This window comes from Nocardia sputorum (genome assembly GCF_027924405.1).
GTDB classification, from domain to species: domain Bacteria; phylum Actinomycetota; class Actinomycetes; order Mycobacteriales; family Mycobacteriaceae; genus Nocardia; species Nocardia sputorum.
In genome coordinates, this window is sequence record NZ_AP026978.1 from 5772865 (window position 1) to 5830535 (window position 57671).

The window sequence follows — 57671 nt, forward strand, 5'->3', positions numbered from 1 at the left end:
CGCGGCTACGTGGACGCGGTCATTCCGCCCTCGCACACCCGTGGCCAGATCGTGTCCGCGCTGCGACTGCTCGAACGCAAGATGGTGACCCTGCCGCCGAAGAAACACGGCAACATCCCGCTGTGATCGAGCGATACCCTCGATAGGCCGCGCGCAAAGGGTGGCATCGGTCTCGGTAACACTTACTCTGGCGTGTACCGGCTTGTTGCAGAGAAGCAATGAGTGCGTCCGAGGACAGTTGCTTCATCCATAACTTGTCGGAAAACGGGAACAGCCTGATCAGTTCCGCTGATAAGGGCGAAGAGAGGACCTGGCACTGTGACGACCGTGGCAGAAGAAGATGTGTTGAGCGCCGTCGAACTGGATCTGACAGTCGACCCGATCGCAGACGAGGCCGGTGCGTCCACCGGTCCGACCGCGACAGCGCAATCCGCCGAGGCCACCCCGGAGCCGTTCTTCCGTGTCGTGAAGGGCTCGCCGACCGATGAGGAACTCGCCGCGCTGGTATGCGTGCTGTCCGCCGCCGCGAACAGCGCCGCGCCGGCCGGGCCCTCGGGTCCGCCCGACCTGTGGGGCCATCCCACGCTGATGCACCGCGGCTCTTCACCGTTCTCTCCCTACTCTTTCCCGCTGCTGTCCCACCTGCGCGGGTGACGCGGCTGATCCTGGCTTCCGCGTCCCCGGCCCGCCGGGAGGTTCTCCGCTCGGCGGGCATCGACCCGATCGTCCGGGTCTCCGCCGTGGACGAGGACGCGGTCGCCGCCGCCCTCCCGGAGGGCACGCCACCTCAGGGGGTCGTGGTGGAGCTGGCGCGCGCCAAAGCCGCCGCCGTGGCGGCCGCGATCCCGGAATTCGCGGCCGATTGCGTTGTCGTGGCCTGCGACTCGATGCTGCTCGTGGACGGCGAGCTGCAGGGCAAACCGCACACCCCCGAGGTCGCTCGCGCACGATGGGGCGACATGGCCGGACGCAGCGCGGATCTGGTCACCGGCCACTGCGTGGTGCGGATGCGGGATGGCCACATCACCGCCGAGGCGGTCGACTGCAGCAGCACCACCGTGCATTTCGCCAAGCCGGAGCCGGACGAGCTGGACGCCTACATCGCGACCGGTGAGCCGCTCCAGGTGGCGGGCGCGTTCACCCTCGACGGGCTCGGCGGCTGGTTCGTCGATCGCATCGATGGCGACCCGTCCAGCGTCATCGGGATCGGGCTACCACTGCTGCGCCGATTGCTTGGCGACGTTGGGATCGGCGTTACGCAACTGTGGGGCCACACGGCCTGACGGCGCGGTCAGCGCTTCGGCGTCGCCACCGGGGGGCACCGTCGCCGCCTGCTGGGCCTCGGCGCGCTGGGCCGCGATGAGTTCCAGCCGGGCCACGCACAGCTCCGGCTCGACGAACGGATGCATCCGCACGTCGATCGTCCCCTGCGCACCGCCCCGGTCGAGCACCTCCTCGATGAGACCGAGGTGCACGCCGCAAACCACTTCGGAGTGCGTCCGCGCGAGTTCGCGCAACGGGCACGCCGTCAACCGGATCAGCGCCTTGCCCTCGGTCTCCGGAGACGGGTCACGCTCCGGGGCGAAACCCAGTTCCGACATCAACGTCATCGTGAGGTCCTTGGCGTCCTCCAGCGACTCCACCCGATGGTCGCCGACGTCGAGCCGGCTGCCCCAGGCGCGGCCCGCCGCGATCGCGGCCTCCGACCTGCGCCGCGAGTCCGGGCCGAGCTGGTCGGCGAGCACCTGCGCCAGATCCTGGTAGCCGACCGATCGCTGCACCGCGCTGTATCCGATGCGCGGCCGCCCACGCCCGCGCGGCGGCTGCTGGAACTGCCGGACGAGGGATTCCCTGGTGAGCACATCGAGGTGGAAACGGACCGTGGTGACGTGCTGTCCGGTGATTCTGGCCAGTTCCTGGGCGTCGAGAGGCTCGCTGGCGCCACGTAGGATCGCGAGCAGTCGCCGCCGCGGCCAAGAATCGGACATAGCTCACCCCTCCTCCCGGGAGACTTTATCGGATGTGGGTGCCCTTTATTCGGCCCTCATCCGATTTGTGATCTGAAACGAAGGTCACTGTCGCCTCACACCTACGATCGCTGTGAGGCCTCGAACCGCTGTCACCACCGTCCACCCATGCGTGAAGGACCCAACACCGTGCCCGTCGCTCCGGACCCTCATCCCTCACTCGGTTCCTACGCATATCCTCACCGACTAGTAACCACGGAGTGGCTGTCGGCAAACATAGGCGCGCGCGGACTCAAGATCATCGAGGCCAACGAGGACACGCTGCTCTACGACATCGGGCACGTTCCGGGCGCCACCAAGCTGGATTGGCGAAGCGATCTGAACGATCCGGTCACGCGCGACTATATCGACGGAACCCGCTTCACCGAACTGATGCGCGCCAAAGGGATAGAACGTGACGACACGGTTGTGATCTACGGGGATCGGGGCAATACGCAGGCGGCGCACACCGCGTGGGTGTTCACGCTGTTCGGACACGAGGACGTGCGCCTGCTCGACGGTGGGCGCGCGGCGTGGATCTCCGAGGGGCGCGACACGACATTCGAGCCCGACTACCCGGTGCGCAGCGCCTACCCCACCGTGCGCCGGGACGACGTCACCTTCCGCGCCTTCCGGGAGGACGTGCTCGCCCACTTGGGCAAGCCGGTGATCGACGTGCGTTCGGCCGAGGAGTACTCCGGCACGCGCGTGGGCGAACCAGCCGATCCCGAGGACGCCGCACTGCGCGGCGGCCACATTCCCAGCGCGTCGAACATCCCGTGGTCGGAGGCGCTCGCGGCCGATGGGAGCTTCCGATCCCGCACCGAACTCGACGACGTCTACCGCGCGTTGGCCGGCCAGGACGAGGTGATCGTCTACAGTCGAGTCGGCGCGCGATCCGGCCACACCTGGTTCGTCCTGACCTACCTGCTCGGACGCGAGGGCGTACGCAACTACGACGGGTCCTGGACGGAGTGGGGAAACTCGGTGCGGATGCCGATCGCCAGAGGGGACGAACCCGGTGAAGTACCCGCTCGCGGCGGTTCGCGGCGCGCCAGGAGCAGGTAGGGCGGGGCGCGGTCCCAAACACAGGCCGCGTACGTTGTGATCCACGACCTACTGATCAGTAGGGCTAGCCGAGTGCGGCGTCTGTTGGCAGACTGCCTACACTCGCCCGAGACGTAAGTTTGTCGACTATGGGAGCGGAGCCTGCGCAGCGACCCCATCCCGGCGAAGCGACCAGAAGAATGCACACAGGAGGCTCAGTGCCCAGCCATGCCAGCGCGCGGATCACAAAGGTACTCGTAGCTAACCGAGGCGAGATCGCCGTGCGCGTGATCCGGGCGGCCAAGGATGCCGGTATCGGCAGCGTCGCGGTCTACGCCGAGCCGGATGCCGACGCTCCGTTCGTCAAGCTCGCCGACGAGGCCTTCGCCCTGGGCGGGCAGACCTCGGCAGAGTCGTACCTGGTGTTCGACAAGATCCTCGACGCCGCCGCCAAGTCCGGCGCCGACGCCATCCACCCGGGTTACGGCTTCCTGTCCGAGAACGCCGACTTCGCCCAGGCCGTCATCGACGCCGGGCTGATCTGGATCGGTCCCTCCCCGCAGTCCATCCGCGACCTGGGTGACAAGGTCACCGCGCGGCACATCGCCGAGCGCGCGAACGCGCCGATGGCCGCGGGCACCAAGGACCCGGTGAAGGACGCGACCGAGGTCGTCGAGTTCGCGAAGAAGTACGGCGTGCCGGTCGCCATCAAGGCCGCGTTCGGTGGTGGTGGCCGCGGCATGAAGGTCGCGCACTCGATCGAGGAGATCCCCGAGCTGTACGACTCGGCCGTGCGTGAGGCGACCGCCGCCTTCGGTCGCGGCGAGTGCTTCGTCGAGCAGTACCTCGACAAGGCCCGCCACGTCGAGGCCCAGGTCATCGCCGACAAGCACGGCAACGTCATCGTCGCGGGCACCCGGGACTGCTCGCTGCAGCGGCGTTTCCAGAAGCTCGTCGAGGAGGCCCCCGCGCCGTTCCTGTCCGACGAAGTGCGCGCGAAGATCCACGCCTCGGCCAAGGCCATCTGCAAGGAAGCCGGTTACTACGGCGCGGGCACCGTCGAGTACCTGGTGCAGGGCGAGACCGTCTCCTTCCTCGAGGTGAACACCCGCCTGCAGGTGGAGCACCCGGTCACCGAGGAGACCGCGGGCATCGACCTGGTGCGCCAGCAGTTCCGCATCGCCAACGGCGAGAAGCTGGAGATCACCGAGGACCCGACGCCGCGCGGCCACGCCTTCGAGTTCCGCATCAACGGCGAGGACGCCGGCCGCGGCTTCCTGCCCGCCCCCGGCCCGGTCACCGTGTACCGGGAGCCGTCGGGCCCCGGTGTGCGCGTGGACTCCGGCGTGGTGGCCGGCAGCGTGATCGGCGGACAGTTCGACTCCATGCTCGCCAAGCTGATCGTCACCGGTGAGAACCGCACGCAGGCGCTGGAGCGGGCGCGGCGCGCGCTGGCCGAGTTCGAGGTCGACGGCCTGGCCACGGTCATCCCGTTCCACCGGGCGATCGTCGAAGACCCGGCGTTCATCGGTGACGGCGAGAAGTTCGACGTCTACACCAAGTGGATCGAAACCGAGTGGGTCAACACCGTCGAGCCGTTCACCGGCGCGAGCGCCCCGGCCGAGGAGGACGAAGAGGCGCCGCGGCAGAAGGTCGTCGTCGAGGTCGGCGGCCGCCGGGTCGAGGTGTCGCTGCCGGGCAACTTCACCGTCGGCGCCGGAGCGGCCGGTGCGGCGGGCAACGGCGCCGGTGTGATCCGCAAGAAGCCCAAGCCGCGCAAGCGGGGCGGCGCGGGCGGCGGCGCGGCTTCCGGTGACGCGGTCACCGCTCCGATGCAGGGCACCGTCGTCAAGGTCGCCGTGGAAGAGGGCCAGTCGGTCGAGGCGGGCGATCTGATCGTGGTGCTCGAGGCCATGAAGATGGAGAACCCGGTCAACGCGCACAAGGCGGGTGTGGTCACCGGCCTGTCCGTCGAGGCAGGCGCGGCGATCACGCAGGGCACCGTGCTGGCGGAGATCAAGTAGTACCCGGCGGAGCCGGACACACGGGCGGGCGCGGACCGGGAGGTCCGCGCCCGCTTCTTTGTTCACGCCGCGGTCCCCCCGCCGTCACGCCGCTGGACCCGATCCGCCCACCGGCGTGTCGTATCGTGATCCGGTGACCAGCTCGACAAGCCTCTCCCCTGTCGCGGAGGTGATTCGCGCGCGGCGTGCCACGTCCGGCCGTGCCGACGGTCACCGCCTGGTGCTGGTGATCGAGGGTGGCGGCAGCCGGGGCGTGTACTCCAGCGGCATGGTGTCCGCACTGGAGGAACTGGGACTCGCCGGGGTGTTCGACGCCGTGTACGGCACGTCGGCGGGCGCCATCAACGGCGCCTGGCTGCTGTGCGGGCGCGCCATCCCCGGCATGCGCTCCTGGACCGATCCGGCGATCATGCGCCGTGCCATCGACCCGGCCCGGCTGCTGCGCGGACGCCCGGCGTTCGACCTGCGGTATCTCGTGCACCAGGTGTACGACGGCATCGAACCGATGGATTTCGCGGCGATCCTGGCCAACACCACGACGTTCCATCCGATCGCCACCGATATCCGCACCGGGCAGTCGGTCGACCTGCACCCGCACATCACCGACAAGCACACGCTCATGCGCGCGTTGCGCGCGTCGGCGGGCCTGCCCATCCTGGCCGGACCGCCGGTCGCCCTGGGCGGCTCGGCGTTCTTCGACGGCGGTCTCTCCGAGACCGTGCCGATCCGCACCGCGGTCCGTGCGGGCGCCACCCTCGCCTTGGTGCTGCGCACCCGGCGGGTGGACGAAAGACGCCCGCCCGCGTCGCGCCTGCACCAGCTCGTCGGTGGCGGTTATATGCGCGCCGTGGCTCCCGGCGCGTACCGAGCCTGGTTGGAACGCCCGCGCCAGCAGGACATCGAAGACCGCGCGCTCGCCGAACTGGGCGACTCGGTCCTGCAGATCCACCCGCCCGTCGGCTCTCCCGACATCGACAGCGCGACCCGCGACACCACGCTGCTGGCCGCGGGCCTGCAGATCGGCCGCCGAGCCGCGCTCGCCGCACTCTCCGCCGTCCTTCCCGCCGCCTGACCGCGAGCGGATTCTCAACGCGGGAGTTCTTCGCGGCACCGGCATCCTCGGACATCCCCAGCCCCACAGGGGACCTGGCATGCGCGGGCAGCGACGCCGCCGGATCGTGAACCAGCTGACGCCCGCCCCGGCGGCCCTCGCCACGGGCTGACGCGGGCGGCGAGCGGCCGGGTCAGACGCCGCAGGTCCGCTTGACCGCGTAGGCGAGATCGCTGTGTGACGTCGTTCAGGCGATATGGACTCGCACACCGCCGGAGAGCACGAAATCGTGCAGTTCCAGGTGGTCGGGTGTCACCGTCTGCGGCAGGTCGAACACGAGTTGGGTGGTGGCGGACTGCCCGGGGCGCAGCTCGAAGGAGTAGCCGAGGCGCTGTTGGGTGTTCTGCCACATGGTGGCGGTGGCGTTGTGGTCGAAGGGCGTGTTCTGCGCGTCCAGGACGCGCTGGCCCATCGGCAGGAACCACTTCGTCTCGTCGGAGATGTTGCGAACGGCCAGTGTGACGATCAGGAACGAGCCCGCGGCCTTCTGCAATCCGATTCGGGACACGCCCGAGTCGACCTCCGTCACGACGAATTCGAATTTGCCGTCGCGCACGGGGCTGCCCGCCGGCGCCACGGCGGCCGGATCGGACGCGGAGTCGGCGTCGCCGGGCGGTCCGGGTTGCTCCGTCGCCACCGCCGAGGGCGGCGACGCGGGGGCGCCGGAGTCTCCGGTCCTGGTTCCCGCCGCGATCAAGGCGACGCAGCCCGCCGCGAACGCGAACGGCGCGAGGAATACCACGATCAGCGCGCCGATCATTTTCGACAGCAGACTCCGGCGGCGTCGCGGCTGCCTGCGCGGGACGAGGACGCCCGGCCGCCGCTGCGCGACCGGCGGAGGAACCGGACGCTGGACCGTTGGGAAGACCTTCCGCGCCGGTGCCCGATACGGTGGCGCGACCGGGCCGGGCTTCGGGGTCAGCACGCGCGCTTGCAGAGCGCGCAGACGCCCCTGCCAACCGGCCTGCGGTGCGGCTCCGGCGGCATTCGATCCGTTCAGATACCACCACCTGCGCGATGAATAGGGTTGTCCCGGAATGGAATAACCAGTGCCGGGCGGCGGCTGTGGACCGGCATATCCCCGCACAGACGAGCCCGGGTGCGAAACAGGTCGGCGCGCAGCGGAATTCGGCTGTGGTGTGGACGAAGGCCAGTCGAGCCTGGTCGCCACCAGCGTTGGTGTCGGATCCTGATTCGGCAGAACCTTCGTCGGAGCGGGCATGCGCCGCGGAGCGGGGGCCGAGCTCGCGGGCTGCGAACCGTCCTCTGCGACAACACCTTCCTTTGCCGGTGCAGGATACTCCCGTGCAGCCGGATCGCCGTCGCGGACAGCCGAGGCCACTCCGGTCAACGGCTTCGTCGCCGGACGGCTCGATACGGCCGACGGCGGCACGACTCGCGGATCCGGAGCGGAAGCGCCGATCGCCGCTCGCGCGGCTGCGGCGAACTCACCTGCGGTGGAGAATCTTTCGCCCGGCTCCTTGGCCAAACCGCGGGCGATGACGACGTCCAGCGCGGCGGGGACGGCGGCGCACACCGAACCGGCGCGTGGCGGCGGCGCCGTCAGGTGGGCGTGCATCTGCTGCGCCGGGTCGGTATCGCCGTAGAGCCGGGAGCCGGTGAGGCATTCGTAGAGCACGCAGGCCAGCGAGTAGACGTCGGCGCGGCCGTCCGCCTTGCCGGTGAACCGCTCCGGCGCCATGTACGCGAGCGTGCCGATCGCCATACCGGTGGTGGTCACGGCCGTCTGACCGAGACCGTGCGCGATGCCGAAGTCGATCAGGTAGGTGAAGCCGCTGGGGTGGACGACGATGTTCGACGGTTTGACGTCGCGGTGCACCAGCCCGGCTCGGTGCGCCACATCGAGTGCGGCGGCGACGTGGCCGACGACGCCGACCGCCTCCGCGGGCGGCATCGGCCCCTCGGCCAGCAGCTTGCGCGCCAGATCGGTGCCCTCGACGAATTGCATGTCGATGTAGAGCCTGCCGTCGATCTCGCCGAACCGGTGGATCCGCGGGACGTGCGGGTCGCGCAACTGCGCCACGGCCTCGGCTTCGCGCTCGAATCGTTTGCGGTATCCCCCCGCGGCCGCGAGTTCCGCGGGCAGGAGTTTCAACGCCACGCGGCGCGCCGCCACCCGGTCGTACGCCAGCCAGACCTGCCCCATGCCGCCCTTGCCGAGCAGCCGCTCCAGCTGGTAACCCCCGAATCGCACCTCCCCCATCGCGAACCTCCAGTCACCGTTGACATCTGGTCGACCCGGCCGTCGCCCGCGGCGCGGACAACGGAAAGCAGCAGCTCACCGTGCCGATGCCGGAGAAGTGGCCTCTTTCGGAGCGTAACCGCACGCTGGGCCGGGCACCACTGTGTGCTGGACGACAGTCCCGCGACGATCTCGCCTACTTGCCGGGCTTCGGCTTGTCCTTGCCGTGGCCTGGGTTCGCGTGATCTGGTTTGCCCCGGTCGGGCTTGTCGGCCGGGCCGGGCCGGCCTGATCCGATCGAGTCGTCCGCGGGTTCCGCGGCGACACCACCGGAAGCCGGCGACACCGGAAGCCAGCTCGACCGGCCCGCCGACGGCGCACAGGTCAGCTCGAGGCCGTCCACGGTGACGCTGTGCACGTCGACCGCCGGATCGCACGGCTGACCCGCGCCGGGCAGGATCACGGTGGGCGCCGAGATCGGGACCGGAGTCCGCGCGGACGGGGGACGCGACGGCAGGGCGGACGGTGTCGTGAGTTCGTGCTCGGAGGGCGGGACGGGGGCGGTGGCGGGTCCCGCGTCGGTGGTGTCCGGCCGTCCGAGCCATAGCGCCCCGGCGACCGCCGCGACGAGCACCGCGAACGCCACCAGGGCCAGACGTGGCCCGAGAGAGTTTCGCGCCGCGGGCGCGACATGGGCGCGGACCACCCCGCGCGGCGGCGGCAGCAGGACGGTCGGCATCGCCGACGAGAGTTCGACCGTGGTCGCGTCCCGGCCGGTCAGGGCCGCGTACCCGGCCGACGCCAGTTCCCCCGCGCTGGACCAGCGGTCGGCCGGGTCTTTCGCCATGCCGCGTTCGATGACCGCGTCCAGTTCCGGCGGCACGGCGGGATTCAGCGCGGAGGCCGGCGGCGGTGTCTGCATCAGGTGGGCGCGCAACAGGCGCGGCGGGTCGCCGTCGTCGAACGGTCTCCGCCCGGTGAGGCACTCGTACAGCACGCAGGCCAGCGAATATTGATCGGACCGTGGAACCGCCGCCCCCTCGAACCGCTCCGGCGCCATGTAGGCCAGCGTGCCCACCACGTTGCCGGTGCGGGTGATCGCGGGCTGGTCGCTGCGGTGCGCGGTGCCGAAGTCGATCAGGTATGCGGTGCCGCCGGGCGTGACCATGATGTTGGACGGCTTCACGTCACGGTGCACCAAACCCGCCCGGTGCGCGAGATCGAGAGCGGTGGCCGTCTGGGTGACGATCTCGATCGCGCGTTCGAGGTCCAGTCGCCCCTCGCGCCGCAGCAGCGCGGCGACATCGCAACCGTCGATGAACTCCATATCGATGTACAGGCGGCCGTCGAGTTCGCCGAACGAGTGGATCGGCACCAGGTGCGGCCCGCGCACCTGGGCGGCCAGCCGGGCCTCCCGGGTGAAGCGTTGCCGGAACGTCGTGTCCGACGCGTACGCGGCGGACAGCACCTTCAATGCGACGGTCCGGTCGGCGGTGGTGTCGTGCGCCAGCCAGACCTCGCCCATGCCGCCGCTGCCCAGCAGCCGATCGAGGCGGTAGTGGCCGAACCACAGCTCGCCCATGTCGATACAACCTCCCGCTAGCCTCTTGGTCATGAACGAGCTACCCGAAATCCGCATCGGTACCGCGAAACGCGCAAAAACGACGCCGCGGTCATCCGATCATGTCGCAGCGAGGCCGGTCGGCGTCGCGGAATTCGGCAGAGTGATGACGGGCGCCCCGGTCGCTGCGGGCGGGCGGCGCGGCGGAACGGCCGCATGCTGATGGAGCCGATCGAGATCAACGCGGGCGCCTGGTATCTGCGCGCCCTGCGCGCCGACGACCGCATCGATGACCGCCCCGCACTGGCCGCGGGCGGGATCACCGAGCCGGACTACGTGACCCGGCGCAGTGCGGGCTGGGCGGAGGAGACGCATTTCTCCTGGGCGGTCTGCGAACCGACGACGGCGGAATTGGTCGCCGAGATCGGAGTGACCCCGGCGGGCGACGGCACCGCGCGAGTGAGCGGCTGGGCGCGCCCAGGGTACGAGACTGCTTTGGCGGCCGGGCTCACATCCGTGCACCGCTTCGTCGAAGGCGGGTTGGGGCTGCTCCCGGTCACGTCCTGACCGGCGTTTCCGGTCGATGCACTGCCGGAACGGGACAGGTCAGCGCATCACGCCGGTGTGCCCGGTGGAGTAGCGGCCGGGCTGCGGCCAGATGGTGAGCCCGTGCGGCCCTTTACCGACGGGGATGCGCGCCAACAGGTTCCAATTGACGATATCGATGGCGTACACCTCGCCGTGATGGCGGCCGGACGCCCAGAAGACGCGACCGTCCGCGGAGATGTTGCCCATGTCAGGACTGCCGCCCCCGGGCACGAACCACTTGCGCACCAACCCGTTCGCCGCGAAATCCCACACCGAGATGCTGCCTTCGTGCCGGTTGGTGATAAGCATCTGCGCGGAATCGCGGGAGACGTAGAGCCCGTGGGTTCCCTTGCCGGTCGGCACGAACCCGATCAGGTCGAAGGTGTGCGCGTCGAAGAGGTAGACGCCGTCGGCGGTCATGTCGGCGACGAAGAATGTGTTCCCGTCCGGGGACAGCTTCACGTCCTGGGGCTTGCCCGAGCGGCCGCCGGGCAGGTCGACCATCTTGACGACTTTGCGCGCGGCCACGTCGAAAACCAGCATCCGGCCGACGAATTCGCACGACGCCAGCGCGAGCCGGCCGTCGGCGGTGAAGTCCATGTGATCGACCCCCGCGCAGTCCGGCACCGCCATGGCGTGCATCTTCTGCCAGGTCAGCGGATCGTAGAAGTCCAGCGACTTGTCCGCCTCCGCGACGACGAGCGCGTACCGGCCGTCCGGCGTGTAGTACATGTTGTAGGGATCGCGCACCGGGAAGGGCGCGCCCGGCTTGCCCGTCCGCGGATCGATCGGCAACAGGCTGCCTCCGCCCAGCGGCAGGTCGTTGGTGACGTAGAGGGTCTGCATGTCGTAGGACGGCACGACGTGCTGCGGTTCCGAGCCGCCCGCCGGGAAGGTGTCGATCACCCGGAAGGTGTCCGGATCGATCACCGAGACCGTGTTCGACTGGCTGTTGGGCACGTAGACCAGCGTGCGGTGGTCGGCCACCGCCGGGCTGAGCACCCGGTTGGCCGCGTACACGTCGGTCGGCGAGAGGGGCGGCGGCATCCCCGGCAGCGGATCGGCCATGTGCGGTGGGAGCCTCTCCGCGCTCGGGGCGGCGGCCACGGTGGCCGGGACGGCCGGGCTCTGCTCGGCGTCCACCGTGCCCGCGTCACTGGCCGCGCAACCGGCCACGGCCGAGAGCGTCAGCACCGCGACGAGATGCAGGGCGCGGCACCGGTAGGTCCGCTGTCGGTTCACGCGTTGCACCTTGTCGCAGCGTGGTGACCACAAGATGACATGGGTGCGAAGCCTAGGAGGTGGATCCGGGATTCCGGCGTAGCCCGCGCCGCGGGACACCGGAATGCCCGGATCTCCTTCCCTCGCGTTAGTCGACGCCGGCCAGGACGCGATCCAGCGCGTCGACGGCCTCGTCCAGTTCGGCGCCGGTGACCGTCAGCGGCGGACGAAACCGGATGCCCCGCTCGCCGGTGCCGAGAATCAGCACGCGTTCCCGCTCGCGCAGCGCGGTGAGCACCTCGTCGCGCAGCCGGGACGACGACAGCGTGATCGCGCACATCAGGCCGCGTCCGCGCGGCTCGCTGACGTCGGCGTGCCGGGCCGCGAGCGCGCCGAGCCGTTCCAGCAGGTGCGCGCCCAGCGGACGGGACCGTTCGATCAGCTCGTCGCGCTCGAGCACCTCCAGGATGCGCCGGCTGCGCACCATGTCGGCGAGGTTGCCGCCCCAGGTGGAGTTGAGCCGGGAGCTGACCGCGAACACGTTGCCGGGCACCTCGTCCACGCGCCCGCCCGCCATGACGCCGCACACCTGGGTCCGCTTGCCGAACGCGACGACGTCCGGCGCCAAGCCGAGTTGCTGATAGGCCCAGGCGGTTCCGGTCATGCCGACCCCGGTCTGCACCTCGTCCAGCACGAACAGCGCGTCGTGCTCGTGACACAGTCGTTGCACCGCTTGCAGGAACTGCGGGCGCAGGTGCCGGTCGCCACCCTCGCCCTGGATCGGCTCGGCGATGAAACACGCTATGTCATGCGGGTTCTCCTCGAACGCCCGGCGTGCCTGGGCCAGCGCGCAGGCCTCCGCCTCCTCGACGTCGAACGCGTCGGTGATGTAGGGCGACTTGATCCGGGGCCAGTCGAACTTGGGGAAACGCGCGGTCTTCACCGGATCGGTGTTGGTGAGCGACATGGTGTAACCGGTGCGGCCGTGGAACGCGCCGGTCAGATGCAGCACCTTGGCCCCTAGTTCCGGTGCGCGACCGTGGGATTCGTTGTGCCTGCTCTTCCAGTCGAACGCGATCTTGAGGGCGTTCTCCACCGCCAGCGCGCCGCCGTCGATGAAGAACAGATGCGGTAGCCGCGGGTCGCCGAGCACCCGGACGAACGTCTCGACGAAACGGGCCATCTCGACGGTGTAGATATCGGAGTTGCTCGGCTTGTTCAGTGCCGCGCTGACGAGCTCGGCCCGGAACTGCGCGTCCTCGGCGAGGGCCGGATGGTTCATGCCCAGCGCGTTGGAGGCGAAGAAGCCGAACATGTCGAGGTAGGAGCTGCCGTCGCGTTCGTCGACGAGGCGGCAGCCACGGGAACGGTTGAGGTCGAGAACCAGGTCGAAGCCGTCGGCCAGGATGCTCGCCGACAAGATCTCATGAACCCGGGCGGCGGGGGTGACCGCCGGGCGGGTGCGTTCCAGTTCGATGGTCACGACCTGAGGGTACGTAAAAATTTACGGAACCTCTACAACAAAGCGGATTAATTACACAGAATCGCTACCTGTCATAGAATGTCTGCAAGATGATGGTGCTCCGGGTGCGCACGTTGGCGGTGGCTCTGATCTCTTGGAGCAACTGCTCGAGGTGCCGCGGGGACGCCACACGCACCAGCAGGATGTAGCTCTCCTCGCCGGCTACCGAGTGGCACGCCTCGATGCCGGGGATGTGCTGCAGCACGGCGGGGGCGTCATCGGGTTGCGACGGGTCGAGAGGAGTGATCGCGACGAATGCCGACAGCAGTTGGCCGAGCGCTTCGGGATCGACGTGCGCGGTGTACCCGCGGATCACACCGCGGGCCTCTAATCGGCGGACCCGGGACTGCACCGCGGACACCGACAGACTCGCCTTCTCGGCCAGATTCGACAGGGTGGCCCGTCCATCGGCCATCAGCTCACGAATCAGCAGGCGATCGATGTCATCGAGTACGGGTCTTGCCGGTGTATCCGCCATCAGCGAAGGCTAACTCAGGCAGCCCGCCTCGTGTCCGAAACCTGACCTCCCCCCTCCCGCTATGTGGGACAGACACGCCGCGACGCGGCCGAAAGGTACGGCGGAACAACACATGACCGAGGTACTCGACGACCGGGCCACCCGGCAACTCGCTGCCCGCGCCGATTCGGTGCTGCGCCGATTGGATGCGCCGCCCATCGAATCCGGCGATCTGTCCGCGCGCACTCCGATCACCGGAGGTGAGCTGACCACCCTGCGGTCGACCGCACTGCCGGAGGTCGACGCCGCGATCGGCCGGGCCGCGGCCGCCTTCCACGCCTGGCGCGGGGTCCCGGCTCCCGTCCGGGCCGGGACGGTGCGCAGGCTGGGGCAGCTGCTCACCGAGCACAAGAGCGACCTGGCCGAGCTGGTGACGCTGGAGGCGGGCAAGATCCCCGCCGAGGCCGCGGGTGAAGTGCAGGAGATGATCGACATCTGCGAATTCGCCGTCGGCCTGTCCCGGCAGCTGTACGGCTACACCATGCCCTCCGAACGTCCGGGCCACCGGTTGATGGAGACCTGGCATCCGCTCGGCGTGGTCGGGGTCATCTCGGCGTTCAACTTCCCGGTCGCGGTCTGGGCGTGGAACACGGCGATCGCGCTGGTCTGCGGCGACACCGTGGTGTGGAAGCCGTCGGAGACCACGCCGCTGACGGCCGTCGCCTGCCACACGCTGCTGCGGCGCGCGGCCGCCGAGGCAGGCGCGGATCCCGAGATCCATCAATTGATCCTGGGCGCGAGCGATATCGGCGCCCGCCTCGTCGACGACGAACGGGTGCCGCTGGTGAGCGCGACCGGCTCGGTGCGGATGGGCCGGCTGGTGGCGCCGCGGGTGGCCGAGCGGCTCGGGCGCTGCCTACTGGAGCTGGGCGGCAACAACGGCGCGATCGTCACCGCGTCCGCCGACCTCGACCTCGCGGCGCGGGCCATCGTGTTCGCTGCGGCGGGCACGGCCGGTCAGCGGTGCACCACACTGCGGCGGCTGATCGTGCACCGGGACGTGGCGGGCCCGCTGGTGGACCGGCTCGAGCGGGCATACCGGCAGCTGCGCGTCGGCAATCCGTTCGACGACGGGGTTCTGGTCGGGCCGCTGATCGACGGCAAGGCCCACACCGCGATGCGCGCGGCGCTGGACAAGGCGGTCAGCGACGGCGGCGAACTGGTCTGCGGCGGTGAACGAGTCGACGGATTCGGCGACGACGCCCATTACGTGCGGCCGGCGCTGGTGCGCATGCCCGCTCAGACCGCGGTGGTGCGGGAAGAGACCTTCGCGCCGATCCTCTACGTGCTCACCTACGACGACTTCGAGCACGCGATCAGGGTGCACAACGAAGTGCCGCAGGGCCTTTCGTCCTCGATCTTCACCACCGACCAGCGCGAGGCCGAACGCTTCCTCGCCGCCGACGGCTCCGACTGCGGCATCGCCAATGTCAACATCGGCACCTCCGGCGCCGAGATCGGCGGCGCCTTCGGCGGTGAGAAGCAAACCGGCGGCGGACGCGAATCCGGCTCGGACTCCTGGAAGGCCTACATGCGCCGAGCCACCAACACCGTCAACTACTCCACCGAACTCCCCCTCGCTCAAGGCATCGAATTCGGCTGAGCCCGGCCCCCGCACCCCCTCCCCGGCTGCCACACCCGCGGTGACTGCCGCGTCCTGACGGGCTCGGCTGCCATGCGGGTGCCATGAACGGGCGCGGGCCGACGTTTCCCGCCCCCAGCGGTGCACGATGGGATCCGCTGTGGGTGGGCAGCCCGGTTCGGGCCTCACCCGGCCACCGGGCGGTAGCGCGCCCGAAGTCATTCAGGAGGGGAACAATGCGATCAATCATCCGCGCGGCCGCGGCGCCGCTGGCCGGCTTCGCCATTCTGCTGTCCGGCATTCCGTTCGCCGCGGCGGCTTCCGCCGTCGTCACGGACGCGGGCGCCGCCGTCGTCACGACCGAGCGGCCCGCGGCGGTGACCGAGATCGGATTCGACGCGGTGGCGGGACGTCGTCCGCACTACATCGCGGGATACACCAACCACGCACGCCAGCGAATGGCCGAGCGCCGGATCAACGAGGATCAGGTCGAGGACGCCATCTACAGCAAGTACGAGGGGCAGTGGCAGCCCGAGCACCGTACCTGGCTGGTGACCTGGGGCGGGATCTCGGTGGCGATCAACGAGGACGCCTACATCGTCACGGTGATGTAGCAGTTCTTCCGCACCGGGAAGACCGCTACCTCGCACCGACGATCGGAAACGCAATGACGACCATTCGCACGTCTGCGACCGCCGCCTTGTTCGCGACGTGGTCACTCATCACCTTCGCGAGCGCGCAGGCGGTCGCCGCCCCGCTCGAGGACGCGACGCCACCCGCCGCGGCGCTCACCTTCCGAGCCGATGCCCCGGCTGTGCCGTTCGGTTTCGAGTTCGCGGCCAAGCGGTTCACCGACAGTGAGGACAGAGCCGCCGCTCGTGATCTCGGTTACGCTGAGGCCAAGGTGGGCCGAAGTCACGGGTGCCTGATCTTCAAGCACGCGAAGAAGAATTTGTACATTTCGCAGGACGTCGACGGCCACAACGGGGGGCGCTGGAAGATGGCGAGTTCCCCGGAACGGCTCGCCTCGAAGGACACCCGGATGGGGACGTACGACGACAAGCTCAACCGGATTGGGGACTGACTTGGATCGTCCGAACAACCAGATCCCGGCTGCCGCGGCCCACGCCGGAACGTGGCAGATACACTTCGACCCGGGGCTCACGAAGGAGAACGTCGAGCGTATCGCCGATTACGCGATCGCAGAGGGCATGGGCGCCCCGGACTCGGCGGATTTCCTCCGGGCGGGGCGGGACCCGCGGTTCTGGTTTTCGGGCGTCCTCGACAGCGCCGAAGTCGACGCGTGCCGTCAGGTGCTGCGCAAGGTGGTGCACGACGAGCCGACGACCGACCAGGACTTGGCACCGATCCGCGAGTTCATCCGTCGGTTCGACGACTGGCTGCGAGACCTGGCGTATCCGCGCGAAGAGATCTACGACGCGGACGACAGCTTCTTCGACTTCGACTGAAAACGATTGGAGCACCCTCATGGCCGAGCCCGCAGCGCATCGGTGGCAGATCCTCTTCCCGTTTGGTCTGACCGAAGAGCAGGTGGCCCGTTTGGCCCGGTTCGCGGCCGGCAACGGCATCGACGAGCCCGCGCACGGCATCGACGACCGCGCGGTGTTCCGCTACGACTACGACCGTGCGACGGTCGAGCTGTACCGCCACGTCTTCCAGAAAGTTCTCGACGGCGCCGAACTCACCGACAGCAATCGGCTCGTGCTGACCGACTTCCTCGCGGAACTCGACGACTGGCGTACGGCAGCCACCACACCTGACTGACACGCCCGCCGCGCGGGCCGCTGACCGCGCTCGCCATCGCAGGCGAGCGCAGGATCGAGATCGAATGACGGTGATCACCCGTGCGCAGCCGCGTCAGGAACACGACGGGGCCGCAGCCACAACTGTGTGGCACCCGTTGACGCGCATCGCCTTCCGCTTCTGCTTCGGCTATTTCACTCTCTATTGCTTGTGCACCCAGGTGATCAGCCCCGTGCTCGGATTCGCGAGCAGACCGTCCGCGGGGCTGAGCGCGGGCCCGCTGATGACGCCCCACGTGGATCGGGTCGCCGTGCACGTCTTCGGCGTGCACGAGCCGCTGGTGCACGACGCGACCGCGAGCAGCGACCGCACCTACGACTGGATACTGCTGTGCTGTCTGCTGGTCATCGCCGCCGCGGCCACCCTCGTCTGGTCCGTCCTGGATCGCCGCCGCGCCGCCTATCCGACGCTGCTCGTCTGGTTCCGCCTGTTTCTGCGGTTCGCGCTGGCGGGGCAGCTGCTGTTGTACGGCATGGCGAAGGTGCTGCTGACGCAGATGCCGTCACCACCGTTGACCACGCTGGTGACGCCGTTCGGCGAGTTGACGCCGATGGGGCTGCTCTGGTCGTCGGTCGGCGCCGCGCCGGCCTACGAGATCATGATCGGCGGTTTCGAAGCCGTCGGCGGCTTGCTGCTCGTGCTGCCGCGCACGACGACCCTCGGCGCGCTGCTCGGCACCATCGGCTTGACCCAGGTGTTCGTGCTGAATCTGACCTACGACGTGCCGGTCAAATCGATGTCGGCGCATCTGTTGTCGATGAGCGTCTTCCTGCTGGCGCCCGAGCTCGGCAGGCTGCTGAACGTGCTCTTGTCCCGTCGGCCGGTCGGGCTGTCGACACTGCCTCCGCTGTTCCGTACCAGCCGGTTGAACCGCTCGGCAATACTGGGGCAGGTACTGCTGGGGCTGTGGATCGCGATCCCCATCGCGCAGGACTGCATGGCCGCCTGGAGCGAACACGGCGAAGGGCGACCGAAACCGCCGCTCTACGGAGTGTGGCAGGTGGATCGGCTGGTGTCGGACGGCCGCGAGGTGCCACCGCTCGTCACCGATGACCGACGGTGGCGGCGCGTGTTCTTCGAATATCCCGGCGAATTCAAGGTGCAGCGCATGGACGACTCGATCGCCATCTACCGGGCAACCGTCGACGTCGCCAACCATCGGCTGGACCTGAGCCGGTACGACAGGCCGAACGACATCGCGACGCTGACGCTCGAGACCCCGACGCCGGACAGCGCGCAGCTGTCCGGCACGCTCGAGGGGCACCGCGTGGAGATCGGGCTTCGGCAGGTCGACCTGGACGCGCTCCCGCTGCTGAGCCGCCGGTTCCACTGGGTGCAGGATTACCCGTACAACCCGGACAGCCGCTAGCGCACACGTCCCCGCTAACCCGCGAACTTGCACAGCTGCAACGCGCGGCTGCGCAGGGCGCCGAGACTGATCTTGTCGCCCCCGGCGCCGTTCGCGCGCAAGGGTTCGATACCGGCCAGCCCGGCTTGTTCGGCTTTGTCGTTGAGCGCGTACGACTTCCCATCCGGAGCGACGAACACCGCGACCTCGCCCGCGCGGCATTCGATGGTGCCGTGGTCGACCGTGAACGGCCACAGGTAGCCGAGGTTCGCACTGGTTACGGCTTGGCTGTTGGAGGTCGGCTCGGGCAACGGCACCGGATTGGGATGCTCCGGATCCTTCGCCCCCGAACCGCCACCACACGCCGTGACCGCCAACGCGCCGAAACAAACCACACCGATCAACAAGCGCCGAATCATCGTCCCCTCCAAGCACAGTGGAATCCGTCTACCCATGACGTTGCGCTCTGCCACGTTTCGGTTCACGAGCGGCGATGGCAGTCACGGCGAATAGGGTCGAGAACAGGCCCCGCCCGCGACCCAGGGAGAGTTGTTGTCCGTTCACCGGCCATCCCGGATCGATATCGTGTGCCCGGCGTTCAACCGTTCGACGGCGATCCGGGCGACGATAGACAGCGTACTGGCGCAGACCGTCCCGGACTGGACGCTGCTCGTCGTCTCGGACGGCTCCACCGACGACACCGACGATGTCGTCCGCGCCTATCGCGACCCGCGGATCCGGCTGCTGCGCGTCGGCCCGTACGGGCATCCTGGAGGGCCGCGCAACGCGGGGGTCGCGGCAGCGACGGCGCCCTACGTCGCGTATCTGGACCACGACGATCGGTGGTCGCCGACCCATCTCGCGACACTGCTCGGCCTGCTCGACGGCGGGGCCGCACTCGCTGCCACGGGCTGCGTCCGGGTCGACGAGTCCGGCGCGGAGCTGGATCGCAGCGGCTTCACCGATCTGATCTGGCATCCCGAATTGCAGACCGTCAACGCCATGTTCGAGCCGACCCGCGTCGGTCACGTGCGAAAACTGCTGACCGAGGTCGGCCACTGGACGACCGAGCACGCCGGCTACGAGGACTGGGATCTGTGGTTCCGATCGGCTCGGCACGGCTTCGACTTCGCGGTGGCCGCCGAGCGCACCGCGATCCTCACCGTCGGCCCGCACACGAGGCGCAACGGACTACGTCCGCCGCAGGCGGTTGTGCTGCGGTGGGTCGACAGCGAGGCCGAGGCCGAAGCCATTCTGCGGGCGATCGGAACGGAGGAACACCGGAGTGCCGCCCGCGCGACTCATCTCGCCGACCTCCGCGATTGGTATGCCGCACTGGCTGATTCCGGCCGCTACCGCGTGGCCGAGGGCGTAGTCCGCGACAAGGTCGACGACGAGCTGTGCGAATTCTTCACGCGGCACGGGAAGCACTGCCTGCTGGAGGAGCTGAGTTACACGGCGGTGGGCGGCCGCTACGCCATCCTGCTTCCGCTGTGGTGCGTCAGCGGCAGGCACGCACAGGCGATCGGTGGTGTGCTGCGGACTCGATTTCCCCGTCAGCACGCTTACCTGCGAACGCTCGCGGGCGGCGAGACGGCGTGATCACGGCGTCGCGGCCCTGGCGGTCCGCAGCAGCGCGATATAGCCGTCGTCCAAGGTCGGGGGAACCGGACGCGATCCGGGCGGCGGCGTCGGTCCGACGATCCGGTATTCCGGCCCCTCGGCGGTGCCGGTGACGTTCACCACGGTGAAGTCGCCGCGCGGCTCGTGGGAGGCGCGCACCAGATGCGTCTGCCCCTCGGCCAGGGCCACCAAGCCGGGCGTCGTGCCGTGATAGGCCATCCGGCCTTCGGCCAGCACGGCCGCCATCGGGCAACTGTGCGCCACGTCGTCGAGGATGTGGGTGGAGAGCACGACGATCCGATCGCCGCCGAGCCGGCCGAGCAGGGCGCGAAAGCGAATCCGCTCCTCCGGGTCGAGTCCGGCCGTCGGTTCGTCCACGATGATCAGCTTCGGGTCGCCGAGCAGTGTCTGCGCGATACCGAGTCGGCGTTTCATGCCACCGGAGTATCGGCTGATCCGTTGCGCACCGACCGAATCCAATCCCACCCGCTCCAGCAGGCCGTCGATCTGGGACCGCCGGTTGCGTTTGTCGTCGATGCCCTTGAGCAGAGCGACGTAGTCGAGGAATTCGCGTCCGGTCAAGTCCTCGTAGAGCGCGAGCTCTTGCGGCAGATAGCCGAGCAGCCGCTTCACGGCGGTGCGTCCCGCGGTGGTGGACAGGTCGTGCCCGCAGACCGATACGGTGCCCGAGGTCGGCCGAATAGTTCCGGTCAGGATCCGGATCAGCGTGGTCTTGCCTGCACCGTTGGTACCGAGCAGCCCGGTCATGCCTTCGGTGGCGGTCAGGTCTATCTCGTGCAACGCGACGGTGCCGCCGCGGTAGACCTTCGTCACGTTGCGCAGGGTGATGGTCATTCGAACTCCATTCCGGCTCACCGGCTCGCGGCCAGCGTCACATGGCCGATGAGAAAGGCGAGCGCCGTGATCGCGAGCGTGATCCCGAGCGCGGCGACACCGGCGAGGCCGCCGGGCGCCGGATGCAGCCAGCCGCCGTCCTGGTGTGCCGACGCGACGTCCAGCCATTGCGCCGCTTGGTAGTCGCCGAGCGGTGAGAGCACCGTCCTGGCCACCGTCGGGATGGGTATCAGGGGCGTCAGCACCGTGGCCCAGTACCAGAACGGCACCAGCAGCACGCGCACGACGGTGCTGGGCAGCAGCAGGCTCGCGACGTTGGCCAGGACGGTGAGCAGCAGCGATCCCGGCGCCACGATCGTGAGCAGACCGATGACCGCCGCCACCGACGGTGCGGGCTCGCCGGTGGCGATCGTCAGCCATCCGCCCATGGTCAGCAAGACGAGCGCGCTGGGAATCGACGCGACCAGCCATGGTCCGAGCAGGACACCGACCGACCTGATCCATCCGCCGGCCGGTGTGGCGCCGAACAATTCGCGCAAGCCGGGCCTGCGCTGCCCGGCCAAGCGGTCCGCGAGCACGATGGCGATGCCGAGGGAACCGAGGAAATTGATCAGCAGCGCGGTGTCGCCGATCGCGGCGGACTCCGCCGTTCGGTTCCGGCCGTGCGGAAAGCCGCCGAGCAGCATGATCAACGCGGTGAGCGGGAGCAGCGACAACCACAACACCCGCTGCCGCAGGGCGAGCGTCGCCTCATAGCGGAGGGTCGCGCCGAGCCCCGGGAAGGCGCTCATCGGTGCGCTCCGCGCAACTGTGCCTCGCTGTCGGTGACGCGCAGCAGGGCCGGCCGGACGCACGACGCCGCGATGGCGAGCAGGAGCACCGCCTGAGTGTGCCGGGCCACCTCGTTCAGCAGCAACAGTTTGGCCAGCCACACCGTCGTGACGACGACGGAGGCGCCACCGGTGGAACCGAAACCGGCGCCGACCCAAGTCGCGATGCCGATCAGCGCGAGCGCGAAGATCAGGTTGCCGCCCAGGACGGCGGGCGCGTCGGTGACCGTCGCGGGCAGGCCGCTCAGCACCACCGCGCAGGCCGTCGTACCGAGGACGAGCGCGACGCGCCGCCCGACCGTCACCGGGTACGGCGTCGGCACACTCAGTTGCACCTCGATGGACCGCTCTCGCCCTACTGCCGCCGCGCAGGCCAGCCCCGCCACCAGCGGAATGGCTTCGATCGCGGCGGACCGCAGCACGTGGTTCGCGCCGAACACGGCCGACGCGATGCCGATCGCCGCGGCCGCCAGCGGCGGAAGGGCCAGGGCACTTCGCCCGCAGCGGCGAACTTCGTACAGCCAGATCGGATTCACAACGTTGTGGTAGCGAGCCGGCGTGGATCGGTTCATCCGGCCACGGCGTCGTATCGCGGCCTGCTCATGCCTGCCGCGGCGACGACCAGCAGCAGTGCCGCGAGCACGAGCGAGGCCGCCGAGGTGGACCACAGTGGTTCGATCAGGGCGCCGATCCGGTGCGCGGGGCCCGCATCCGAGGACGCGGCGGCGCCGAGCAGCCAAACGCCCGCGCCGGCTACCGCCCCGATCTGCGCGGAACGCCAGACCGCGCACACGACGCCGACCGCCGAGGCGAACAGCGCCGGACCGAGCCAGCCCGCGATCATGGCCGAGACGTCCGATGCCGCGCCCAACTCGCTCGCCACCACGGAGGTGAGCAGCGCGAGCGCGGTGTCGGCGAGCAGAACCAACGCCAGCCTGCTCGCGAACACCACCGCGGGCGCGATCGGCAGGGTGCTGAACAATTCCAGCCGCGGATCCGATCGCGACCGGCAGGCGGTCAGGGTTCCGACCTGGAACACCAGGGTGACCGCGAGGCCGAACACGGTCGGCGCGGACTCGCTTCGCTTCGTCAGCACGGCCACGACGACGCACCCCACGAAGCCGAGCACGCTCAGGACGAGCAGCGCGCGCGGCAGTAAGCGCACCTGTGCGCGCACCAGTGCCGCGGCCACGGTCAGCGCCGCACGCCACCCGAGGGCCCGCGCTTGCTTCGGCGTGGACCACGGCATGCCGAGGGCATCGCCGAGCAGCGCGTCGAAGGAAGGGGTGCGGAACACACCGGCCGATTCGACGGAGACCTGCCGCGCGGCGACTGCCACGTTCTGCCAGCCCTCGGCGCGTGTCTGACAATCGGGGCAGGCGCTCAGGTGCGTGGCGGCGGCATCGTCGCGTCCGCCGACCAACTGGTCATCCGAAAGATGCGGCCCCCGGGGGATCGGGGAAGTCACTGCGAACCTCCATATCGGGTGGACAGGTCGGCGGTGGTGCCGGCCAACGCGAGCGCCAACCGCTTCCGGGCATGGGACATCCGGCTTTTCACCGTGCCGACGGGGATGCCGAGAATCGCGGCGACGTCGGCATAGGGCAGGTCGTCGACGAGGACGAGCAACAGGACCTCACGCAGATGCTCGGGCAGTTCGCGGATCCCCACGGCGAGATCGCCCCGGGCGGCGTTGGCGAGGACGATGTCTTCCACGGTGCCGGTCCGGTCGGAGAGCTCCGCGGTCTCCTCCAGATCGACCGTCACCAGCACGGACTTGCGCAAGTAGTTGTGGGCTTGACGCTTGGCGACGCCGAACAGCCAGCCGCGCGCCGACGATTCGCCGCGGAAACCGTCCGCCGAGCGCCAGACGGCGAGCCAGGTCTCCTGCAGGATCTCCTCGGCGACCCCGCTCTGCGTCGTCATCCGGCGCACCAACCGCAGCATCGCCGGCGCGTGCCGCTCGTAGAGCGCGCGCAGACATGCCTGGTCCCCCCTTGCCACCGCGGCCAGCAGCGCTTCGTCCGAGTCCACACCCATGTGTGTAGCGTGCGCGCTCCGAACGGTTCAACCGCGGCGGGAGCGAAACATCCCCGCGGCGGCGATCGAGACATGTTGGCAGCCTCCGGCGACGCTGCCAGATACCGATCGCGACGTTGTACCGCCGCAGGGGCGCTGCTTTTCTCGATACCCGGGGGAACAGCACCGGCCGCAGGGCCCGGTGGGATCGCTGGGCCTCCCTCGGCCGAGTCGTTCGATCGGCCGGGCACTCGCCTCAGAAGGGAGAACACCGTGAGTACGGCGTCCGTGGAACCGGTGGAGACGGTCGAAACCGTCGATCTGTTCGATCTCGACATCCGCGTGGGTGTCGGCAATATCCAGGGCAACGCGGCGGTCACCAGCTGGTCGTACTGCACCCCCGGCTGCACCAGCTCGGGTGGCGGCAGCGGCTGCAGCCACTGCTGTTGATTCGGAGATCCGGGTCGAGCACCCCGCTCGGCCCGGACTCCCCCCTCTCGTCGAACACTTCGAAGGAATTGGGCTGGTGTCGGATTCGATCTTCCGTGCCTGGGACGTCTTCCTGCTCCGGGCTCCGCTGCGGGTCGGGGGCAGCGGCGTGCCGACGGCGGGCAGCCACCTGGACATCGTGCGAGCCGCGGCGGCGGACCAAGAGCTGCGCGCCGCGATCACGCTGGCGACGCCGAGTCTCGGCCGCCTGCTCGATCGCGTCCACCGCGGCGAGCACGCGGGACTCAAGGTGAGCCAGTTGCGTCGCGCCGCCTTGGCGGTGCTGCGCTACGACATCAGAACGCGGACGCGGCCGACTCCGTTCGGCGTCTTCTCCGGCGTGGCGGGCGGGTGCTTCGACGCGTCGGCCAAGCTCGACCGCGGCACCGCCCACCGCACCAGGACGCACGTCGACATGCAATGGCTGCTCGGCGTCGTGCAGGAGCTCCAAGGCCTCCCGGAACTGCTGCCCTGCCTGAGCGTTCGTACGCACCCCGCGCTGACCCGACGCGGTGACCGGGTCGTGCTCGACTGCCCCTCCCCGCTCGGCGCGCCTCTGGAAGGAGCGACCCGATCGGTCGTCTCGATACGCAACTCGCCGGTGGTCGAGGTGGTGCTCGACGCGGCCGCGCGGACCGTCCCGGTCGGCGAGCTCACGGCGACGACCGCGACGCGGTTCGGTGCGCCGCCACAACGTGTCGCCGAATTGATCCGAACGCTCGTGGAGCAGGAATTCCTGCTCACCGACCTCCGGCCGCCCCTGGACGGCGGTGACCCGCTGTGTCACCTGATCGGAATCCTCGCCGCGATCGACCAGCCCGCCGCGCCGATCGCGAACGCGCTGCGCGCACTCCGCGACATCGACGAGCAGCGGCGGGCGAGCGACCGGCTGCCCCTGGGCCCCGCTACCGCACGGCTGATCGAGACAGTGGATCTGGCGCACAAACTCCACCCTCATGAGACGCCGCTGCACGTCGACACCGCTTTGGATGTCGAGGTCCAGCTGCCGGACGAAGTGCGCACCGAGGTCGAGCGGGCGGCGGCGCTGATGTGGCGGATGTCGGCGCCCGAGCTCGGGCTCGTCGCGCTGCGGGATTACCACGAGAAGTTCCTGGAGCGCTACGGGACCGATCGGCTGGTCGGCATCCGTGAACTGCTCGATCCCGCACGGGGACTGGGTGCCCCTGCCGGATACAGCTGGCCGAACAGCGAAGAGGCGGCGGATCGGGCGATCGACCGCGACGCGTCCCGGATGCGTTTGCTGCACCGCCTGATCGGGACCGCCTTGCGCGATGGCGCCCGGGAGGTCGAACTGACCGACGAGTTGCTCGACGAGCTGATTCCCGGCGACGGGGCCACCGCCGGCGTACCGAACTCGTGCGAGCTCACTTTTCACGTCATCGCACGGTCGCTGGACGCGTTGTCCGCCGGAGACTTTCGCGTCGTGGTGGCGCCGAGTCCTGGCTCGCACCACGCCGGAGCGACCCTCGCCCGGTTCGCGGACCTGCTGCCACCTGACCTCCGCGCGGTCGTCGCGGCCGAGTCCGGCGCGATTCCGGTCCACGTCACGAATGCGACCCGGGTCGATCTGGCGTTCATGCCCCGATCCGGCAAAGCCGCGAATCTCGCGCACTCCACGGCGCACAGTGGTGTCCGGATCAGCGTCGGCCTGCCGGACGCTCCCGATATCGACGAAATCGCCCTTGCCGACGTGGCCATCGGCGCGACGACGGAGCGGATGTGCGCGGTACACCTGCCGACCGGCCGCGAGATCGTTCCGGTGCTCAACACCATGATCAGCCCGATGACGCAGGCCCCCAACGCGTCCCGGTTGCTGTGGGAGATCGGTCTGGAGGGCCAGCGGCTGTGGGAGCCCTGGACGTGGGCCGGCTTGTCGGAGATGCCGTTCGTGCCACGCGTCCGGCACGGCCGCCTCGTGCTGGCCCCCGCGGTATGGCGCATGGACGCACTGATCGGTGTGCCCGAATCGGATTTCGCCGCCGCGGTCGACCGATGGCGCCGCGAGTGGCGGGTACCGGAACGAATCCTCGCCGTACAGATGGATCAGCGACTGCTGTTCGACCTGACCGATCCGGCGCACCTCGAACTGCTGTGGGACGAGCTGCGCAAGGACCCGGCCATCGTCGCCCACGAGGTACCCGGCGACGACGACTTCGCCGACGGTATCCACGGACACGCGATGGAGGTGGTCGTCCCGCTGTCACGCCGCGACGCGCGACCGGTCCGCTCACCGCACGGCGGCTACCTGGAACCGGGCCGTCGACCGGCGGGACTCGGCAGCGACTGGCTGTCGCTCGCGTTGTACCTGCCGTCGTCGTGCCAGGGCGACTTCCTGCGCATCCACTTGCCGGAGCTGGTGGAGCAAGCCCGGGAACATGGTTGCGACCGCTGGTTCTTCATCCGGTACACCGACCCCGATGGGCCGCATCTCCGGGTTCGCTTCCACGGCGTGCCGGACCAGCTCTGGAGCGCCGCCGCACGCCCGCTCGGCCGGCGACTCGACGACTGGCAGCGCGGCGGTTTGCTCCGAGCCCATCGCCTCGACCAATACGACGCCGAGTTGGAGCGATACGGCGGCGCGGCGGCGATGGCCGCGGCCGAGCGGGTATTCGAAGCCGACAGCGAGGCCGCGATCCGATTCCTGGATCTGGTCGAGCAGCCCGCGTGCACCCACTCGCTCGACACGTTCGCGGCGGTTTCCGTCGCCGCGCTCGCCGGCGCTTTCGGCCCGCCGGAGGCGGACTCCGCGGCTGACAGCGCGTGCAGCGACGACGCGGCGATGGCCTGGCTATCGATGACGGGCTCACGCAGAACGCTTCCCGACGCGTATCGGGCGGATGCGCAGCGCTGGCGCGCGATCGTCGACCCGCACGGCGGGTGGAGCGCGCTGCGCGCCGACCCGCACGGGGCGGCGGCCCTCGAAGCGCTCCGGCCACGCGACGCGGCCGTCGGCGAACTGCGTCTGGCGTCGGTGGGCACCAAGACGCGCAATCACCGGCTCGTCGGCAGCCTGATGCACATGAGCTGCAATCGGCTCTTCGGCGGAGACAGCGATCGGGAGCGGGCAGCCGTCGCCATCGCCCGCGGAGCGGTGCAGGACAACTTCAACAGGAGGCGCTACGCGCGATGAGAAACACCGCCCAGCACGACAGCTCGGTGGCGCAGCGGGCCACCGAAATCGTGTCGCTCGTCGCCGACCGTCTCGCCGACCCGGCCGCCGTCGCCGACATCGCAGGCCGTCCGGACAACCGCGATCCCATCTACGGCGCCGGCATGTGGGGGCCGATGACGTTGTCCAACGGCCTGCCCGGCACGGCGCTGTTCTACGCGGAGCTGGCCGCGCGCATCCCCGATTGGTTCGGCGTCGCTCATCGGCATGTGCAAGCGGCGGGGGCAGCGCTGCCGAGTCAACCGAGCCGGGGACTGTACGCGGGGCCTGCTTCCTTGCTGGCGGCCACCCAGACCTGCGGCGGCCACTACCCCGGCCTGCGGCGCAGGCTCGCCGCGTGGCTCGCCGACGACCAGCTGACGCGGCTGCGGCAGTGCCGAGCCGCCTCCGGACCCGGCATCTCGTGGGAGTGCTACGACATCGTCAACGGCTTGTCCGGCACAGCTCGGCTGCTGCTCGATTCGGTCGAGGATCCCGTCGAAAACGACCCGCAGGTCGAGCATGCCCTGCGGGAGACGCTCGGCTACCTGGTGACGATCAGTCGGCCGATCACCGTCGACGGCCATGAAGTGCCTGGTTGGTGGGTTCCCGCGGCGCGGCAAGCGGTCGAGGAGGATCGTCGCGACTATCCGCGTGGCGACTTCAACTTGGGCCTCGCGCACGGGATTCCAGGGCCGGTGGTGATCATGTCGCTGGCCCTGCGCCGTGGACACGACGTGCCGGGACTGCGGGACGCTCTGGTGCGGATGGTCGAGTGGTTGATCCGTTGGATACGCACCGACGATCAGGGCACGTACTGGCCCTGCCGAGTCGGCTTCGATGACGAGATCGCCGACGCACCGCCGCGAAACCTGTTCACCCGAACCGCGTGGTGCTACGGCGCGCCGGGAGTCGCGGCGGCGGTGCACCATGCGGGCGAAACCCTCGGCATCGCCGACTGGCGCAGGCACGCGGTCCGCGCGCTGCACGACGCTCTGGCCAGGGACGAATCGCGCTGGACGCTCGCGGGGCCGACCGTATGCCACGGTTACGCGGGCTTCCTTCAAGTGGTCCATCGAATCGGCACGGCGGAGCGGGACGGCGTGCTGCTCGGTGCGAAAACCCGTCTCGCCGAAGTCATTCTGGACATGGCGGACATCGACGCGCCCTTCGGCTTCCGGCATCCGATGCGGTATCCGCGGTCGGCGCCGGGGCCGACGGAGTTCAAGTTACTGGACGTCGCCGGGATACTCGAGGGCTCCGCGGGGGTGGCGTGCGCGCTGTTGTCGGTGATCCCGGCGCTCGGCACCGCTGCCGAAGCTCCCGCGCGCCCGTGGGATCGCGTTCTGGCATTGAGCTGAGAGGTGCACTTCCGATGACGGTCAACGCCTTCGAACTCACCGATATCGTCGTGCGGTACGGCGCCACGCCGGCCGTCGACTCGGTGTCGCTGAGCTCGGCCCCCGGCCGCCTGACCGCACTGCTCGGGCCGAATGGCGCGGGCAAATCCAGCCTGCTCAATGTGCTGTCGACCGCGTCCGAACCCGAATCCGGGACCGTGCGTGTCTTCGGCGACGACGCGCACACCGCTCCAATGCGTGCCCGCGCCCAGCTCGGGCTGGTGTTCCAGGAACGGACGCTGGACAAAGAACTCACCGTCGAGCAGAACCTGTGGTTTCACGCCCGCCTCTTCGGTATGCGCCGCGCCGACGCCGCCGCGCAGATCGATCGGCTGCTGGCCATGTTGGAGCTGACCGAGCAACGGCGCATCGCGGTCGAACGCCTGTCCGGCGGAACCGCCCGGCGGGTCGAACTGGTGCGTGCCCTGTTGCATCGTCCCGGACTGCTCATCCTGGACGAGCCGACCACGGGACTCGATCCGCGGTCTCGCCGGGTCTTCTGGCGCGATCTGCTTCGCATGCGCGACGAATTCGGCGTCACCACGATCTATTCGACCCATTACTTGGACGAAGCCGAGTACGCGGACGAGATCGTGATCATGGCCGGGGGCAGAATCGGCCGATCGGGATCGCCGGTGGACCTCAAAGACGACCTGCGCGCCTCCTGTGTGCGGCTGCGGACCCACGACGACGCCGCGGCGTGCGAGCAATTGCGCGCGGCCGGATTCGAGGTGGTCACCGGGCTGACGGAGCTGGAGATCCGGTGTGCCGAGCCGGATCGGCGGGTGGCCGACATCGTGCGCGTGCTCCATCTGCCGATTCTCAGTGTGACGGTGCACAACCCGTCGATGGACGATGTCTACGTCGCCGCGACGACACATCCCGGGAAGGACATGCCGTGACCGCATCGCAGGCGCTGAGCGCCCATCCTCCGGAACGCGTCATGGTCGGCAGCATCCGGGCCGTCGCGGTGATCGCGCACCGGGACCTGCATCGCCAGATCCGTCGCCCGGGACTGCTGATCAGCAACGCCGCCCAGTTGCTGTTCTTCATCGTCATCTATGCCGTCGGTTTCGACGCCATGGTCGGCAGCGTGGGCTCGGTCTCCTTCAGCGCCTATATCCTGCCCGGCATCATCGCCATTCAAGTGGCGACGATCGGCATCGCCACCGGATTGTCGTACGCGTGGGATCGAGAGTTCGGTGTGCTGCGCGAGATGACCGTCGCGCCGGTACCCCGGATGTGTCTGCCGCTGGGCAAGGTCGTCAGTACGGGTGTCGTCGTCGGGACGCAGAGCTTGCTGTTGTTGTTGTGCGCACCGGCATTCGGATTGGCGCCGACATCGGCGCAGATCGCCGCGGCCGCGGCGATCTACCTGGTCGGGTCGGCGGTCTTCAGCCTGCTGGGACTGTTCCTGGCCACCGCGTTGCGACAGATCCAGACATTGCAGGCCGGCGTCCAGGTCACGATGCTGCCGATGCTGTTTCTCTCGGGCTCGGTGTTCCAGCCCGAGGGGGTTCCGTCCTGGCTCTCCGTGCTGATTCGCCTCAATCCGCTCACCTATCTGGTCGATCTGAGCAGACAGATTTTGGTCGGCCGGCCAGGCCTGGCGCCGATGGGCGTGGACGTGCTGGTCCTCGTGTGCCTGGCGTTGTTCTTCACCGCGGGGATCCGCCTCAGGATCGGACGATGACGCCGGCGACCGGCCTTCATCCCAGCGAGGACCAGCGCGGCCGGGTACACGGCTTTCCGATATGGCCCGCGGTGGCGGTAGTCGATCACGAAACGAGCGCCCCGATGCTGGAAGCGGTGCTGGACTGGCTCGCCGCGAACCTACGCTGGTTCGATCCAGCACACTGGGATCGGTTCCTGCCGGCGCGGCAGTTCCCGGAGGGCGCCGCGCTCGAACTGCTGGTGCTGTGCCGTGTGCTGCGCCGTGGGCGATGGCGCGATCATCCGCTCGTCGACGGCGCGACCGAACTCGCGCGCACGCTGGCGGCAGCCGCCGCCTTCCACGACGCACTGGGGCGCGCCGACGAGAAGTTCCCGTATCGCGCCTACTTGGTGGCGTTGCTCGCCGATCTCGGCTGTCCCGTACCGAATGCCGACGAGCGGGTGCGCACGGTGCTCGCGACAGGTAGCGGCGGATGGAACGGCGCCTGGCGCCCCCCGCTCACCCGGCTGGAGCTGCGGTACGCACTCGAGCTCGGCCGGTTCCCGCATACCCTGCCGCCAGTGGCCGAGTTGGTCGAGGCGACCATCACCGCTGCGGAGCCCGACCCGATCTACCTACGCGACGACGAGGTCTACGCGCTCACCCACGTCGTCTTCTATGCCACGGATTTCGCCGCCCGGCCGATGCGTAGCGCACCGGCGCTCGTAGCGACGATGCGGATCCTGCTCGGAACCTACCTCGCGGCCGGGGACATGGACTTGGCGGGCGAACTGCTGCTGTGCCTGCTGGCGGTGGCGCCGGACGACTGCGCGATCACCGCGCACGGATGGCGAACGCTGACTCGCCGCAGACTGGCCTGCGGCGCGGTGCCGGGCCCCCTGTTCGACCCGATCCGGCTGTCGGGACTGAGCGGCCCGGTGGCCGAGGCATACACGTTCGGAACATGCCACCACACGACAATGGTTGCGGCGATGGCGGCGGCGGAGCGAGAACGGCATCCTGCTCGATGAGATCCCCTGATTCCCTTCCGGTGCTCTCCGACCGGTCCTTGGCGGCCGCGAGGAAGTGGTTGGCGACCGAAACGTCAGCGGTGCGGCAGTCCACTCGGACGCCGGAGCACGACGCACAGCGCGCTGGATCGCCACCTCGCGAACCACTGACCATGTTGTGCGCCGATCCGGCGCGCTGGCGCGCTCTGGCGACAATCGACGCCGCAGACGCCTCGATGGCATCCTCGGCGGAGTGGGCCGTCGTCCTGGACTCCCTTCTGGTGCTCGCGATTCGGCGCTACGACCTGGATGCCCTGGCCACCCTGCTCCTGGGCTGCGCCCAGCTGGGACTGGCTCAGCGGCCGATTCCCACGCGGGCGACCGGATTCCTGCTCGCGCAGCAACAGGTCGACGGCGGATTCGGATCCGTGCCGGGAAGCGAGGAACCTTCCGACACGGCGACCCGAATCGCGCTCACCCGGCATTGCGTATCGGCGCTTCAGCGGATCTTCGAGCCGCAGGATTCCAGGATGCGGAAGAACCCCTCCTCGAGATCGCCGTCGCCCGCGATGCCCTGAACGGTGCCCTCGTATCGCGTCTTCCCGGCGACCAGAACCGCGACCCGGTCACACACGTGAGCGATCTCCGACAGCTGGTGACTGGAGAGGAAAACCGTCGTTCCCCCCGCGGCCAGTGCGCGAATGAGTTCTCGCATCTCCCGGATGCCCACCGGATCGAGGCCGTTGGTCGGCTCGTCCAGCAGCAGGAGTTTCGGTCGCGCCAGCAACGCGATCGCGATACCGAGACGCCAGCGCATGCCGAGGGAGTATGCCTGCACCTTGCGCGTGCGCACCTCACTCAACTGCACGACGGCCAAGGTCTCATCGATCCACTCCTCGGGCACCCCGCGCAGTCGGGCGTGAATGCGCAGGTGCGTCACCGCGTCCAATTTCGGCCACAATCCCGGTGTCTCGATCAACGCGCCGACATCGACCAACCGCGCCCGATCATACGGCTGACCGAACAACCGGATGACACCGCTGGTCGGCCGTTGCAGGCCCAGCACGGTTTTCATCACCGTGGACTTGCCCGCGCCGTTCGGGCCGAGCAGCCCGTAGACCTCTCCCGCGCGGACCGACAGATCGACCCCGTCCAGCGCGTGGTGTTTCCCGTAATGCTTGTGCAGCTGCGCCACTTCCAAAGCGAACACGGTCAGATCTCCTTGCGCGTCATATGGAGCGAACCCAGAGCCAGGACCACCGCCGCGAGCCCGATCGAAAGCGCGATGGCAGGCAGGATGACACCGTGATCCCGGACCGGGCTGTCGGCCGGTAGTGGAACGCCATTGGGACCGATACCTGCCAACGGCAGGATCACGCGCATGGGCCAGGCGAACGGCACCGCCATCCACCAGCTCTTATCCGCGATGAGCATGCCGCACATCATGCCGACGACACCGGTCGCGATGGTGGGGCCCAGGCCCCACACCACCGAGACGACCAGCGCCACCGCCGCGGTACCCAACCCGGCCAGCCACGGCAGGTAGGACGCGGCGACGATCGTCGCGAAGCTGGTCGCGAACCGGCCGCTCAACGCTGCCCCGATGCTGAGCAGCAGCGCGAGCAGGGTGGTGGACACCGCGGTCAGCGCGGCCAGTCCGAGATACTTGCCGAGCAGATATTTGTTGCGGGGCACGGCATAGGAGAAGAGCAACCGCCAGGCGTCCTGATCGGCCCGCACCGAGAGGGCGGCCAGCAACGCGGCCGTCATCGGGATCAGGGCTCCCCAGCCCTCCAGCACCACGTCGCGGAACACCGTCCAGGTATGTCCCGATCGGCCTTCGGGCGAGGCCAGCGACATCGGGTAGAGCGGAACCGTGATGACGACGGGTACCAGAACGGCGAACCAGCCGATGAAGCCGCGACGCATCCTCGACAGCTCTGTCGCCGTGACGTCCCACAAACTCGGCTGGTCGCGCCGTGGGCGAAGCTCAGGCCCATAGCGTGCTGCGGTGGCGGCCATATCTCTCCTCGAGTCGTTCGGTTCCATCGAGGACGTAGCCGTCGACCGCGATCCGGTTCACGGCAGGCAGCGGTCCGGTCAGTCACCGTCCCCGGCGCGGGCCTTCCGCTTCAGCGCCGCGCTGAGCTGGACGTTCGCGTTCAGCAACTCGATGCCGATGAGTTCGCCGTCGTCGCCGAAGTCGAGGGCGGCGACGATCTCGCCGCTGTCCTGGTCGTGCACTCGCAGGGTGCGAGCGGCGTGGCGGGCTTCCGGGCTGTTCTGCCGGAACGCCAGATAGGCGATGTTGTGCTGTTCGTCCCAGGTCAGGTAGTCGAGATAGTCGAGTTTCATAGCGAATTCCTTGTCGTAGCAGGTTCGGGAAATGGCGAATACAGGTGGCGCTTCGTCACAGAACGACCCGCTGTTCTGGTGCGAGGAACATTCGATCTCGCTCTGTGACGTCGAAGGCCGAGTAGAACTCCGATATGTTGCGGACAACCTGGTTGGCTCGGAACTCACTCGGCGCGTGGCTGTTCGCGGCCAGCGCCGCGGCGGCGAACTGCTGTGTCTGTTTTACCCGCCAGCACCGCGCCCAGGACAGGAACAGGGTGCGGAAGTCCGGCTCGGTGCCGCGGCGCAGCGCGGCTCGCCGGTAGGCGGCGACCGCCACCTGGAGACCGCGGAGATCGGCCAGGTTCTCGCTGACGGTCAACTGCCCGTTCACCCGGTGTGTGGCGTCGAAGCCCTCGGGAACGAGGCTGTCGTACTGGTGGACCAATTGCTCGGTCTTCGCGTCGAACGCGGCGCGGTCCTCGGGAGTCCACCAGTCGCGCAGCCGCCCGTCGCCGTCGTATCGGGCGCCTTGATCGTCGAACGCATGGCCGATCTCGTGCCCGATGATCGCGCCGATCGCACCGTAGTTGACCGCCGGATCCGCATCCTTGTCGAAGTATGGCGGCTGCAGGAAGGCGGCGGGAAACACGACTTGGTTCGACGATCGGTTGTAGAAGGCGTTGACGGTTTGCGCGGTGGTCGTCCATTCGGTTCTGTCGACCGCCGCGGCGAGCCGGTCGAACTCCCGACGCCTGGCGAGAGCGCGGATACTTCGGAGGGAATCGATCAATTTGTCAGGATCGATCGACACGCCCGAACAGTCCGGCCGATGCCGCGGGGCGCCGATCAGCATCGTGATCCTGTCGAGCTTGGCGACGGCGGCCGCGCGCGTGGACTGTGAGAGCCAGGACGAGCCGAGTAACGCCGCACGGTAGGCCGCGAGCAGGTCGTCGACCAGCTCGCGCAGCTGGCCCTCGGCCGCGGCCGGAAAGTGCTTCGCCACATAGAGCCTTTCCAGTGGACCGCCCAGCTCGGCATTCACCGTGGCGACCGCTCGTTGCCAGGGCTCGGCCGGCCGGATCGCCCCGCCGAGGAACTTGCGGCGGAACTCGAAATTGGCCTCGGAGATGCCGAAGGGCAGGAAGCGGGAGAACTCCAGTAGCAGACTCGATCGCAAATAGTCTCGCCAGTGCGCGATATCCACCTCCGCCCACAGCCGGCCGACCGCGGTGACGAAGTCGGGCTGACGCACCACGACGTGGGCGAACAGTTCCGGTGGCTGCGAAGTTCGCCCCGCGCGCCAGGCGTCGAAGTCGAACTCCGGTGCGAGTCCGCGCAACTCGCTCCAGGTCATCAGGTTGTTGGTAGCCGTGGCGTCCTGATCTCGCACGGCGTCCCAGTGCACGGCGGCGAGCTGTCGCTCGAGTTCGAACACTCGGCCGGACATACCGGCCGGATCCGCGAAGTGCGCGACGGCCGTGATGCGCTCCAGGAATGCCCGATATGCGTCACGGTGGGCGGCGAATTCGGGGTTCCGGTAGTACTGACTGTCCATTCCGAGACCGGATTGCGCGAGAGTGGCGACGTACCGGTGCGCATCCCTGGAGTCGACGTCGACATACAGTGAGATGACCCCGGGAATCGGCAGCATGCCCATGACGCTCGCCAATTCGGATTCGGCCGCGGCCGCGTCGATCGCCGCGAAGAGGTCGGCCAGCGGAGTCGTGCCCAGCCGTTCGACGGCCGCGGTGTTCAAGCAGGCCGCATACAGGTCGTGCACCTGCTGTTCGGGCGTGCCGGGCCTGGGTTCGCGGATTGTCTGGATGATGGCCGAGAGCTGCTGTTCGACGCGTCGCATCGCCTCGGTCATGGGGCTACACACCAGTTGGTCGGGAGGCAGCCGAAAGTCGCGCAGCCATTTCCCGTTGACATGCCGGTACAGATCGTCCTGGGGGCGGACGGCCTCGTCGAGGCCGACCGGATCCAGGGCGCCGGGTGGGGTGGCCGCACGACACGCGGACGAAAGACCCCCGGCGGCAAGTGCTCCGAGCGTGCGGAGCGCGGTACGCCGGCTCACGTTTCGGGTCGGATTCGACAGCACCATGGAGCTACCGATCAGCCGCGCAGCACGGTGAGCGGAAATGACACGTCGCCGCGAGGTTGCGCACGGACCAGTTCGGCCCGGCTGTCCACACCCAAGGTGTCGTACAGGCTGCGGATGCGCCGGTACATCGATCGCTCCGACAGATAATGCAGGCGCGCGATCTCGGCCACCGTCATCGACGTGCGCAACATGCGCAGCAGCCGAGTGTCGAACTCGTCCAAACAGTCCCGGCCGGACGGCTCGGCACCGGTAGCCGGTGTACCGGCACGCTCGCGCAGGGGCTGCCGCTTCGGTTCGTTCGATGCACGGCTGGTCACCGCACCGAGCACCGCCGGAAGCGGCTTCGCCGGAGCGGAGCGGGTGTGGTCGAGGAGTTGAGCGCGAACGAGACCGGCCTGACGCTCGACGGATATCGCGACGTTGATCACGAAGCTGGCGCCGGAGCGTATCGCGGCGTAGGTCGAGTAACCACCGACGTCATCGGTGACCGCGACGATCAACCCCATGGCGTGCCGGGCGCGGACCGAACGTAGGCTTTCGGCCTGGGTTTCACTGTTGACGGGTAGCACGATCGGAGCGCCGTCGGCGTCCCCGCGCATGGCCACTTCGTCGTAATCGGCGAACTCCACCTCGAAATACGGCTCGAACAAACTCCCCCACACTCCATCCGCCGGATCCAGATAGCCGCGCAAACCGGGGTGCACGAATGCGACACGCCCGGTTGCTTGTTCGAGATCCCGACTGGTTCGAACGGCGTTCAAGGAAGCCCCCTTCACTTCGATCGGCGCGCTGTCGCGCACCTCTTACCTACACGCCCGCCCCTGTACGCGGGGCTGGTGACACTCGAGCTCCGACCGAGAGGCGAAGCCCCCGGTCCCCTCCTCGAGTACCGCCACAATAGGCGCGACGGTGATTCGGCGCGGCCACACCGATCGCCCGGCCCATCGCCACACCGCGGCACAGCGGCCTGATTTTCTTGTCACATGATTGGACGCGGTGGTGGCGCGTTCGGTTCCAACTTGCGCGCAAGAGATTGCCGCGCTCGGGGAATCCACCCGCCACACGCCCTCTCACCTGCACGATTCGGTACTTCGCGGCCACCTGTGTAGTGTTGTGCATACCGACGCGGGGTGGAGCAGCTCGGTAGCTCGCTGGGCTCATAACCCAGAGGTCGCAGGTTCAAATCCTGTCCCCGCTACTACGAACGGCCCGGAGCGCAACGCTCCGGGCCGTTCTCTTTCACCGAGTCGTATCCAGCAGGCACAGCATGTCGCCCGTAGACGTGGTTCCGGTCGATCAGCACGAAGAACGCTCGGGTCGCCGGATCGCGCCGAGGTGGAGCGTTCGGAGAGAACTCGCCGAAGCGTCAGCTTCGGCGCAGCGGCGGGCAGACTCGCCGCGTACTCTCGGCGACCACGCCCCCGAACCGAGGTATGTCGCTTGTCGCGACGGCCCAAGCTTTTTCATGCAATTCGCCGCACGGGTGTCCCGTAGCTCACAGTAGAATCTTCCCCAGAATAATCCACCCCAACTCCACCACCGCCGACTTCTGCAAATCGAGGGTTAAAAGACGGTTACGTCGCCGCCGTGGATTGGTGACGCCGAAGTTGTCGTGTCACGATACTTCCGAGTCACCCGGACTATTCATCCCGAAGTGTTTTCCCGCAGGCAACTTCCGGTTTCGTCACCGCACCCGGCTTGTCCCCTTCGGCGTGTTCGTAATGATTCGATCGCCAACGTCGGCCATCTCTGCGTGCAACGACAACAATCTGTGAGGAATGTTCCGCGTGAGTGATTTCTGGAATGTGAGCTCGTCTCTGGCGTGTCTCAGCATCGGCATTTCCCTGTTCGGCGTCATCGCGTATCTGGCGGGGATACTGGAAGGGGAGACCCGGCCGCGCGTCGCGTCGTGGGCGGCTTGGTGCACCGCGAACACGGTGTTCGCGATCGTGGCTTACCTCGAGGGCGGCTATCTCGCCGCGAGCATCAACGCCGCGGCGGCGGCCATGAACGCGGCGGTCATCGCCGTCGGCATGACTCGCGGGAGCAGCCTGCGACCGGATGACAATATCGATTGGGCCTGTCTGCTCTCGTCGATCGCCTGTGTGCTGGTGACGGTCGGCGTGCAGGAAAAGGCGTTCGGCGCGCTGTTCGCCATCTGCGCCAATCTCATCGCCACCATCCCCACGCTCCGGCATGTGTGGTCCAAACCCCGTGAGGAAACCTGGCAAACCTTCGCCGCGAATGCCTTCGCGAACGGCCTCGGCCTGCTCGGGGTGCTCATGGTGAGCGGGTTCGAATTCGTTTCGATCGCCGGTCCGCTGATTTCCACGGCAGGCAATGTCGCTTTGGTCACCCTGACCATCGGCCGTGCTCGATTCGCCGATGCCACGGTCGTCCCGGTGAAAGTCGGCTGATCGCTGTCTCTTCCTGCGGCGAGCCCAGCGAGCGCTCGGCCTGGGCGAGCCAGGTGGACCGCCGACCGATACACCTCCTGGCGGTCGGTGACCGATGCCGGCAGGCTGCGCCCGATGCCCCGCCCTTCCGGCGGACGCGTCGGGCGCGGCCGCGCAGGTGCGCGAGCACGCGGCCCGCTACCGCTATCCTTCGATCTCGGCGACCCGATGACCAGCTGATTCGTTTTCGCGCAATCGTTCTGCCGCGCCCGTTCCCCGCTGCGGCCGGACGGCTTGCCCCCGCACGCGAAGGAGAGAGCTGTGCAGCGCAGAGCGATGCTCAAGGGATGTGCGGCGGCGGTCGCCGTGCCGATGTTCACCGCAGGCTGCGATCTGCTGGACGGCAGCGCGCGGGCGGTGGACGAATTGGCCTTCGATCCCGGCGCGTTCACGACGAAGACGAAGACCGTCGCCACCTTCGAGCGCGACAGGAAGGTGACCTACCACTTCTACGAGAACGTCGTCTATGTGGCGAAGCCGGTGGACAAGGCATATCAGAGCCTGAACGTCAGCGTGCCCACCGAAATCGACGGAGCAGCCGTCGACGCGGGCAAGGCTCCCATTCTCTTCAGCAACTCCGTCGGGGGATATCTGTCGTCGTCGGTGACGAGCCGCCCACCGGACGACGGCGGGGATCGGATGAGGAACCGGGACCTCGCCCTGACGGCGGGCTATGTCGTCGTGGAACCCGGTGCGCGCGGTCGCGACCTGGTCGCGCCGGACGGCACGTATTTCGGCGTGGCGCCCGCGGCCATCGTGGATCTGAAAGCCGCGGTGCGGTATCTGCGGCACAACGCGGGCCGCGTGCCGGGAGACACCGACCGGATCGTGGCCACCGGTGTCAGCGCGGGCGGCGCGCTGTCCGCCTTGCTCGCGGTGTCCGGGGACAGCCGGATGTACGACCGGTATCTCGCCGAACTCGGCGCGGCGGACGCGAGCGATGCCGTCTTCGCCGCCGCTCCCTACTGCCCCGTCACCGATCTCGAACACGCGGACATGGCCTACGAGTGGAATTGGGGCGCCAACCCGCTGCGCTCCGGCGCACTCGACGCCGCCGCCTCGCGCGAGCTGAGCACGGCGTTCACGAACTATCAGGCGTCGCTGGCCCTGCAGGGGCGGAACGGATTCGGACCCCTCACGGCCCGCAATTACGGCGACTACCTGGCGCGGACCTACCTCGAACCGGCCGCGACCGCCTACTTGACCGCGCTGCCGAACGCCGACCGTTCCAGCTACCTGGCGGCCAACAGCTGGATCACGTGGGCGGGCGATCGCGCCGAATTCACCTGGCCGGACTACCTCTCGCACGTCGGCGTGCGGCAGAAGGGCGTGCCCGCGTTCGACGCCTTCGACCTGTCCTCGCCCGAGAACAACGAGTTCGGCGGGGGAACCGTCAAGGCCAGGCACTTCACCCTGTTCAGTCTGCGGCGAGCGACCGGCGACCCCGGCGCGCAGCTCGACAGCGACCTGCCCGAGAAGATCAGCATGATGAACCCGATGTTCTTTCTGCGACAGCGGAATGCCGCCCGCGCGAAGCACTGGTGGATCCGCGTGGGCACCAAGGACACCGATACGTCGCTGACGATCGTCGGCAATCTCGCCGCGAGCTTGGAGAATCTGGGCGACGAGGTCGACGCCGCGATGTACTGGGACGCCGGGCACGGCAGCAACGAAGACCCCGAGGATTTCATCGCGTGGATCGGCAAGGTGACCGGCTACGCGAAGTGAGACGGCACGCCGAGATCCGGCCGTTGGGCCGCGTCGAACTCCGCAGCGCCGGGCGACCGACCGGCACCAGTGGCCGCGGCAGCGAGGTCTTCGGCCGATGATCGGAGGACGTCCGTCGCCGCGTCTCGCGGACGGGCAGCCTCCTGCCTGGACTCCGGATGAGGCCGAGCTGGGCTGCCTGCCAGACGCACTTGCAGATCCGCCGGGATTCCCGGGAGGGAGACGGTGGTCGGTCGGGCAGTTCGCCGCAGGAGCCCCGCTAGCAGCGCGGCGGCTCGATCCCGAGCTCCCGCAGGCGTTCGCTGTAGAGCGCGACGTTGGCGAGCTTGATGTCCTCGTACCCGCGCACCACGTCGGCGAGCGCCGCGGCCCGCACCGCGCGGTCGTAGCCCGCCGGATCCAGCACCGACGCCAGATCCGCCACCATCGCGGTGTAGTGCGCCAGCAGCTCGCGTTCCACCCGCCGCACGTGGGCGTATCCGAAGGGGTCGAAGGCGGTGCCACGCAGACGCTTACCGCGCGCCAGCAAGCGGAGGGCGAAGTGGCTGCCCGGCCGCATCCCGATCTTCTTCTTCCGGCCCATCGCGCGCAGGACCGGCGGGTGCAGCCGATAGGTGAGGTTCGCCCCCTCCGGTACTTGCTCGGCGACCTCGGCCAGGAACACCGGATCGGTCAGCCTGCGCGCCACCTCGTATTCGTCTTTGTACGCCGTGAACTTGTACAGGCCGCGCGCCACCTGCTCACTGAACTCGGTCCGGTCGGTCACCCGGCGCTCGGCATCCCAGATGCGTTGTACCGCGGCGACGTAATCGCGGGCCACCGCCACGCTCTGGAAACCGATCAGTTCGATCGCACGCAGCTCGACCAGCCGCCGCACCTCTCCCGTGGCGGTGAACCCCTCGAACAGGTCCGCGGGCACCGTCACCGGCTCGCGTTCGGGTTTGCGGCGCGTGGTCGCGGCGGCGAACTCCTCCGGTCGCGCGATCGCGACTCGCCCCCAGCGGAAGGCCGCGAGATTCGCCTCCACCGCGACTCCGTTGATCCCGATGGCCTCTTCGATCGCGGCGCCAGGCAACCGCAGGCCGCCGGTCTGGTAGGCGGCTCCGACCAGCAGGAAGTTCGCGGCGGCGGTGTCGCCGAAAAGGACTTCCGCGGCGGCCAGCGCGTCGAAGGCCCGAACCGAGCGCGACGCCCGCCCCAGACGCTCCAGTAGCATCGCCTCGTCGGGATAGGCCACGGATTTGTCGTAGACCATGTCGCCGGTCGGCGTCTTGCTGGTGGAGGCGACCGACACGGTCGTCGTGGCGGAACCGTAGGCCAGGTTCTTGTTGTCGGTGGCGGTCAGCAGGTCGAAGGCCAGGAGGCAGTCGGCCGAGGCGGGGGCCAGGCGGTTGGCGGGCTCCAGCGCGCCCGCGGCGAAACGCAGGTGCGAGACCACGGGCCCGGCCTTCTGGCTCATGCCGATCTGATCCAGGCTCGCCACCTCGTATCCGGCGCGCAGCGCGGCGGTGGCCAGCACCTGGTTCACGGTGACGATGCCGGTGCCGCCGATCCCGGCGAGGAAGACGTTCTGCGTGGTCGTCGGCGGTTCATGCACGAGCTCCGGCAGCCGCGGCGGCTGCTGCGGCCTGTTCGTCCCGCGCCGTTTCCGCTTCGCCGGGTCCGGCAGCTCTACTGTGACGAACGAAGGGCAGTCCCCGTTCAGGCAGCTGTAGTCGGTGTTGCAGGAGGTCTGGTCGATGCGGGTCTTGCGACCGAACTCGGTGTCCACCGGCTGCACCGACAGGCAGTTGCTCCGCACGCCGCAATCACCGCAGCCTTCGCACACCGCCTCGTTGACGACCACCCGGGTGCGGCGCACCGGCAAGGCGCCCCGCTTGCGCTGCCGCCGCGCGTCGGCCGCGCAGTGCTGGTCGTAGATCAGCACCGTGACGCCGGGGATCTCACGCAACGCGCGCTGCGCTTCGTCGAGCCGGTCCCGGTGCCACAGCAGCGTGCCGGGAGCGAGATCGCGCTTGCGGTATCGCCCCGGCTCGTCGGCGCAGACGATGATCCGCCGTACGCCCTCGACGGCGAGTTTGTGGGTGAGCATCGGCACCGTGAGCGCGCCCTCGGCGTGCTGCGCGCCGGTCATCGCGACCACGTCGTTGTGCAGCAGCTTGAACGTGATGTTCACGCCCGCCGCGACGCACGCCTGCACGGCGAGCTGGCCGGAGTGGAAATACGTCCCGTCGCCGATGTTCTGGAACAGATGCGGCACGTCGGTGAACGGCGCTTGGCCGATCCACTGGGCGCCTTCGCCGCCCATCTGGGTCAGCCCGGTGACCTTGCTGTCGTTCCGGCCGGACATGGTCACCAGGGTGTGACAGCCGATACCGCCGCCCGCCAGCGATCCTTCCGGGACGGCGGTGGAGCGGTTGTGCGGGCAACCGCTGCAGAAGTAGGCCGCGCGCTTGGCGGGCAGCACGGACAGCGACAGCGGCTGCGGCAGTGGACGTCTCATCTCCAGATGGCCGTCGAGTACGCGGTGCAGCGGTGCGGCGATGCGCCCGGAAGTGAGTTCGCCATCGGCGCCGAACAGCGGGCGGCCCGCGTGGTCGCGCTTGCCGAGGACCTCGGGCGCACCCGGAACGCCGTACAGGATCTCGCGGACCTGGGTCTCGACGAATGCCGTCTTGTCCTCGACGACGATCAGCCGGGTGAGCCCGGCGGCGAACTCGCGGACCCGTTCGGGCGCGAGCGGATAGGGCATGCCGATCCGCAACAGCCGGATCCCCGCGGCGTGCAACGCCTCGTCGTCCGCGCCGAGGTCGAGCAGGGCTTGGCGGACCGCGTCGAAGGTGGTCCCGGTGGCGGCGATGCCGATCGTGGCGCGAGCCGGATGGACCTCGATCACGTCCAACTCGTTGCGTGTGCTGTAGGCGCGCACCAGCTCCCAGCGGGGACCGTAGAGATCGGCCTCGGCGAGCAGGCTGTCGGCCGGCGCGGCCATCGGACGCTGCCGGTAACGGAAGCGCGCTCCCGCCCAGTCGATTTCGGGCACGACGATATCGATGTCACCCACCGAACCCTCGACGGTCCAGGCGCCGTCGGCGACGTCGGCGACGATCTTCAGCGCCACGAGGCAGCCCGAGGCGCGCGACAGCGCGACCCCGTGCAGACCCATGGTGATGATCTCGCGTGCGTTGCGCGGGAACAGCACGGGAATGTTCATCGCCGCCAGCGAGCGCTCGCTCACCGCGGGCACGGTGGAGGACTTGGCCGCCGGGTCGTCGCCGACCAGCAACAGGACGCCGCCGCGGGGATTCGCGCCGTACATGTTGGCGTGCCGCAGCGCGTCGGTCGCGCGGTCCAGGCCGGGGCCCTTGCCGTACCAGACGCCGACCACGCCGTCGTGGGTCGCCGTGCCCGCGGGCAGGTCCGCCTGACTGCCCCACACGGAGGTCGCGGCCAGTTCCTCGTTCAACCCCGGGACGAACGAGATGTCGTGCTCGGCCAGGACCTCCGGCATGCCGGCCAGCATCTTGTCGACGCCGCCGAGCGGACTGCCCTGGTAACCGGAGACGAACGTGCCCACCCGCAGGCCCGCGCGCAGATCACGCACGTGCTGCTCGACCAGCTGGCGCGCGATGGCCTGGACGCCGGTGAGGACAACCGTCCCCGAGCCGACGCGGTAACGGTCGGCCAGGTCGTAGGGAGCTGCGATCAGATCGCGGTCGGCGAGCTCGGTCATCAGATCCACCCGTCCGCTCGGCGCCGGTTCGGCACCTCGCATCGTTGAGCACTTGTTGCCGATATGGTGTCTGTGAAGATCTGAACGCACAACCTTGACTCTTCATATTGAGCAATCTGCCCAACTGTTCGCAGCCGCAGTGGGCACAACCTAAGCACAGTGCGAGGTCGATGTGATGACGCGCACAGCACAGCGTCGCGGCGTCGGCGGGCCGAGCGGGTGCCACGCCGCGTTTCCTCCGCCGCACCCGCGCCCACCTGTGTGAAGGTGGAAAGGTGTCAATGCTCAGGAGGGGTGCGGCGCTCCTCGCCGCCATCGCGTTCGGGTCGCTGACCGCGTGCGGCCAGCAGGCGGACCCGGCTGCCCCCTCCACACCGGAGCGCACCGCGGAAGCCGCGGCCGGGACCCGAGCCGACCCCGGTCCGCGCACCTACGCGGGCGGAACGATGGTGGTCATCCCGCATGCCGCGGATCTGGAACCCAGTTCGGCCATGCCCTTCTCCGAGTACGACACCGAGGACGGGACGAACAAGCTCGCGATCCACATTCCCGGCCCGGTCGGCTGTCCGAGTATCGGATTCACCGCGCGCGTGGAAGAATCGGCCGATCTGGTGAGCGTGCGACTGATCCGTGGCCTGCATCGCGGTATGCCGCCGTGCCAGGGCGCGAATCCGGAGCAGAAACGCGAGTACGGCGTGGTCGTGGTCGACCTGCTTCGCCCCCTGGGCGCTCGTCCGGTGCTCAGCTTCGCATGAGCCACGCGACCTGCGGACGATTCGGTGCGCGACCGGGCAGGCCACCTCCCTTAGTGATCTTGTCGAATGGCGGGGCATGCGCTTTGTGACATGTCCGGTTCGCCTGTTCCGGTGCGACGCTCCGATCGGCGGAGCGTTATCTTCGCAGCGGATGGTGCCGCCTTCGCGGCTACCGGCGGTCCCGGAGTCGAAGGAGGTGCGGCAGTCCGCCATGATCGACTCAGTATCTTTCCGGCGGCGGTTCCTTCTGCTCCGTCCCGCAGCGAGCGTTCGCTGCGGTTTTCCGTGTAGTGCCGGTCCGTCCGGAACACCGACACCGCGGCGTGCCCGCGGGGCGGTGGGTCGGTGACGGCTGACTTTCGAAGGAAACCCGTGTCCAGAGTTCCGTTCCGGATCGCGATCTTGCTGGTGAGCATCGTCTCGCTCGGCCTGCTCGGCCTGCCAGCGACGGCTCAGCCCCTGTATCCCACTCCCGATCCCGATCCCTTCTACACGGCACCGCCCGATCTAGGGGCGCTCGCTCCGGGCGACGTCGTGCGGGCCCGCCGGATCGACACCGGTATGTATGTCGGGACCGAGGGCTGGCAGGTGGCTTTCCGCTCCACCAATTCGCAGGACAAGCCCGTCATGGCGATCACGACGGTCCTGCTGCCCGCCGGGGTGAAGAACCCGCCGCTGGTCTCCTACCAGGCGCTGATCAATTCCCTCGGCACCCAGTGCAATCCGTCGCGCTCGCTGTTCAACGGCGAACTGCAGGACGCGGTCGGCGCGATGCTGCCGATCGGGCGCGGATGGGCGATCTCGCTGCCGGACTACCTGGGGCCCACCTCCGCTTACGGCGCCGCGCGCCTGGCCGGGATGATCACCCTCGACAGCGTGAAGGCCGTCCGCAAGGTCGCCGAGCTCGGTCTGTCCTCCTCCCCCGTCGCCCTCGCGGGCTACTCCGGCGGCGGCATGGCCACCTCCTGGGCCGCCGCGTTGCAACCCACCTACGCGCCGGATCTGAAGCTGACCGCCGCCGTGGCCGGCGGCATCCCGGCCGACCTCGAGCAAATGGCGATGTCGCTCGGCTTCGACCCGCACCCCGGATTCGGCCTCGCTTTCGCCGCCGCCATGGGGCTCGAGCGGGAGTACCCGGACCGGTTGCCGATCTCCGATCAGCTCAACGAGAACGGTTTGTGGTTCCGGGAATTCACGCATGACGCGTGCCGGCGGTTCCTGCTCTTCCACGGCGCTTTCCGCAGCGCGGAGCAGATGGCGGCGTCCAAGAGCCTGATGGACAGCCCCGAGGCACACGCCGTCCTGCGGGAGAACAGCCTGCGGTACTTCGACGGCGTGCCGACGGTGCCGACCTACATCTGGCAGGGCCGCTACGACGAGCTCACCTTCTATCCGCCCGTCGCCGAGGTCGCTGACCGGTACTGCAAGGCGGGTGCGCCGGTACAGTTCCACACCGTCGACATCTCCGAGCACATGACCGCGGCGGCCGCCGGATTCGGCGACGCGTGGAACTACGTGGAGGCCAGGTTCCGCGGCGAACCCGCACCGACCAGCTGCTGAAACCGGACGGGAACGGCCCGGGAGACATTCTCCCGGGCCATTTTCGTTCGATCAGCTGATGGACCGCACCTCTTGCTCGTACTGTGCCCGCGTCTTCTCGTCGGCCGGGCGCAACGCTCGATCCCCGTCGAACAAGCCGCGGATCAGGCGCACCGCGCGTTCCGGCGCGGCCGCCAGCGCGATGTCCAGCGGTCCGAGGTAATTCGGCACCGCCACCTCGGCTTTGCGAGTCGCGCAGGTGCGCAGGATCGCGGCGGCGACGTCCTCCGGGTCGACGGTCGGCATACCGTGGCCCAGGGCCAGTCCCGAGGAGAGGCGGGTCCGCACGGCCGACGGCAGCACGCAGCTGACACTGACGCCCTGCCCGGCGAATTCCAGCCGGGTCGCCGCCGAGAGGCCGACCGCCGCGAACTTGCTGGCGTTGTACACCGCCAGCCCGGGAATCGGGACCTTGCCCGCCAGGGACGCGACGTTGACGATGTGCCCGCGGCCACGTTCGATCATGCCCGGCGCGGCGGCGCGCATGCCGTGGATGAGACCCCACACGTTGATGTCCAGCGTGGCCTGACCGACCACGTCAGGTTGCTCCAGGAACGCTCCCGCCGGCATGACACCGGCGTTGTTGACCAGCACGTCGATCTCGCCGACCGCCGCGACGACCGCGTCCCATTGTCCACGCGAACGCACGTCGAGCTCGAACGCGCTCGCCCCGATCGCGGCGGCGGTCGCGTCGGCGGCGGCTTTGTCCACGTCCGCGAGCACGACGCGGGATCCTTTCGCGGCGAACGATTCCGCGGTGGCGCGGCCGATGCCCCGCGCGCCTCCCGTGATCAGGACGGTCGCCGCGCGCAGGTCGATCGCCGGGTAACCGGATCCGAAGATGTTCATACGAATGCTCCTCGCTCGAGGGCGCGGCGCGTGCTGCGCAGGCTGTGCTCGAAGGTGGCCGGACGGCGGCGGCCGTCCATGAAGTTGGGTCCCATCACGGCGAGGTCGTCGGCGGACGCGCCCACGAAGAGGACCTTGGTGCCCGCCGCGCGCAATTGGGCGATCTCGGCGCGGAGCTTGTCGCTCATCCGGTTGCGCAGCTGCCGTTCCAGCAGGTGCCGGGGGCCGGTGGCCGGAATCCGGGCCTCGGAGGCCATCGGCGCGAGCACGAGGACCTCGTCGAGCTTCTCGGCGGCGAGCAGGTCCACCGACGCGGTCGAGCCCGCGCCGCCGTCGACGAAGCGACGGCCCGCGATGGTGACCGGAGGGAACCAGCCGGGAATCGCCCACGACGCCCGCAGCGCCTCGCCGATGGTCGCGGCGGGGGCACCCGGCGCACCGAATGCCACCCGCTCGCCCGTCGCGTAGTCCATCGCCACCAGCCTGGTCGCCGGATGCGGCACCCACGCGCGGCCGGGGTTCAGCCGTTCGGCCAGCCGTCCCAGCCACCCCGCGTCGCCGCCGCCGACCGGCAGCAGTCCGCTGCCCGCGGCCAGCAGCGCCTGGCCCGGCTCCTGGCGGCGCAGCGGCAGCCGGGGCGAGCCGAGTCGCGGGCGCGGCAGCGGCGGAAACCGGCTGGGCTCGGCCGCGCCGTGCTCGCGCAGGACGGGGTCGGTCGCCGTGCCGCGCTGCATGGCGACCAGGTCGTCCACCGAGACGCCGCTGCCGAGCAGCGTGACCGTCTCCGCGCCGGCCGAGGTGCCGATCAGCACGTCCGCCTCGCGCGGATCCCAGTCGAGCACGTCGCGGGCGGCGGCGAGCGCGGCGACTATCCACGCCGCCCCCACGGCGCCACCGCACCCGATGGCCAGGCCGCGCCGTTGCGACCTATTGTTGTTACCCATAGTCTCAGACACTAGCCCAGTGTGGCGTGGATGCCACGCCTTCCCTCGGACTGAGATCAGCAGCCGTCAGGCCGTGAAGTGCAGCGTCCATTCGCCGCGATAGTGCAGCCGGGTGATGCTGCCCGGCGGAATGTCGATACGCCAGAACGATTTCGGCGGAGCGTCCAGCGTCACCAGCAACGCGGCCCTGACCACCGCCGGGTGCGTGACCGCGATCGTGGACACGGACTGCGCGGCCACCTCGGCCATCCACAGCCTGGTCCGTTGGATCACGTCCAGCACGGACTCGCCACCGTGCCCGCGGAACGCCGGGTCGGTGAGCCAGGCGTACAGCTCGTCCTGCGGCACCGACATCAGTTCGCCACCGCGCCATGCGCCCGCGTCCAGGTCGCGCAACCGGTTGTCCTCCTCCCCCGGCAAACCCAGCAACGCCGCGGTCTCCACCGTCCGGCGTTCCGGCCCGGTGAGCACTCGCGCGGCGGTGAGCGGTCCGCACTCGGCCACCGCCCGCCTGCCCGCCTCGGTGAGCGATTCGTCCACCGGGAAACGTGCCTTCCGCATCGCCTCGGTCATCCCATGGCTGACCAGGTCGAGTCTGAGCACTTTTTGCACCTGTGGAAGCGTACGGCCCGGCGTCGGCGATTGCTCCCGCTTCGCTCGCGAAACGGTACGGGCGTGCTTGTCGGTGGGCCGGTGCACACTGAATCCATGGCCCAGTTCTCCCGCGCGACCCAGGAGTGGTTCGACGGCGCGTTCCCCGCGCCGACCTCCGCTCAGCTGGGGGCCTGGAAGGCGATCGCGGCGGGCGAGCACACGTTGGTCGTCGCGCCGACCGGCTCCGGGAAGACGCTCTCGGCGTTCCTCTGGGCGATAGACCAGCTGGCCACCCGGGAGCGGCGGCCCGAGCGGGCGGGCACCTCGGTGCTGTACGTGTCCCCGCTCAAGGCGCTCGCGGTGGACGTGGAACGCAACCTGCGGGCGCCGCTGGTCGGCGTCACCCAGACCGCCAAGCGCTTGGGCCTGGAGCCGCCGGAGATCACCGTCGGGGTTCGGTCCGGCGACACCAGCGCGTCCGACCGGCGGTCCATGCTGCGCACCCCGCCGGACATCCTGATCACCACGCCGGAGTCGCTGTTCCTGATGTTGACCTCGGCCGCCAGGGAAACACTGCGGGACGTGGGCACGGTGATCGTGGACGAGGTGCACGCGATCGCCGGTTCCAAGCGCGGTGCCCATCTGGCGCTGTCCCTGGCCCGGCTCGATCTGCTGACCGAGCGGCCCGCCCAGCGCATCGGGCTGTCGGCGACCGTGCGTCCACCGGAGGAGGTCGGGCGGTTCCTGGTCGGCAACGCGCCGATCACGCTGGTCGCGCCGCCCGCGCCGAAGACATTCGACCTCTCGGTGCGGGTGCCGGTCGCGGACATGACCGAGCCGGGCGATTCCGACCAGCCCGGCTCGATCTGGCCGCACGTGGACGAGGCCATCGTCGAGCTGGTGCTCGAGCACCGGTCCTCGATCGTGTTCGCGAACTCCCGCAGGCTGGCCGAGCGGCTCACCGCCCGGCTCAACGAGGCCTACGCGGCGCGGCTCGGCGAGCCGGTGGAAACCGAGCACGAGCCGCCCGCCCAGCTCGGCCCGTCGACCGAGGTGAACCACGGCGCCGGGCCGCTGCTGGCACGCGCGCACCACGGCTCGGTCAGCAAGGAGCAGCGGGCGCTGATCGAGGACGATCTCAAGAGCGGGCGGCTGCGCTGTGTCGTCGCGACCAGCAGCCTGGAACTGGGCATCGACATGGGCGCGGTCGACCTGGTGGTCCAGGTGGAGGCGCCGCCCTCGGTGGCCAGCGGATTGCAGCGGATCGGGCGGGCCGGGCACCAGGTCGGGGAGATCTCGCGCGGGGTGATCTTCCCGAAGCACCGCACCGACGTCATCCACTGCGCGGTGGCGTCACAGCGGATGACCGCCGGGCAGATCGAAGCGATCCAGATTCCGGCGCACCCGCTGGACATCCTCGCGCAACAGACCGTCGCCGCGTGCGCGCTGGACCCGATCGACGTCGACGAGTGGTTCGACATCGTGCGCGGCACCGGCAGTTACGCGGCGCTGCCGCGCTCGGCCTACGAGTCGGTGCTGGACCTGCTCTCCGGGCGGTATCCGTCCGATGAGTTCGCCGAGCTGCGTCCCCGGCTGGTGTGGGATCGCGACGCTGGCACGCTCACCGGGCGGCCCGGCGCGCAGCGGCTGGCCGTGACGTCGGGCGGAGCGATACCCGATCGCGGCATGTTCGCGGTGTACATGGTCGGCGAGAAGGCGTCTCGAGTCGGTGAACTCGACGAGGAGATGGTCTACGAGTCACGCGTCGGCGACGTGTTCGCGCTCGGAGCGACCAGCTGGCGGATCGAAGAGATCACCTTCGATCGGGTGCTGGTGACGCCCGCGTTCGGGCAGCCGGGGCGTTTGCCGTTCTGGCACGGCGACGGGCTCGGGCGGCCCGCCGAACTCGGCGCGGCGCTCGGCGAGTTCGTGCGCACGGTCGCGCAGGATCGTGCTTCCGGATCGGCCGCGAGCACCGGGAAGAAGGCACGGCGCGACGGCAGCGCACCGACGGCCGCGCCGAAGCGCCGGGCGCGACCCGACGGCGCCGAGCCGGCCGGGCCCGAGCTCGGCGCGTCCGTCGTTCCGATGGCGGACCGCGTCGCGGAGATCATGCGATCCGCCGGTCTCGATGACAACGCGACCGCCAATCTGCTCACCCTGCTGGACGAACAGCGCACCGCGACCGGGCATCTGCCCACCGACCGCACCCTCGTGGTGGAGCGGTTCCGCGACGAGCTCGGCGACTGGCGTCTGGTATTGCACTCCCCCTACGGTCTCCCCGTGCACGCCCCCTGGGCGCTGGCCGTCGGCGCGCGGCTGCGGGAAAGGTTCGGCGTGGACGCCGCGCCGAACGCCTCCGACGACGGCATCGTCGTGCGGCTGCCCGACACCACCGACGATCCGCCCGGCGCCGAGCTGTTCGTCTTCGAGTCCGACGAGATCGATGACATCGTCACCGAGCAGGTGGGCGGCTCGGCGCTGTTCGCCTCCCGGTTCCGCGAATGCGCGGCGCGCGCGTTGCTGCTGCCGCGCCGCGATCCGGGCAAGCGAGCCCCGCTGTGGCAGCAGCGGCAGCGCTCGGCCCAATTGCTCGACGTGGCACGCAAATTCCCCGAGTTCCCGATCCTGCTGGAGACGGTGCGCGAGTGCCTGCGCGACGTCTACGACCTGCCGTCGCTGCGCGAGCTGCTCGGCCGGGTGGGGCGGCGCCAGATCCGGCTGGTCGAGGTGGAGACGGGGATGCCGTCGCCGTTCGCCAACGCCTTGCTGTTCGACTACATCGGGCAGTTCATGTACGACGGCGACAGTCCACTGGCCGAGCGGCGCGCCGCCGCGCTCTCGCTCGATTCCGGGCTGCTGGCCGAACTGCTCGGCCGCGTCGAGCTGCGCGAACTGCTCGACGCCGCGGTCATGGAGCAGACCGAGCGGGAACTGCAGCGGCTCACCCCCGAGCGGCACGCGCGGGACGCCGAGGGCTTGGCGGATCTTCTGCGCCTGCTCGGGCCGCTCACCGCCGCCGAAGCCGCCGAGCGCTGCGACGACGACCCCGCCGCGTGGTTCGAGAGCCTGGTGGCCGCGCGGCGGGCGCTGGAGGTGTCGTTCGCGGGGCGTAGCTGGTGGGTCGCGGTGGAGGACGCGGCGCGGCTGCGCGACGCGCTCGGGGTTCCGCTGCCGATCGGCACGCCGTCCGCGTTCATCGAGCCGGTGGCCGATCCACTCGGCGATCTGGTGGGCCGCTACGCCCGCACGCACGGCCCGTTCGCCACGGAGGCGGTGGCGGCCCGGTTCGGGCTGGGCACCGCGGTCGCCGCGACCGCCCTGCATCGGCTGACCGCCGAGAAACGCGTGGTCGAAGGCGAATTCACGCCCGGAGCGGCCGGAGCGGAATGGTGTGACGCGCAGGTGCTGCGCCGGTTGCGCCGCCGCTCGCTCGCTGCCGCCCGGCACGAGGTCGAGCCGGTCTCGACCGCCGCGTTCGGGCGTTTCCTCCCGGCCTGGCAGCACATCGGCGGCGGCGGGCTGCGGGGCGTCGACGGCGTGGCGGCCGTCGTGGAACAGCTCGCGGGTCTGCCGATTCCGGCCTCCGCCTGGGAATCGCTCGTCCTGCCCGCACGGGTGCCCGACTACACCCCCGCCATGCTCGACGAACTCATGGCGACCGGCGAGGTGATCTGGTCCGGGCACGGCGCCATCACCGCCAAAGACGGCTGGATCGCTCTGCATCCGGCCGAGCAGGCGCCGTTCACTCTGGCCCCGCCGGACGAGATCGACCTCACGGACGTGCAGCTGCGCCTGCTCACCGCGCTGGGCGCGACCTTCGTGCCGTGGACGCCGCCCGCTAGCGAACAGGCCGTGCGAGCTCCGGTGTCGTTGGACGAGCCCGAACCGCCCCCAGGCGCCGCGTTCGACGGACGTGGCGCCGACGGGCGATCCGCCGCACTACCGAAAGAGTCCGGGCCGGACAACGTCCGACGCTCACCGGTCGACGCGAACCCCGCGGTCTCGGGCGCTCCCGTGGAACGGCTGATACCTGTCCCCCAGGGCGGCGGCGCGTACTTCTTCCGGCAGCTCTCGGATGCCACCGGGTTGCTCGACGACGCCGCCGTAGCCTCCGCCCTATGGGAACTGGCCTGGGCGGGACTGGTCTCCGGTGACACGTTCGCGCCCGTGCGGGCGCTGCTGTCCGGCACCACCCGGACCACCACGGCCCATCGCACGCCCCGGCGCGCGCCGCGGGGGCGCGCCTACCTGCCCCGGCCGAGCATGCCCACCCGTTCCGGTCCGCCCTCGGTCGCCGGACGATGGTCGCTGCTACCCGAGCGGATCTCGGACAACACCGTGCGCGCGCACGCGACCGCGGATCTGCTTCTGGAGCGGTACGGGGTGCTGACCAGGGGCTCGGTGCAGAACGAGGGCGTGCCGGGCGGATTCGCGCTGATGTACCGGGTGCTCACCGAGTTCGAGGATCGCGGCCGTTGCCGCCGCGGCTATTTCATCGATTCGCTCGGCGGCGCCCAGTTCTCCACCACCGACGTGGTGGACCGGTTGCGCTCCTTCGACGCCGAACGCGCTCGTCCCGAGTCCAGGCAGCCGACCGGCACGGTGCTGGCGCTGGCCGCGTCCGATCCCGCGAACCCGTACGGCGCCGCGCTGGCCTGGCCGAAGAGCGATGTCGAGGGCGGCCACCGCCCGGGCCGCAAGGCCGGAGCGCTGGTCGTGCTGGTCGACGGCGAACTTGTTCTGTATCTGGAGCGGGGCGGCAAGACCCTGCTCACTTTCACCGAGGACCCCGACGCCCGCCGGGCCGCCGCCGGAGCGCTCGCCGACCTGGTCCGGCGCCGGCAGGTGGACTCGCTGGTCATCGACCGCGTGAACGGAGACACGGTGCACGGCAACACCTTCGCCGGTTTCTTGACCGAGGCGGGCTTCTCCGCCACCCCGCGCGGACTCCGCCTCCGGAGCCGCCCGTGAGCGGCGAGACCCCGGTGCGGCAGATCCGGAACGCAGTCGACCCCGTCAGCACACCGGGGTCGTATGCCTGAGGGTGACACCGTCTTTCTGGCCGCCAAAAGGCTTCGCGCCGCTTTGGCGGGAAAAGAACTGACGCGCAGCGATTTCCGGGTGCCGCGATACGCGACGGTCGATCTGCGCGGACAGGTGGTCGAAAGCGTCGGCAGTTACGGGAAGCACCTTTTCATCCGCACACCCAGTGTCAGCGTGCACACGCACTTGAAGATGGAGGGCAGCTGGCGCGTGTTCCACTGCGGACAGCGCTGGACCAAACCTCGTGTGGCCGCACGGGTCGTGTTGAGCACCGCGGACGTCGAGGCCGTCGGGTTCTCGCTGGGCACCGTCGAGGTGGTCCGAGTGCGCGACGAGCACCGCGTCGTCGACCATCTCGGGCCGGACCTGCTCGGGCCCGAATGGGATGCGGCCGAAGCCGTCCGGCGGCTGGAGCGGTATCCGGATCAACCCATCGGCGTCGCCCTGCTCGACCAGCGCAATCTGGCCGGGATCGGCAACATCTTCCGCAGCGAGGTCTGTTTCCTGCGCCGCGTCCACCCCGCCACCAGGGTGGGGGACGTCCCCGATCTGCTGGCGATGGTCAACGAGGCACACCGCATCCTGACCGAAGCGGTCGAGCGGCCCCCACGACGGCCACTGGCGTACGGCCGCACGCACCGGCCGTGCCAGCGCTGCGGCACGCCGCTGGTCGCCGACCTGCTCGGGGACACCGCACCGGATTACGACCGCGTCGTACAGCGGGAACGCGGCATCTTCTTCTGTCCGCACTGCCAGCCCGCCCCGGCCGGCTGATCCGCGGGCACCATGAGCGACCCACGGCGATACGTGATGATCGGCGGCGGCCCGCCCGGGCTCGCCTCGGCGGTCTGGCTGGCGGAGGCAGGCAAGCAGGTCACCCTGCTGGAGCGTAGAGGGCAACTCGGCAGACCCGTGGATCCGGACGGTCCGACGGAGCGAATCCTGTTGGCCGCCACGGAGGAATTGGCCCGGCTGCACCTCGTCGATCCGGTCGAGTACCCGGACGAGCTGGTGCTGCGCTATCTGCGTTCACTGGTCGATTGGGCGATGCGCGTCGAGGCCCCCGCCGACGAGCAGTGATCAGAGTGACGGCGCGGTCGCGCGGCTCAGCCCTCCGCCGGCACCGGTTCCAGGATCTCCGGGCGGGGCTCCGGGGCGGCGATGCGCAGGGCGTCGGCGGAGGCGTCGTCCGGCTGGGTCTGCGAGTGGATCTCCGCGTCGACTCGCGCTTGATAGGTCTGGACCTCCCGGTCGACCTCCTCCTCGTCCCAGCCCAGGATGGGCGCGACCAGCTGAGCCACCTGCTCGGCGCAGTTGCTGCCGCGATGCGGGTACTCGATCGAGATCCGGGTCCGCCGGGCCAGGATGTCGTCGAGATGCAGCGCGCCCTCGGCCGCCGCCGCGTAGACCGCCTCCACCTGCAGATAGGACGGCGCGTCCGTAATGGGTTGCAGCAGTTCGGGTTTGTCCGTGGCGAAGGCCATGACGTCGGCGATGAGCGAACCGTACCGATCGAGCAGATGCTTGACCCGGTAGGGATGCACCCCGTAGGTCTCGGCCAGCTGCACCGTCTGGTTGACCAGCGCGAAGTAGCCGTCGGCGCCCAGCAGCGGCACCTTCGCCGTGATCGATGGCGAAACCCGGGCCGGAATATCCTGCGCCGCTTCGTCCACCGCGTCCATGGCCATCACCCGATAGGTGGTGTATTTGCCGCCCGCGATGCCGACAAGGCCCGGTGCGACCCGGGCGACCGCATGTTCGCGTGACAGTTTGGAGGTCTCGTCGCTCTCCCCCGCCAGCAGCGGGCGCAAGCCCGCGTACACGCCGTCGATGTCTCCCGGCGTGAGCGGCGTGACCAGTACCTCGTTCACCCGTTCCAGCAGGTAGTCGATATCCGCCTTGGTCGCGGCCGGATGTGCGAGGTCGAGATTCCACTCGGTGTCGGTCGTGCCGATGATCCAATGCGCACCCCACGGGATGACGAACAGCACCGAGGTCGCGGTGCGCAGGATGATCGCGGTGTCGCTGACGATCCGATCGCGCGGCACCACGATATGCACCCCTTTGGAGGCCCGCACGTGGAACCGGCCGCGCTGATGCGACAGGGCCTGCACTTCGTCGGTCCACACGCCGGTCGCGTTGATCACCACATGGCCGCGGACCTCGCCGTTGCGCCCGTCCTCGGTGTCGCGCACCTTCACACCGATCACCCGGTCGGCCTCCCGCACGAACCCGACGACCTGGGTGGACGTGCGGATGACCGCGCCGTAGTGCGCGGCCGTGCGCGCCACCGTCATGGTGTGACGCGCGTCGTCGACGACCGTGTCGTAGTAGCTGACCCCGCCGATCAGCGAGTCGCGCCGCAACCCCGGCGCCAGCCGCAACGCGCCCGCGCGACTCAGATGCCGTTGCCCGGGAACGCTTTTGGATCCACCCATGGTGTCGTAAAGCACGAGCCCGGCGGCCACGTACGGACGCTCCCACACGCGATTGGTCAGCGGGTACAGAAACCGCAGCGGCTTGACCAGGTGCGGCGCCAGGGTGGACAGCGTGAGCTCGCGTTCCCGCAGCGCCTCGCGCACCAGCCCGAACTCCAACTGTTCGAGGTACCGCAGCCCGCCGTGGAACATCTTCGACGACCGGCTGGAAGTCCCGGACGCGAAATCCCGGGCCTCGACCAAGGCCACCTGCAAACCCCTGGTCGCGGCGTCCAGCGCGATGCCGGCCCCGACCACGCCACCGCCCACGACGACCACATCGAAATGATCCTTGCCGAAGCGCTCCCAGGCCGCCCTGCGCTGCTCCGGGCCGAGGAACTGCGTATCCGGTTTATTGGCCATGCTCGACTCCTCCAGCCGACGCGGATGTGTGCGATCGAGCGTTCAGGTCCAGGCTAGGCGAACCGCCGCGGATCGACCGCCCGCGCCCCAGTCCGTGTCGCCCTTGCCTACTCGTCGGTAACAAGACCACCCTATCCGAGCGGCGAGTCATCGCGCACAGCCCAGTGAGGCACCCGACACCCGGTCGCACCCTGCCGGACGCGGCCACCGGAGGTCATCCGGCCATACTTCAACCCCCGGTTTCGAGTGCACGGAGACCGTGTATTGCCCGTTCGGGTCCCGGCTCGGTTCGCGCGGCCGCCTCGGACGCGACGAAGGAGCAAGCAGCGGACGCCGCAGAGGAGTCCCGAAACGGCGCGCCGGGGGCCGCAGCACTCCGCCCCGACGCACCCAGCGCACCACAACCCCCGGTTTCGAGCGAAGCGAGACCGAGCATTGCCCGTTCGCGGCCCAGCGCCGCAGGCGCTGGCAAGACCAACACAGCCGCGAACACGCCGCGACGAAGTCGCGGCCAAAATACACTGCACGGATGCGTCGTTATGTGGCCGCCATCGACCAGGGCACGACCTCGAGTCGGTGCATCGTCTTCGACCGGCAGGGACGCGTCGTCGGCGTCGCCCAGCGCGAGCACGAGCAGATCTTCCCGCAACCGGGTTGGGTGGAGCACGATGCCGAAACCATTTGGCGCGATACCGCATTCGTGCTCGGTGAGGTGCTGGAGCGCAGCGGTCTCGGCGCTGACGACATCGCCGCGGTGGGCGTCACGAATCAGCGGGAGACGACCGTGGTGTGGGATCGCGCGACCGGCCGCCCGGTGTACAACGCGATCGTCTGGCAGGACACCCGCACCGACCGGCTGTGCGCCGAACTGGGCGGCGGCGCCGGTCCGGCCCGCTACCAGGACCGCACCGGCCTCCCGCTGTCCACCTATTTCGCCGGCCCGAAGCTGCGCTGGATCCTGGACAACGTGCCCGGCGTGCGGGAGCGCGCTGAGGCGGGCGAGCTGTGCTTCGGCACCGTCGACAGCTGGGTGCTGTGGAATCTGACCGGCGAGCACATCACCGACGTCACCAACGCCTCCCG

49 protein-coding genes, 1 tRNA gene and 1 pseudogene (2 of these 51 only partly in view) are annotated in these 57671 nt (G+C 69.3%); 29 read left to right on the forward strand and 22 right to left on the reverse strand.

The window, feature by feature from the left end; all coding sequences use genetic code 11:
* From QMG86_RS26130 to QMG86_RS26140, 3 genes are all read left to right on the forward strand, one after another.
* Positions 1-126, forward strand: the 3' portion of a protein-coding gene (locus tag QMG86_RS26130; RefSeq protein WP_159839352.1) for an acyl-CoA carboxylase subunit beta. 1515 nt of this gene lie to the left of the window's left edge; only the last 126 of its 1641 coding nucleotides appear in the window; the start codon falls outside the window, past its left edge; the stop codon is at positions 124-126.
* Between the two features lie 201 nt (positions 127-327).
* Positions 328-654, forward strand: coding sequence for an acyl-CoA carboxylase subunit epsilon (locus tag QMG86_RS26135; protein ID WP_434086125.1), 327 nt, complete (start codon positions 328-330; stop codon positions 652-654).
* A complete protein-coding gene (locus tag QMG86_RS26140) occupies positions 651-1283 on the forward strand; it encodes a nucleoside triphosphate pyrophosphatase (RefSeq protein ID WP_281875302.1) in 633 nt (210 codons plus the stop codon). The genes QMG86_RS26135 and QMG86_RS26140 overlap by 4 nt, the downstream gene beginning before the upstream one ends.
* On the opposite strand, the gene QMG86_RS26145 is transcribed toward QMG86_RS26140, so the two are convergent.
* Positions 1212-1988 (reverse strand): helix-turn-helix transcriptional regulator, encoded by a 777-nt coding sequence (locus QMG86_RS26145; protein WP_281875303.1) that lies wholly within the window; start codon positions 1986-1988, stop codon positions 1212-1214. The genes QMG86_RS26140 and QMG86_RS26145 overlap by 72 nt on opposite strands.
* Before the next feature lie 168 nt (positions 1989-2156).
* On the opposite strand from QMG86_RS26145, the gene QMG86_RS26150 reads away from it, so the two are divergent.
* From QMG86_RS26150 to QMG86_RS26160, 3 genes are all read left to right on the forward strand, one after another.
* On the forward strand, positions 2157-3074 hold the full coding sequence (locus QMG86_RS26150) for a sulfurtransferase (protein WP_281881139.1): 918 nt from the start codon (positions 2157-2159) through the stop codon (positions 3072-3074).
* A 197-nt stretch (positions 3075-3271) separates the two neighbouring features.
* Positions 3272-5077 carry an acetyl/propionyl/methylcrotonyl-CoA carboxylase subunit alpha gene (locus tag QMG86_RS26155; RefSeq protein WP_281875304.1) on the forward strand — a complete coding sequence of 602 codons (1806 nt, stop codon included), beginning with the start codon at positions 3272-3274 and terminating at the stop codon, positions 5075-5077.
* A 133-nt stretch (positions 5078-5210) separates the two neighbouring features.
* Positions 5211-6149: a patatin-like phospholipase family protein gene (locus QMG86_RS26160; RefSeq protein ID WP_281875305.1), complete on the forward strand. Its 939-nt coding sequence runs from the start codon at positions 5211-5213 to the stop codon at positions 6147-6149.
* Positions 6150-6375: 226 nt separating this feature from the next.
* On the opposite strand, the gene QMG86_RS26165 is transcribed toward QMG86_RS26160, so the two are convergent.
* Both QMG86_RS26165 and QMG86_RS26170 read right to left on the reverse strand, forming a co-directional pair.
* On the reverse strand, positions 6376-8412 hold the full coding sequence (locus QMG86_RS26165; protein ID WP_281875306.1) for a serine/threonine-protein kinase: 2037 nt from the start codon (positions 8410-8412) through the stop codon (positions 6376-6378).
* Positions 8413-8587: 175 nt separating this feature from the next.
* Positions 8588-10006 (reverse strand): serine/threonine-protein kinase, encoded by a 1419-nt coding sequence (locus QMG86_RS26170; protein WP_281875307.1) that lies wholly within the window; start codon positions 10004-10006, stop codon positions 8588-8590.
* Between the two features lie 168 nt (positions 10007-10174).
* On the opposite strand from QMG86_RS26170, the gene QMG86_RS26175 reads away from it, so the two are divergent.
* On the forward strand, positions 10175-10519 hold the full coding sequence (locus tag QMG86_RS26175; RefSeq protein WP_281881140.1) for a hypothetical protein: 345 nt from the start codon (positions 10175-10177) through the stop codon (positions 10517-10519).
* 39 nt (positions 10520-10558) lie between these two features.
* Here QMG86_RS26175 and QMG86_RS26180 read toward each other — a convergent pair whose 3' ends face one another.
* From QMG86_RS26180 to QMG86_RS26190, 3 genes are all read right to left on the reverse strand, one after another.
* A complete protein-coding gene (locus QMG86_RS26180; RefSeq protein ID WP_281875308.1) occupies positions 10559-11782 on the reverse strand; it encodes a YVTN family beta-propeller repeat protein in 1224 nt (407 codons plus the stop codon).
* A gap of 127 nt (positions 11783-11909) precedes the next feature.
* Complete coding sequence (lat, locus tag QMG86_RS26185; protein ID WP_281875310.1) at positions 11910-13244, reverse strand: L-lysine 6-transaminase; 1335 nt, start codon at positions 13242-13244, stop codon at positions 11910-11912.
* 64 nt (positions 13245-13308) lie between these two features.
* Positions 13309-13761: an Lrp/AsnC family transcriptional regulator gene (locus QMG86_RS26190; RefSeq protein ID WP_039796222.1), complete on the reverse strand. Its 453-nt coding sequence runs from the start codon at positions 13759-13761 to the stop codon at positions 13309-13311.
* A gap of 112 nt (positions 13762-13873) precedes the next feature.
* On the opposite strand from QMG86_RS26190, the gene amaB reads away from it, so the two are divergent.
* The 6 genes from amaB to QMG86_RS26220 all read left to right on the forward strand — a co-directional run bounded on the left by amaB (position 13874) and on the right by QMG86_RS26220 (position 18575).
* The gene (gene amaB, locus QMG86_RS26195; RefSeq protein ID WP_281875312.1) at positions 13874-15403 is read left to right on the forward strand and encodes an L-piperidine-6-carboxylate dehydrogenase; all 1530 of its coding nucleotides are present in this window, start codon (positions 13874-13876) and stop codon (positions 15401-15403) included.
* A gap of 215 nt (positions 15404-15618) precedes the next feature.
* The gene (locus QMG86_RS26200) at positions 15619-15996 is read left to right on the forward strand and encodes a DUF4258 domain-containing protein (RefSeq protein ID WP_281875313.1); all 378 of its coding nucleotides are present in this window, start codon (positions 15619-15621) and stop codon (positions 15994-15996) included.
* A 53-nt stretch (positions 15997-16049) separates the two neighbouring features.
* A complete protein-coding gene (locus tag QMG86_RS26205) occupies positions 16050-16466 on the forward strand; it encodes a toxin C-terminal domain-containing protein (RefSeq protein WP_281875314.1) in 417 nt (138 codons plus the stop codon).
* Positions 16456-16851, forward strand: a complete 396-nt coding sequence (locus tag QMG86_RS26210; protein ID WP_281875316.1) for a hypothetical protein — start codon at positions 16456-16458, stop codon at positions 16849-16851. Before QMG86_RS26205 ends, QMG86_RS26210 begins: the two co-directional genes overlap by 11 nt.
* Positions 16852-16870: 19 nt before the next feature.
* The gene (locus QMG86_RS26215) at positions 16871-17167 is read left to right on the forward strand and encodes a hypothetical protein (protein WP_281875317.1); all 297 of its coding nucleotides are present in this window, start codon (positions 16871-16873) and stop codon (positions 17165-17167) included.
* Positions 17168-17231: 64 nt separating this feature from the next.
* On the forward strand, positions 17232-18575 hold the full coding sequence (locus QMG86_RS26220; RefSeq protein WP_281875318.1) for a DoxX family protein: 1344 nt from the start codon (positions 17232-17234) through the stop codon (positions 18573-18575).
* A 14-nt stretch (positions 18576-18589) separates the two neighbouring features.
* Here QMG86_RS26220 and QMG86_RS26225 read toward each other — a convergent pair whose 3' ends face one another.
* Positions 18590-18973 carry a DUF2511 domain-containing protein gene (locus QMG86_RS26225; protein ID WP_281875319.1) on the reverse strand — a complete coding sequence of 128 codons (384 nt, stop codon included), beginning with the start codon at positions 18971-18973 and terminating at the stop codon, positions 18590-18592.
* Positions 18974-19106: 133 nt separating this feature from the next.
* Between QMG86_RS26225 and QMG86_RS26230 the strand changes: the two genes are divergently transcribed.
* The gene (locus QMG86_RS26230) at positions 19107-20156 is read left to right on the forward strand and encodes a glycosyltransferase family 2 protein (RefSeq protein ID WP_281875321.1); all 1050 of its coding nucleotides are present in this window, start codon (positions 19107-19109) and stop codon (positions 20154-20156) included.
* Here QMG86_RS26230 and QMG86_RS26235 read toward each other — a convergent pair whose 3' ends face one another.
* Genes QMG86_RS26235 through QMG86_RS26255 form a run of 5 tightly spaced genes read right to left on the reverse strand, consistent with a single transcriptional unit; the run spans position 20157 to position 23902 of the window.
* Positions 20157-21032, reverse strand: a complete 876-nt coding sequence (locus QMG86_RS26235) for an ATP-binding cassette domain-containing protein (protein ID WP_281875323.1) — start codon at positions 21030-21032, stop codon at positions 20157-20159.
* A gap of 17 nt (positions 21033-21049) precedes the next feature.
* A complete protein-coding gene (locus QMG86_RS26240) occupies positions 21050-21823 on the reverse strand; it encodes a hypothetical protein (RefSeq protein WP_281875324.1) in 774 nt (257 codons plus the stop codon).
* Positions 21820-22398, reverse strand: coding sequence for a hypothetical protein (locus QMG86_RS26245; protein WP_281875325.1), 579 nt, complete (start codon positions 22396-22398; stop codon positions 21820-21822). The genes QMG86_RS26240 and QMG86_RS26245 overlap by 4 nt, the downstream gene beginning before the upstream one ends.
* A gap of 32 nt (positions 22399-22430) precedes the next feature.
* Positions 22431-23330 (reverse strand): hypothetical protein, encoded by a 900-nt coding sequence (locus QMG86_RS26250; protein ID WP_281875326.1) that lies wholly within the window; start codon positions 23328-23330, stop codon positions 22431-22433.
* A complete protein-coding gene (locus tag QMG86_RS26255) occupies positions 23327-23902 on the reverse strand; it encodes an RNA polymerase sigma factor (RefSeq protein ID WP_281875327.1) in 576 nt (191 codons plus the stop codon). Before QMG86_RS26255 ends, QMG86_RS26250 begins: the two co-directional genes overlap by 4 nt.
* A gap of 252 nt (positions 23903-24154) precedes the next feature.
* On the opposite strand from QMG86_RS26255, the gene QMG86_RS26260 reads away from it, so the two are divergent.
* The 6 genes from QMG86_RS26260 to QMG86_RS26285 all read left to right on the forward strand — a co-directional run bounded on the left by QMG86_RS26260 (position 24155) and on the right by QMG86_RS26285 (position 31624).
* Entirely contained in the window at positions 24155-24331 is a 177-nt protein-coding gene (locus tag QMG86_RS26260) for a gallidermin family lantibiotic (protein WP_281875328.1), read from the forward strand.
* A 76-nt stretch (positions 24332-24407) separates the two neighbouring features.
* Positions 24408-27521 (forward strand): lantibiotic dehydratase, encoded by a 3114-nt coding sequence (locus tag QMG86_RS26265; RefSeq protein WP_281875329.1) that lies wholly within the window; start codon positions 24408-24410, stop codon positions 27519-27521.
* Positions 27518-28900 carry a lanthionine synthetase C family protein gene (locus QMG86_RS26270; protein WP_281875330.1) on the forward strand — a complete coding sequence of 461 codons (1383 nt, stop codon included), beginning with the start codon at positions 27518-27520 and terminating at the stop codon, positions 28898-28900. The genes QMG86_RS26265 and QMG86_RS26270 overlap by 4 nt, the downstream gene beginning before the upstream one ends.
* Before the next feature lie 14 nt (positions 28901-28914).
* Complete coding sequence (locus QMG86_RS26275) at positions 28915-29841, forward strand: ABC transporter ATP-binding protein (protein ID WP_281875331.1); 927 nt, start codon at positions 28915-28917, stop codon at positions 29839-29841.
* Positions 29838-30632 (forward strand): ABC transporter permease, encoded by a 795-nt coding sequence (locus QMG86_RS26280; protein WP_281875332.1) that lies wholly within the window; start codon positions 29838-29840, stop codon positions 30630-30632. Before QMG86_RS26275 ends, QMG86_RS26280 begins: the two co-directional genes overlap by 4 nt.
* Complete coding sequence (locus QMG86_RS26285) at positions 30629-31624, forward strand: DUF6895 family protein (protein WP_281875333.1); 996 nt, start codon at positions 30629-30631, stop codon at positions 31622-31624. The genes QMG86_RS26280 and QMG86_RS26285 overlap by 4 nt, the downstream gene beginning before the upstream one ends.
* 478 nt (positions 31625-32102) lie before the next feature.
* Here the strand turns inward: QMG86_RS26285 and QMG86_RS26290 are convergent, their stop codons facing one another.
* The 5 genes from QMG86_RS26290 to QMG86_RS26310 form a co-directional block, all read right to left on the reverse strand.
* A complete protein-coding gene (locus tag QMG86_RS26290; RefSeq protein ID WP_281875334.1) occupies positions 32103-32813 on the reverse strand; it encodes an ABC transporter ATP-binding protein in 711 nt (236 codons plus the stop codon).
* A gap of 2 nt (positions 32814-32815) precedes the next feature.
* Positions 32816-33625 (reverse strand): lantibiotic immunity ABC transporter MutE/EpiE family permease subunit, encoded by an 810-nt coding sequence (locus QMG86_RS26295; protein ID WP_281875335.1) that lies wholly within the window; start codon positions 33623-33625, stop codon positions 32816-32818.
* Between the two features lie 78 nt (positions 33626-33703).
* Positions 33704-33958, reverse strand: coding sequence for a DUF2283 domain-containing protein (locus QMG86_RS26300; RefSeq protein ID WP_281875336.1), 255 nt, complete (start codon positions 33956-33958; stop codon positions 33704-33706).
* Positions 33959-34013: 55 nt separating this feature from the next.
* On the reverse strand, positions 34014-36044 hold the full coding sequence (locus QMG86_RS26305; RefSeq protein ID WP_281875337.1) for a M13 family metallopeptidase: 2031 nt from the start codon (positions 36042-36044) through the stop codon (positions 34014-34016).
* Positions 36045-36055: 11 nt separating this feature from the next.
* Positions 36056-36805 (reverse strand): hypothetical protein, encoded by a 750-nt coding sequence (locus QMG86_RS26310; RefSeq protein ID WP_281875338.1) that lies wholly within the window; start codon positions 36803-36805, stop codon positions 36056-36058.
* A gap of 363 nt (positions 36806-37168) precedes the next feature.
* On the opposite strand from QMG86_RS26310, the gene QMG86_RS26315 reads away from it, so the two are divergent.
* The 3 genes from QMG86_RS26315 (at position 37169) to QMG86_RS26325 (ending at position 40228) form a co-directional block, all read left to right on the forward strand.
* Positions 37169-37242: transfer RNA gene (locus tag QMG86_RS26315), tRNA-Met, on the forward strand.
* A 589-nt stretch (positions 37243-37831) separates the two neighbouring features.
* On the forward strand, positions 37832-38461 hold the full coding sequence (locus tag QMG86_RS26320; RefSeq protein ID WP_281875339.1) for a hypothetical protein: 630 nt from the start codon (positions 37832-37834) through the stop codon (positions 38459-38461).
* A 300-nt stretch (positions 38462-38761) separates the two neighbouring features.
* On the forward strand, positions 38762-40228 hold the full coding sequence (locus tag QMG86_RS26325; protein ID WP_281875340.1) for a subtype B tannase: 1467 nt from the start codon (positions 38762-38764) through the stop codon (positions 40226-40228).
* Between the two features lie 259 nt (positions 40229-40487).
* Here QMG86_RS26325 and QMG86_RS26330 read toward each other — a convergent pair whose 3' ends face one another.
* Positions 40488-43961 carry an indolepyruvate ferredoxin oxidoreductase family protein gene (locus QMG86_RS26330; protein WP_281875341.1) on the reverse strand — a complete coding sequence of 1158 codons (3474 nt, stop codon included), beginning with the start codon at positions 43959-43961 and terminating at the stop codon, positions 40488-40490.
* A gap of 275 nt (positions 43962-44236) precedes the next feature.
* On the opposite strand from QMG86_RS26330, the gene QMG86_RS26335 reads away from it, so the two are divergent.
* Together QMG86_RS26335 and QMG86_RS26340 are read left to right on the forward strand one after the other, a co-directional pair.
* Positions 44237-44716, forward strand: a complete 480-nt coding sequence (locus QMG86_RS26335) for a hypothetical protein (RefSeq protein ID WP_281875342.1) — start codon at positions 44237-44239, stop codon at positions 44714-44716.
* Between the two features lie 393 nt (positions 44717-45109).
* Positions 45110-46276, forward strand: a complete 1167-nt coding sequence (locus tag QMG86_RS26340) for a lipase family protein (protein ID WP_434085650.1) — start codon at positions 45110-45112, stop codon at positions 46274-46276.
* Positions 46277-46327: 51 nt separating this feature from the next.
* On the opposite strand, the gene QMG86_RS26345 is transcribed toward QMG86_RS26340, so the two are convergent.
* The 3 genes from QMG86_RS26345 to QMG86_RS26355 form a co-directional block, all read right to left on the reverse strand.
* Entirely contained in the window at positions 46328-47164 is an 837-nt protein-coding gene (locus QMG86_RS26345) for an SDR family oxidoreductase (protein ID WP_281875343.1), read from the reverse strand.
* Positions 47161-48108: a patatin-like phospholipase family protein gene (locus tag QMG86_RS26350; RefSeq protein ID WP_281875344.1), complete on the reverse strand. Its 948-nt coding sequence runs from the start codon at positions 48106-48108 to the stop codon at positions 47161-47163. The genes QMG86_RS26345 and QMG86_RS26350 overlap by 4 nt, the downstream gene beginning before the upstream one ends.
* Positions 48109-48174: 66 nt before the next feature.
* The gene (locus tag QMG86_RS26355) at positions 48175-48720 is read right to left on the reverse strand and encodes a histidine phosphatase family protein (protein ID WP_281875345.1); all 546 of its coding nucleotides are present in this window, start codon (positions 48718-48720) and stop codon (positions 48175-48177) included.
* 96 nt (positions 48721-48816) lie between these two features.
* On the opposite strand from QMG86_RS26355, the gene QMG86_RS26360 reads away from it, so the two are divergent.
* The 3 genes and pseudogenes from QMG86_RS26360 to QMG86_RS26370 form a co-directional block, all read left to right on the forward strand.
* On the forward strand, positions 48817-53676 hold the full coding sequence (locus QMG86_RS26360; protein ID WP_281875346.1) for an ATP-dependent helicase: 4860 nt from the start codon (positions 48817-48819) through the stop codon (positions 53674-53676).
* 63 nt (positions 53677-53739) lie between these two features.
* Positions 53740-54522: a DNA-formamidopyrimidine glycosylase family protein gene (locus QMG86_RS26365; protein WP_281875347.1), complete on the forward strand. Its 783-nt coding sequence runs from the start codon at positions 53740-53742 to the stop codon at positions 54520-54522.
* Positions 54523-54534: 12 nt separating this feature from the next.
* A pseudogene (locus QMG86_RS26370) lies at positions 54535-54654 on the forward strand (NAD(P)-binding protein); the annotation flags it as partial.
* A gap of 200 nt (positions 54655-54854) precedes the next feature.
* Here the strand turns inward: QMG86_RS26370 and QMG86_RS26375 are convergent.
* The gene (locus QMG86_RS26375) at positions 54855-56588 is read right to left on the reverse strand and encodes a glycerol-3-phosphate dehydrogenase/oxidase (RefSeq protein WP_281875348.1); all 1734 of its coding nucleotides are present in this window, start codon (positions 56586-56588) and stop codon (positions 54855-54857) included.
* 529 nt (positions 56589-57117) lie between these two features.
* Between QMG86_RS26375 and glpK the strand changes: the two genes are divergently transcribed.
* Positions 57118-57671, forward strand: partial view of a glycerol kinase GlpK gene (glpK, locus tag QMG86_RS26380; RefSeq protein ID WP_281875349.1) — the start only. It continues 946 nt past the right edge of the window; 554 of the gene's 1500 nt are visible here — the first part of the coding sequence; the start codon lies at positions 57118-57120; the stop codon falls past the right edge of the window.

What these genes read in the sequence shown, in the direction of transcription:
- QMG86_RS26300 (WP_281875336.1), bottom strand. Translation starts at nt 33,958, where the DNA reads ATGAAACTCGACTATCTCGACTACCTGACCTGGGACGAACAGCACAAC.
- QMG86_RS26295 (WP_281875335.1), bottom strand. Translation starts at nt 33,625, where the DNA reads ATGGCCGCCACCGCAGCACGCTATGGGCCTGAGCTTCGCCCACGGCGC.
- QMG86_RS26275 (WP_281875331.1), top strand. Translation starts at nt 28,915, where the DNA reads ATGACGGTCAACGCCTTCGAACTCACCGATATCGTCGTGCGGTACGGC.
- QMG86_RS26145 (WP_281875303.1), bottom strand. Translation starts at nt 1,988, where the DNA reads ATGTCCGATTCTTGGCCGCGGCGGCGACTGCTCGCGATCCTACGTGGC.
- amaB (WP_281875312.1), top strand. Translation starts at nt 13,874, where the DNA reads ATGACCGAGGTACTCGACGACCGGGCCACCCGGCAACTCGCTGCCCGC.
- QMG86_RS26365 (WP_281875347.1), top strand. Translation starts at nt 53,740, where the DNA reads ATGCCTGAGGGTGACACCGTCTTTCTGGCCGCCAAAAGGCTTCGCGCC.
- QMG86_RS26240 (WP_281875324.1), bottom strand. Translation starts at nt 21,823, where the DNA reads ATGAGCGCCTTCCCGGGGCTCGGCGCGACCCTCCGCTATGAGGCGACG.
- QMG86_RS26345 (WP_281875343.1), bottom strand. Translation starts at nt 47,164, where the DNA reads ATGAACATCTTCGGATCCGGTTACCCGGCGATCGACCTGCGCGCGGCG.
- QMG86_RS26350 (WP_281875344.1), bottom strand. Translation starts at nt 48,108, where the DNA reads ATGGGTAACAACAATAGGTCGCAACGGCGCGGCCTGGCCATCGGGTGC.
- QMG86_RS26200 (WP_281875313.1), top strand. Translation starts at nt 15,619, where the DNA reads ATGCGATCAATCATCCGCGCGGCCGCGGCGCCGCTGGCCGGCTTCGCC.
- QMG86_RS26175 (WP_281881140.1), top strand. Translation starts at nt 10,175, where the DNA reads ATGGAGCCGATCGAGATCAACGCGGGCGCCTGGTATCTGCGCGCCCTG.
- QMG86_RS26285 (WP_281875333.1), top strand. Translation starts at nt 30,629, where the DNA reads ATGACGCCGGCGACCGGCCTTCATCCCAGCGAGGACCAGCGCGGCCGG.
- QMG86_RS26330 (WP_281875341.1), bottom strand. Translation starts at nt 43,961, where the DNA reads ATGACCGAGCTCGCCGACCGCGATCTGATCGCAGCTCCCTACGACCTG.
- QMG86_RS26215 (WP_281875317.1), top strand. Translation starts at nt 16,871, where the DNA reads ATGGCCGAGCCCGCAGCGCATCGGTGGCAGATCCTCTTCCCGTTTGGT.
- QMG86_RS26305 (WP_281875337.1), bottom strand. Translation starts at nt 36,044, where the DNA reads ATGGTGCTGTCGAATCCGACCCGAAACGTGAGCCGGCGTACCGCGCTC.
- QMG86_RS26225 (WP_281875319.1), bottom strand. Translation starts at nt 18,973, where the DNA reads ATGATTCGGCGCTTGTTGATCGGTGTGGTTTGTTTCGGCGCGTTGGCG.
- QMG86_RS26360 (WP_281875346.1), top strand. Translation starts at nt 48,817, where the DNA reads ATGGCCCAGTTCTCCCGCGCGACCCAGGAGTGGTTCGACGGCGCGTTC.
- QMG86_RS26165 (WP_281875306.1), bottom strand. Translation starts at nt 8,412, where the DNA reads ATGGGGGAGGTGCGATTCGGGGGTTACCAGCTGGAGCGGCTGCTCGGC.
- QMG86_RS26255 (WP_281875327.1), bottom strand. Translation starts at nt 23,902, where the DNA reads ATGGGTGTGGACTCGGACGAAGCGCTGCTGGCCGCGGTGGCAAGGGGG.
- QMG86_RS26170 (WP_281875307.1), bottom strand. Translation starts at nt 10,006, where the DNA reads ATGACCAAGAGGCTAGCGGGAGGTTGTATCGACATGGGCGAGCTGTGG.
- QMG86_RS26375 (WP_281875348.1), bottom strand. Translation starts at nt 56,588, where the DNA reads ATGGCCAATAAACCGGATACGCAGTTCCTCGGCCCGGAGCAGCGCAGG.
- QMG86_RS26190 (WP_039796222.1), bottom strand. Translation starts at nt 13,761, where the DNA reads ATGGCGGATACACCGGCAAGACCCGTACTCGATGACATCGATCGCCTG.
- QMG86_RS26235 (WP_281875323.1), bottom strand. Translation starts at nt 21,032, where the DNA reads ATGACCATCACCCTGCGCAACGTGACGAAGGTCTACCGCGGCGGCACC.
- QMG86_RS26270 (WP_281875330.1), top strand. Translation starts at nt 27,518, where the DNA reads ATGAGAAACACCGCCCAGCACGACAGCTCGGTGGCGCAGCGGGCCACC.
- QMG86_RS26205 (WP_281875314.1), top strand. Translation starts at nt 16,050, where the DNA reads ATGACGACCATTCGCACGTCTGCGACCGCCGCCTTGTTCGCGACGTGG.
- QMG86_RS26220 (WP_281875318.1), top strand. Translation starts at nt 17,232, where the DNA reads ATGACGGTGATCACCCGTGCGCAGCCGCGTCAGGAACACGACGGGGCC.